This is a genomic window from Pseudarthrobacter sp. NPDC092202 (assembly GCF_044755505.1).
Classification (GTDB): Bacteria; Actinomycetota; Actinomycetes; order Actinomycetales; family Micrococcaceae; genus Arthrobacter.
Genome location: NZ_JBIVRG010000021.1, coordinates 1 through 41,489 on the forward strand (window position 1 = coordinate 1; position 41,489 = coordinate 41,489).

Here is a 41,489-nt window from a genome sequence, read left to right on the forward strand (position 1 = left end):
GATGGGCAGTGTGAGAACTTCCATCCTGGAAGACCTCGACGTCTATCCACGAACCAGCCGCCGACCCTCGACTACACCCTCAACTGCGAAGAGCCGCAATAGCTCAACGAACTTAATTTTTCGTGAGGCACATCTCAGGAAATACGCAATATTTGCCAAAGCTCAAGAAATGCTCAATTTAGACGAAGGAGATAAGTAACCTTTCAATCCATTGGGTTAGGCTTTTACGCGTCCCACGGTGCGGAATAACAAAAGCAATCCATATTGCCCGTTTCTCCGAATATTCCTTGAATGTGCTTGAGGAAAACCTGGGCGCAAAAGTGAAGAGAGCTTGGGGGAGTGAATGGTGGAGCGCGGTGTTGCCGTGGTGGTGGAGGACGACGACGACATCAGGACAACCCTGACGGAAGTGCTGCAGCAGTCGGGGTTCGCCGTCCATTCAACAGCCTCAGGCGTTGCGGGCGTGGATGCCGTCCGCGAGCATAACCCGGACATCGTCACCATGGACGTTGGCCTCCCGGACTTTGATGGCATCGAGGCGTCCCGGCGTATCCGGACCTTCAGCGATGCCTACCTCATCATCGTCAGCGGAAGGGTGGACGAAGCCGACACCCTGATGGGGTTTGAGGCCGGCGCGGATGACTACCTCACCAAGCCCTTCCGCCCGCGGGAGCTGCGGGCGCGGATCGCGGCCATGCTCCGGCGGCCGCGGACCCTGCGGGAAGCTCCCGCAGAACGGGCGCATCCACCACGAAGAGGCGAACGGCAACCGCCACGGCAAGCCCGGCAGGGTGCCCTTGCGGGGCAGCAGCCCCACGAAAGCCCGGAGGTTGGGCCGGGTTCAGCTGCAGCCGCTGGATGCTGCGATTTCGCGCACCGGGGCCTGTCCCTCCACGAGGCGTCCCGCCAGGCATCCATCAACGGCGAGCCCGTGGACCTGACCCGCACCCAGTTCGACATCCTCCTGGTGCTCATGGAGAACGGACGGACCGTCCAGACCAAGGCGGACCTGGTGCGGCGGCTTCGCAACGAGCCGTACAACACAGGATCCTTTGTCACGGCGGGCGAGGAACGCGCCGTCGAGGTCCACGTGGGCAACCTGCGCAAGCGCCTGGGTGACAGCTCCCAGAATCCCCGCTGGGTGGAGACCGTCCGGGGCGTGGGCTACCGGATGACGCCGTAGCAGCACCGCCCCTTGGCGTACCCTCAGTCAGTAGCCGGCGTCCACCACCGGCCCTGCGGAGGAGGCGGAGGATGACCTGGGAAACCGTTGCCGGAGTTGTGGCCGGCCTGCTGCTGGCATACGCCGTGCTCCTCTTGCTCCTGTGGATCTACGCCCGGCGCCACCCCGAAACCGTCACTATGAAGGACGCGCTGCGCCTGCTCCCGGACCTGCTCCGGCTGGTCCGGAGGCTTGCCGCGGACCGGACCCTCCCCGCTGGTGTGCGGGTGCGGCTGGTCCTGTTGCTCGGCTACCTGCTCCTGCCCATCGACCTGGTGCCGGACTTTATTCCGGTGATCGGCTACGCGGATGACGCCGTCATCGTAGCGCTGGTACTGCGCTCTGTCCTCAAACGGGCGGGTCCCGGGGCGCTTGGGCGGCACTGGCCGGGCACACCTGCCGGGCTGGAAGTCATCCTCCGCGCAGCGGCGCCCGCCCGCCGTCGGCCGTAAAATCTTTGGCTGTATCCGCGCCTTTCCTGCCGGGGGCTGTTAGCGTGAAGGACCGGCCAATGAAGGAGGAGCGATGACTCTCAACTCACCAGATTCACTGCCTGAAGACGATCCGCAGGAGGGTGCAGCCAGTCCCCAGGGAAAGGGCGACGGCGGTGTTCCCGGCCAGGAGGATGGCGTCGGAATCGGTACGGATGCTGAACCCAACACCTTTGAGCCCGAGGAGGATCCGGACGCCACGGACGCGCCGGAGACGGACTAGGGCCGAAACCAGGGTCCCGCTGTCTCCCTCAATCTTTAATCAAGATTTGCGGCAACCCTGCGAAATGGACTTTCGGGCCTGTTACCAGCCGGTAAGTTGCTGTCTGTTTCCACGTTATTCCCCAACACGGAAGCACCAAGGAGCCCCCGCGCTGGAGCCAGACTCGCGCGGGGGCTTCGCCGTTCCTACTCGCCGTCCTGCCTGCGGACCATCTCATTGATCCACGCCGGGGCGAACGGCGACGTGCAGCCCGGGGGCGTGGGATAGTCCTTGAGCACCTGCAGCCGCTCGCCGATCTCCAGCGCCCGCGCCCGGTACGCGGCATGTTCGATGCCGATGTGGGCAAGGCAGGTGTTCATGGCCCACTGCAGCCGGTCCGGAGCATCCTTCATCTCTGCCTCGATCACATCCAGCAGCCCCGGGAGGTCCAGGCCTTCGGGCGATTTCGCCACGCGTTCGCTAGTCAGGGCCCAGCCGGCACTGGCCACCGCTGGATCAGGATCGGCCAGCCAGGCTACCCGCAGCTCTTCGGCATGCGGGCCCTTCTTCACCACGTAGTTCACCAGCCAGTCCTGCACCTTGGGCGCCTGCGACTCCCGCAGCATCGTATCCAGTTCATCCCGCCCGAACGCCTTGGGCCGGCAGACCAGGAGCGCCAGCAGCCTGGCCGCGGTGTCCCCGGTGCCCCAGAGCTCCCGGGCAAGGTCCTGCTGGGTCTTCAGCCGCTTGGCGATGCTACGCAGCTTGCCGAGGTTCACGCCGTGGTCGTCCCCGTGCCGCTCGTTCACCTCGCGTGCCCGCGGGTCCTCGAGCGCAGCCAGTTCGGCCATCAGCCCCGCCACCTCCGTGCTGGTCGCTGCCGTTCCCGCCACTGTTGTCCCCGTCATTGCAGTTTCCGTCGCCTTCGTCTCGGCCACCGTCTGTCTCCTGTCCGTCGCCTGCGGATTTCAGCCTACGGCAGCCCCGAAACCTAGTCCTGCCCCTCCCAAAACGCAACGAGTCGAAAGACCCTACTCGTCCGGAAAGGCCGTGCCTACCGTGGCAGCATGGCAGAGGAGCGTTTTGTCCCGGGGGTAGACGGAGCAGCATCGGATGCAATGCTGAAGGTGGGCAGGTTCTTCACGAAGTGGGACCAGACCGACGACGGCAGGGCAGTCTTTCGGGAAGGCGGCCGCAAGGGGGACATCTTCTACCGCGACCGGTGGAGCCACGACAAGGTGGTCCGCTCCACCCACGGCGTGAACTGCACCGGCTCCTGCTCCTGGAAGGTGTACGTCAAGGACGGCATCATCACCTGGGAGTCGCAGCAGACGGACTATCCTTCGGTGGGGCCTGACAGTCCTGAATACGAACCAAGGGGCTGCCCGCGCGGGGCGGCCTTTTCCTGGTACACCTACTCGCCCACGCGGGTCCGCTTCCCCTACGCCCGCGGTGTCCTGGTTGAGATGTACCGTGAGGCGAAAGCCCGGCTGGGCGATCCGGTCCTCGCCTTCGCGGAGATCGCCGCGGACCCGGACAAGCGGCGCCGCTACCAGCAGGCACGCGGCAAGGGCGGACTGGTGCGCGTCTCCTGGCAGGAGGCGATCGAGATCGCGGCGGCCGCGCACGTGAACACCATCAAGACCTACGGCCCGGACCGCTGTGCGGGCTTCTCGCCCATCCCGGCGATGTCCATGGTCTCGCATGCCGTGGGCACACGCTTCATCCAGCTCATCGGCGGCGTGATGACCTCCTTCTACGACTGGTACGCGGACCTTCCCGTGGCCAGCCCGCAGGTGTTCGGCGACCAGACGGACGTCCCTGAATCCGGCGACTGGTGGGACGCCCGCTACCTCATGATGTGGGGCTCCAACGTCCCCGTCACCCGCACCCCGGACGCGCACTGGATGGCCGAGGTGCGGTACCGCGGCACCAAGGTGGTCACCGTCAGCCCGGACTATGCGGACAACACCAAGTTCGCGGACGAGTGGCTCCCCGCCCAGGCCGGCACCGATGCCGCGCTGGCCATGGCCATGGGCCACGTGATGCTCAAGGAATTCTTCGTGGACCGGCAGGTCCCCTTCTTCACTGACTACGTGAAGCAGTACACGGACCTGCCCTTCCTGGTCAGGCTGGAGAAGCGCGACGACGGCGCCCTCACGCCGTCGAAATTCCTCACCGCCCGTGACATCCCGGCGCAGTCCGGGGCTGAGGACGCTGCTTTCCGCACCGTCCTGTTCGACAAAAAAGCGGGCCGTCCCGCCGTCCCGAACGGGTCCATGGGCTTCCGCTACTCCGGCAGCGGCGAGGGCAAGTGGAATCTGGACCTGGAGGGGATGGAACCGGCGCTGTCCCTGCGGGAGGTCTCGGGGGAGAGCGCCGAGATCCTGCTTCCGTGCTTCGAGCAGGCGGACGGCAGCGTGCTCCGGCGCGGGGTGCCCGTGATGGAAGTGGAGGGCCAGCTGGTCACCACGGTGTTCGACCTCATGCTGGCCCAGTACGGTGTGGGCCGCGAAGGGCTGCCGGGGGACTGGGCAGCGGGGTACGACGACGCCACCACCCCCTACACGCCGGCCTGGCAGGAGGAGATCACGTCCGTTCCCGCCCAGGCCTGCATCCGTGTGGCCCGCGAGTTTGCCCGCAATGCCGAGCAGTCCAAGGGCCGGTCCATGATCATCATGGGCGCCGGCATCTGCCAGTGGTTCCACGGCGACACCACCTACCGGGCCATCCTGGCGCTGGTGATGCTGACCGGCTGCATGGGCCGGAACGGCGGCGGCTGGGCCCATTACGTGGGGCAGGAGAAGACGCGCCCCATCACCGGGTGGGTGTCGCTGGCCAACGCCCTGGACTGGTCCCGGCCGCCGCGCACCATGATCGGCACCGGGTACTGGTACATGCACACGGACCAGTGGCGTCAGGACGGGTACTCCGCCGATGCGCTGAAGTCCCCGCTGTCCACCGGAGCCCTGGACGGCCTGCACACCGCGGACGCCATCGCCCAGTCCGCCCGGCTCGGGTGGATGCCGTTCTACCCCCAGTTCGACCGCAACCCCCTGGACCTGGCAGACGAGGCGGAGGCCGCCGTCGCCGCCGGGACCGCGAAGGACACCCCCACCTACATCGCGGACGCACTCAAAAACCGGACGCTGAACCCCGCCATCGAGGACGTGGATGCCCCGGAAAACTGGCCGCGCACCCTGGTGCTGTGGCGCTCCAACCTGTTCGGTTCCTCCGCGAAAGGCAATGAGTACTTCCTGCGGAACCTGCTGGGCACCCACAACAACGTCCTGGGCAAGGATGCCGAAGGGCTCAAGCCCACCTCCGTGAATTGGCACGAGAAGGCGCCGGAAGGGAAGCTGGACCTCCTGGTCTCCGCCGACTTCCGGATGACCTCCACCACGCTGCTGTCCGACGTCGTGTTCCCCGCCGCCACCTGGTACGAGAAACACGACTTGTCCTCCACGGACATGCACCCGTTCGTCCATGCGTTCACGCCGGCCATCGACCCGCCGTGGGAAACCAAGACGGACTTTGACACCTTCCACCTGCTGGCCCGGGAGTTCTCCAGGCTGGCCAAGACCCACCTGGGCGTCCGGAAGGACCTGGTCAGCGTGCCGCTGCAGCATGACACCCCGGGCCAGCTCGCCCAGCCCGGCGGAATCGTCCGCGACTGGCGGGAGCCGGACATCCCCGCCGTCCCCGGGCAGAACATGCCCGTCTTCTCCGTGGTGGAGCGGGACTACACAACCATCGCGGACAAGCTCGCCGCCGTCGGACCCCTTGCGGACAGGCTGGGCTTCACCGTCAAGAACATCACCTACAAACTGGAGGAGCCGCTGAAGCGGCTCAGCCACTCGAACGGCGTGATGCTCGGCGGCGCCGCGGACGGCCGCCCGGCCATGGACACGGACGCCAAAATGGCGGAAGCCATCCTGGCGTTCTCCGGCACCACCAACGGCGTGCTGTCCGTTCAGGGCTTCAAGGACCTCGAAGTCCGTACGGGCCGGAAACTGGCGGACCTCTCCGAGGGGTCCGAGGAAAAGTTCATCACCTTCGCCCAGACCCAGGCGGCTCCGGTCCCGGTGATCACCTCGCCGGAATGGTCGGGCTCGGAAACGGGCGGCCGCCGCTACGCCCCGTTCACCATCAACATCGAGCGGCTCAAGCCCTTCCACACCCTCACCGGCCGGATGCACTTCTTCCTGGACCACGACTGGATCACGGACATCGGCGAGGCGCTGCCCATCTACCGGCCGCCGCTGGACATGCACCGGCTGTTCGGCGAACCCAAACTCGGCCGGAACGGGCAGCTGGAGGTGGTGGTCCGGTACCTGACGCCGCACTCCAAGTGGTCCATCCACTCCGAATACCAGGACAACCTGCTGATGCTTTCGCTCTCCCGCGGCGGGCCCACGGTGTGGATGAGCCCCGCGGACGCCGACTCCATCGAGGTCAGGGACAACGACTGGGTGGAGTGCCTGAACATTAACGGCGTCCTGGTGGCCCGGGCCATCGTCAGCCACCGGATGCCCGCCGGCGTGGTCTACGTCCACCACGCGCAGGAACGCACCATCGACGTGCCGAAGTCGGAGGCTACCGGGCGGCGCGGCGGCATCCACAACTCGGTGACCCGGCTACTGGTGAAACCCTCGCACCTGATCGGCGGCTACGCCCAGCTGGCGTACGCGTTCAACTACCTCGGCCCCACCGGAAACCAGCGCGACATGGTGGCCACGGTCCGCCGCCGCTCACAGGAGGTGCAGTACTGATGCGAGTCATGGCTCAGATGGGCATGGTGATGAACTTGGACAAGTGCATCGGCTGCCACACCTGTTCGGTCACCTGCAAGCAGGCCTGGACCAACCGGGCGGGCACCGAGTACGTCTGGTTCAACAACGTGGAGACCCGCCCCGGCCAGGGGTATCCCCGCCGGTACGAGGACCAGGACAAGTGGCGCGGCGGCTGGGACCTGAACAAGCGGGGCAAGCTGGTGCTGAAGGCCGGCGGGCGGGTGAAGAAGATGTTCGGGCTGTTCGCCAGCCCGGTCCAGCCCGAGCTCAAGGACTACTACGAGCCCTGGACCTACGACTACAAAACCCTGGTGGACGCACCCCTGGGCGACGATTTTCCGGTGGCCCGGCCCAAATCCCTGATCACCGGCGAGGACACCAAGGTCACCTGGTCCGCCAACTGGGACGACAACCTGGGCGGGTCCGCCGAAAACGGCCACCTGGACCCGCTGGTGGAGAAGGTCCGGCGGGAGTCCGAGGACAAGATCAAGTTCGCCTACGAGCAGACGTTTATGTTCTACCTGCCCCGGATCTGCGAGCACTGCCTGAACCCGTCCTGCATGGCATCCTGCCCCTCCGGTGCCATCTACAAGCGGGTGGAGGACGGGATTGTGCTGGTGGACCAGGACAAATGCCGCGGCTGGCGGCAGTGCGTCACGGGCTGCCCGTACAAGAAGATCTACTTCAACCACAAGACCGGCAAGGCGGAGAAGTGCACCTTCTGCTACCCCCGGGTGGAGGTGGGGATTCCCACCGTGTGCTCGGAGACCTGCGTGGGCCGGCTGCGGTACCTGGGGCTGTTTTTGTACGACGCCGATGCGGTCACCGCGGCGGCGTCCGTCACCGATCCAAAGGAACTCTACGACGCCCAGATGGACGTGCTGCTGGATCCCAACGATCCCGTAGTCCAGGCCGAGGCGAGGGCGCAGGATATCCCCGAAGACTGGATCGATGCCGCCCGGCGCTCGCCGGTGTATGCCCTGGCGAAGGTTTACAAGGTGGCGCTGCCGCTGCACCCGGAGTACCGGACCATGCCGATGGTCTGGTACGTGCCGCCACTGTCCCCGGTGGTGGACCTGCTGCGGGACCAGGGGCACGACGGCGAGGACCACGGCAACCTGTTCGGCGCAATCGACGCGCTGCGCATCCCGGTGGAATACCTGGCGGAGCTGTTCACGGCCGGGGACGCGGACCGGGTCACCGCGGTGCTGAGGAAGCTCGCTGCCATGCGCTCCTTTATGCGCGGCATCAGCCTGGGCAACGATCCGGACGAGTCCATCCCCGAATCCGTGGGCATGGACGGGCAGACCATGTACGAGATGTACCGGCTGATGGCCATCGCCAAGTACGACGAGCGGTACGTGATCCCCAAGGCACACGTGGAACAGGCGCATGACCTGGAGGAGATGGGCTGCTCGCTGGATTTCGACGGCGGCCCGGGCATGCAGGATTCCTCGCCCTTCGGTGAGGCGAGCGGCAGGCCGGTGCCGGTTGCCGTGGACACGTTCAACGCCCTGCGGGACCGGCAGACCAGCGACGAGATCTCGGCCGGGACGAGCCTGAAGGGCCGGGTGAACCTGCTGAACTGGGACGGACGCGGGGCTCCGCCGGGGCTCTTCCCGGACAAGGGGCCCGAGCCGGGGACCCTGGCCGCGGCGGAGGACCAGCCGTGAGCCGCCGGGACCAGGTGATGTACATGGCGGGTGCGTGGTGCCTGTCCTACCCTGACGAGGACCTCCTGGCCAAGGTGCCGCTCATGCTCGCCGCGCTCGCGGAGTTTCCCGGCGTCGTCGAAAACTTCCAGGAAGTGCTGGACGCGCTGGAGGCCACGCCGCTGATGGAGGCCCAAGCGCATTACGTGCGCGAGTTCGACCTCAGCCGCCGGCATGCCCTGCACCTGAGCTACTGGACGGACGGGGATACCCGGCGCCGCGGCGAGGTCCTGGGCAGCTTCAAGAAGGCCTACCGGCAAAGCGACATCCTGGTGGACACCCAGGGGGAGCTGCCGGACTACCTGCCCATGGTGCTCGAGTACACGGCATTGGTGGATTTCGCGGCCGGGCGGGAGCTGCTCATCCAGTACCGCCCCAGCCTGGAGATGCTGAAGTTCGGGCTGCTTAAGGACAAGCTGCCGCATGCCCGGATCCTGCAGGCGATCTGCGCCACGCTCCCTGGAAAGTCGCCGGCGGACGAGCAGGCCGTGATGCGGATGGCAGGCTACGGGCCGCCCAGCGAAGCCGTGGGCCTTGACCCGTACGATCCGCGCCTGCTGCCCGTGAAGGGGGCGTGACCATGCTGGCTTTCGCAAGCCCGAACTTTGAGACTGAGCCTGCTGCCGCCGTCGAACTTTCCGCCCTGGACATTGTGCTGTGGGGCGTCCTGCCCTACGTCATGGTGGTGGTCCTGGTGGGCGGGCTGGTCTGGCGGTACAAGTACGACCAGTTCGGCTGGACCACCAGGTCCTCGCAGCTGTACGAGTCCAGGCTGCTGCGGATCGCCTCTCCGCTGTTCCACTTCGGGCTGCTCGCCGTGGTTGCGGGGCACTTCTTCGGGCTGGTCATTCCGAAGTCCTGGACCGAGGCGGTAGGGATGAGCCAGGACTTCTACCACTTCAACGCCCTGTTCGTGGGCGGGATCGCGGGCATCGGCACACTGGGCGGGATCGTGCTGCTGATCTACCGGCGCCGCACCACCGGGCCGGTGTTCATGGCCACCACCAAGAACGACAAGGCCATGTACGTGGTGCTCACGGCGGCCATCGTGTTCGGTTTGTGGACCACCCTGGCCAGCGTGTTCGAGGGCGAGCACGGGCACAACTACCGCGAAACCGTGGCGCCGTGGTTCCGGTCCCTGTTCATCTTCCAGCCGGACATTGCCGCCATGGCTGCGGCACCGTTCTCCTTCCACCTGCACACGCTGGTGGGGATGGCGTTGTTTATCATCTGGCCCTTCACCCGGCTGGTCCACGCTTTCACCGCACCCTTCCACTACCTGTTCCGCCCGTACATCGTGTACCGCTCGCGGGACCGCGACGGCGGCAGGGCAGGAGGGCGCGCGGGTGCACGGTCCGGAGGCGCACGGCCCGGGGGCAGGGCCGGGAACAAGTCCGGCGCCAGTTCCGTCCACAACCCGAATGCCCCCGCCGGCAAACGCGGCTGGTCGGCCGTGGGGACCGAGGACCGGGACACCCGGAACCGGTGAGGGGAGCACACCATGACTGAAGCCGCACGCCCCGCAAATCCCGTACCGCCCACGGAAACCTCCCATTCCGGCAAGGGCCTGAACCTGGCGCTGGCCACCAGCGCATCGGTGATGGCCTTCTGGGCGTGGAACATCGTGGCGCCCCTCGGCGCCCGCTATACGCAGGAGATGGGGCTGGACTCCACTGCCACCGCCGTCCTGGTGGCCATGCCCATCTTCGTGGGATCGCTGGGCCGGATCGTCGTGGGAGCCATGACGGACCGGTTCGGCGGGCGGGTGATGTTCACGTTCGTGCTGCTCGGCAGTGTGCCTCCTGTCTTGCTGGTGGCCCTCGGCGGCACGCTCGGTTCCTACGCGGTGGTGCTGGGCGCGGGCCTCTTGCTGGGCATCGCAGGCACCGTTTTCGCCGTCGGAATTCCCTTTGTGTCCGCCTGGTACGAGCCGTCCCGCCGCGGCTTTGCCACCGGCGTGTTCGGCGCCGGGATGGGCGGCACCGCGCTGGCGGCTTTCCTGACCCCGCGCCTGGTCACCTGGATCGGCTACTTGTCCACGCACCTGCTGATTGCCGGGCTCCTGGTGGTGATGGGGGCCGTGATCTGGTTCAACCTGAAGGAGTCGCCGGACTGGCACCGGAACACCGCGCCCGTGATCCCCAAGCTCAAGGACGCGGCCGGGCTGGCCGTCACCTGGAAGCTGTGCTTCCTCTACGCGATTGTCTTCGGCGGGTTTGTCTCCTTCGCCACCTACCTGCCCACGTACCTCCGGGACATCTACCAGTTTGATCCCACGGCCGCCGGCACCCGCACCGCCGGGTTCGCCCTGGCGGCGGTCCTGTTCCGGCCAGTCGGGGGAGTGCTGGCGGACCGGATCGGGTCCAAGCCGGTGGTCCTCTCGTCCCTGGCGGGCATCGCGGTGCTGGCGTTTGTTGTAAACCTGCGGCCCGACGGCGAGATCCCGGCCGGCCTGACCTTCGTGGCGATGGCTGCCGCGCTCGGTCTCGGTACTGGCGGCGTGTTCGCATGGGTGGGGAGACTCTCGCCGCAGGGGAAGGTGGGCAGCATCAGCGGGATCGTCAGCGCGGCCGGCGGGATGGGCGGCTACTTCCCCCCGCTGGTCATGGGCGCCACGTACAACGCCGAGGACAACAGTTACTTCATCGGCCTGATGCTGCTGGTGGTCACGGCCACGGCCGCCTTCGTGTTCACGCTGGTTGCCATCCGCTCACCCAAACAGCCCGCCCCGCAAAGTGCGTTGAGGGGGACGTAAGCGTCCGACGGCGGGCGGCCGGGGTCTTGAGACGGGTTTCGTTATGGGCCGCAACGGTTTGGCTCCAATCGGTTGACTAATGGATCCCGGCAGGCGCATCGGCGCCACAATTGAGGGATCACAACGGCTTCCGAGGAGGCGGACATGCGGCGGTCAGCGCGGCCCGGCGCGGCACTACTTCTTTCACTTTCGCTGCTCACCGCATGCGGCGATCCAGCAGCGCCGCAAGGGACGCCGTCGGGCGCTTTCGCCTCAGCGACGGCAACCCCAACAACTACGGAAACAGCCGGTGCATCAGCGACGCCCAACCCGACAACCAGCGCCCCGGCGTCGGCCTCCTGGACCACGTACACAACGGCGGCAGGCGATCTCGCCTTCGACCTTCCGTCCACCTGGAGCATCCGGGACCCGGCTGGGGAACTCGCGGAGGGCGGCGGGGCGTTCGCGGAAGTGACCAGCGAGGACGGGCGGTTGCTGGCGACGCTGCGGACCAACATGGCTACCGGCTCCACCTGCATGGAAAAGTACCCGTATTCGGTGCTGGAGTCCCAGGAGATGCCGCAGCTGGCGCAGTACGGCACCGTGCCCCGATACACGTTCGAGACCCGCGGCAACGACGCCGCTGCCGGTCCGCCGGACACCCCGGCGGCGGCCTACGGCATCACCACCGCGCCGCTGCCCGAAGGTGACTCGGCCTGCTACATATTCCACTTCTTCAACTGGCCGCCCAACGCCGCCACGTTCGGGGCGTTCTACAACCCGGAGCTGAACCTGACACCGGGCGACCCCTCGTTGCCGTACCTGGAGAAGGCCAAGCTGTATGCGGGGACGCAGGAGTACGCGGACATCAAGCGGATGATCACGTCGCTGCGGCCGGCGGGGTAGGGGATATCTCCTCGTTAGGCGTTATCGATCCAGTAGCGGCGCTTGCCGTTGCGGCTGTCCTCATAGAGGCCGCCGTTCTTTTCGATGGTGCTCCGGGACGCGAAGTTGTCCTCATCGCAGGTGAGGAGGGCCCTGCGGATTCCAAGTTCCCTGGCAATGGGCAGGGCGTCGGCCAGTGCTTTTGCGGCATGGCCGCGGTGCCGGGCTGAGGGCCGGACGCTGTAGCCGATGTGTCCCCCCTCGTTGAGGAGGAACTCGGTCAGTTCATGCCTGATGGCCAAAGACCCAAGGAACGTGTCATCTTCCACGATCCACAGGTAGGTGCAGGGCACGTGCTCCGGTTTCCGCGGGGTCTCCGGCAGTGCGTCCTTGACGAGCCAGTCAACAAAGCGGCCGAACGCCCGGGGGTCTCCCAGGTCTTCCAGGGGCCAGTCCTCGGCGCCCGCGCCATCCTGGCGGGTGCCGTTGAAATCCGCTGCCCCTTCCAGCCAGGAGGAGTGGTAACTAACGTCCGGAGCGATAAGGCGGGCCATCATAAGATCGTAATCGAACGCTTGCTTCACCTCTGTGATCCCCGCCGATTACGGCCGGGCGAGGGCCTGCTCCCATGCCGATTGATGCTGCCGGACATACTGGGCAGCGCCACGCCAGTGCTCACCGTGCCCGTTGATGAACATGTCCGCCCACGGCTGGAACCCGGCCTCGTGAGAGGACTTCAGAAGATTGAACATGGCCGCCGTTCGCTGCGCCATAGCAGTCGGCAAGGCGCGGCGGAGCGGTTCGTCAGCCTGGTACCCGTCAACAAGAGCGGACAGTCTCGCTGCCGCGTCTTCCACGGGCTGCCCTTTGAACAGCATGCCGAAGGACTGGGCGGCGTACGCCAAATCCCACAGCCGCGTGCTGGGGCCGGCGCCGTCCCAGTCGATGAACACCCACCGGCCGCCCCTGACGAGGTTCCATGGAGCGAGGTCGTTGTGGCACATCAGGTCCGGTTTTTCGGCGGGCAGCAGCATGGTCCACGCACCTGGATCAGGGATCACAAAAGCTTCGCTCGCGTCATGGATCTCGCGGATCATCCGCCCGACCCGCAGCAGATCGTCCTGGGTGAGCGGCAGTTCCTCCAGCGCGAGGACGCCGTCCACATACTCGAAAACATTCCTGCCGCCGTCGTCCCTTCCCAAGGGCCGGGGAACGTCGACGCCGGACGAGCGGAGCGCGGTGAGATAGTCCTGCACCGCGGCGGAGTTCCCCAGCCAGGGTTTCCGTACGGTGTTGCCGATGCGCACAACCCTGCCGGACGCGTTTCCGCCTGTCAGTTCCTGCTCGTCCCGTCCCACTCCAGCAGGCTAACGGGTGAATCCCGACCGCCAAAGGCCAAGCGGACGACGACGGGCCGCGGAATATCTCACTCGGCCGGCGGCTTGTGGCTAGAGGACTTGGCGCGCGACCGTGCGTGGGCGTGTGCAGCAGGCGTAAGAAGGAGAAGCATGACAATTGAGGCAGGAACAACAGCGGGCACCGGGCGTACAGCTCTTGTAGTGGGGGCGACCGGCATCGCTGGGTCCGCCCTCGTCGAAACCTTGGCAGGCGAGGGGTGGAGCGTGCTTGCCCTCTCCAGGAACCCCGGTGCTGAGCGTCCCGGAGTACGGTGGCTCTCCGCAGACCTGACCTCGGCTGCATCGCTGGCCGCTGCGCTCGGGCCGGAGAACCCCTCGCATGTCTTCTTCACGGCGTGGTCGCGGCAGGACACCGAGGAGGAAAACATCGCGGTCAATGCCGGCATGGTGCGGGACCTCCTGGCGGCACTTCGCGGGAAGGACGTAGCCCACGTTGCCCTGATGACCGGACTCAAGCACTACCTCGGGCCCTTCGAGGCATACGCGGCCGGAGAAATGCCGGACACTCCTTTCCACGAGGAGGAGCCGCGCCTGCCGGTCCGGAACTTCTACTACGCCCAGGAGGACGAGCTCTGGGCCGCCGCGGCCGAGCAGGGCTTCACCTGGTCCGTGCACCGAGCACACACGGTGATCGGGCACGCCGTCGGCAACGCCATGAACATGGGCCTGACGCTCGCCGCCCAGGCCACCCTGTGCCGCGAGAGCGGGGAGCCGTTTGTCTTCCCGGGCTCCGAAACACAGTGGAACGGCCTGACGGACATGACGGATGCGGGCCTGCTCGCCGAGCACATGCTCTGGGCGTCCACCACGCCGGCGGCTGCCAACGAGGCCTTCAACATCGTCAACGGCGACGTGTTCCGCTGGCGCTGGATGTGGCCGAAGCTCGCCGCCTACTTCGGCGTGGATTGGGAGGGGTACGAGGAGAAGCCCCGCCCCCTGGAGCAGTCGATGGCAGGCCGGGAGGACCAGTGGCGGGACATCGCCGCGCGCCATAACCTCAGCGAACCGGATCTGAACCGCCTGGCGTCCTGGTGGCACACGGACGGCGACCTGGGGCGCGGCATTGAAGTGGTGACGGACATGGGGAAGAGCCGGGATGCCGGATTCACCGGATACCGGCGGACGCTGGACGCCTTTATTGCGCTCTTCGACCGCTACCGGGCGGAGAACCTGATTCCCTGAGCGTTGCTCTTGACCTGCGGCAAGCGTCCGGGCCGGCTGCACGAAGCAGCCGGCCCGGACTCATTGGTTCGTGGCCTAAATCAGCGTAGGTCGAAGCGATCGAGTTCCATGACCTTCACCCAGGCCGCCACGAAGTCGTTGACGAACTTCGCCTTGCCGTCCTGGCTGGCGTAGACCTCGGACATCGCCCGGAGCTGCGAGTTGGAGCCGAACACCAGGTCCACGGGGGTGGCGGTCCACTTCAGCTCACCGGTGGCCACGTCCGTGATCTCGTAGACGTTCTCCTCGTTCTCGGACACCTTCCACTTGGTGCCGGGGGAGAGCAGGTTGACGAAGAAGTCGTTCGTCAGGACCCCTGGCTTGTCGGTCAGGACGCCGTGCTTCGAGCCGCCAACGTTCGTGCCGAGGGCACGCATGCCGCCCATCAGCGCCGTCATCTCCGGTGCCGAGAGGTCCAGCAGGTACGCCTTGTCCAGCAGGAGGGTCTCCGGCTGGAGCTTCTCGCCCGGGCGCACATAGTTGCGGAATCCGTCCGCCCGCGGCTTCAGGTACTGGAACTGCTCGACGTCGGTCTGCTCCTGGGCGGCATCGGTGCGTCCCGGACGGAACGGCACAGTGACGGGGAACCCGGCGTCGCTCGCTGCCTTCTCCACGGCGGCGCAGCCGCCGAGGACGATCAGGTCAGCCAGCGAGACCTTCTTGCCCCCGGCCTGGCCAGCGTTGAACTGCTGCTGCACGCCCTCAATGGCGCGCAACGCCGTCGTAAGCTGCTCAGGTTCGTTGACCTCCCAGCCGTTCTGCGGCTCCAGCCGGATCCTGGCACCATTGGCGCCGCCGCGCCGGTCGGTCTTGCGGTAGGTGGAGGCGGAGGCCCACGCGGTGGCGGCGAGCTGGGAGACGGGCAGGCCGGAGTCCAGGAGCGACGCCTTGAGCGAGGCGATGTCCTGCTCATCAATCAGCTCGTGGTCCACGGCCGGGACCGGGTCCTGCCAGAGCTGCGCTTCCGGGACCCAGGGCCCCAGCATGTGCGGTCCCACCGGTCCCATGTCGCGGTGCAGCAGCTTGTACCAGGCCTTGGCGAAGGCGAGCTGGAACTCGTCCGGGTTCTTCAGGAAGCGCTGCCCGATTTCCTCATAGACAGGGTCGAACCGCAGTGACAGGTCGGTGGTCAGCATGGTGGGCCGGTGCTTTTTGGTGGGGTCGTGCGCGTCCGGGATGATCTCCGGAGCGTCCTTGGCCACCCACTGGTGGGCGCCGGCGGGGCTCTTGACCAGCTCCCACTCGTACTCGAACAGGATCTCCAGGAAGCGGTTGCTCCACTGGGTGGGCTTGTCGGTCCACGTGACCTCGAGGCCGGAGGTGATCGTGTCCCCGCCCTTGCCGCTGCCGTAGGTGCTGAGCCAGCCGAGGCCCTGGGCTTCAAGGTCGGCGCCTTCCGGCTCTGGGCCGACGTGCGCATCGGCGTCGCCTGCGCCGTGGGTCTTGCCGAAGGTGTGGCCGCCCGCGATCAGCGCGAAGGTCTCTTCATCGTTCATGGCCATCCGCTTGAACGTCTCGCGGATGAACGCTGCCGCGAGCTTGGGATCCGGGTTGCCCATGGGCCCCTCGGGGTTCACGTAGATCAGACCCATCTCCGTGGAGCCGACCTCCTCCGACATCTGGCCTTCGCCGATGTAGCGCTCGTCGCCCAGCCAAGTGTCCTCAGGGCCCCAGAAGATCTCCTCCGGCTCCCACACGTCCTCGCGGCCGAAGGCAAAACCGAAGGTTTCGAAGCCCATGGACTCCAGGGCGACGTTGCCGGCGAGGACCAGCAGGTCGGCCCAGGAGAGTTTCTGGCCGTACTTCTGCTTGACCGGCCACAGCAGGCGCCGGGCCTTGTCCAGGTTGGCGTTGTCCGGCCAACTGTTGAGCGGCGCGAACCGCTGGCTGCCGTCCCCGGCGCCGCCACGCCCGTCGTGGACGCGGTAGGTGCCGGCGGCATGCCAGCTCAAGCGGATCATCAGGCCGCCATAGTGGCCGAAGTCCGCCGGCCACCAGTCCTGGGAGGTTGTGAGGACCTCGGTGATGTCCTGCTTCAGTGCCTCGACGTCGAGCTTCTGGAACTCTTCCCGGTAGCTGAAGTCCGGGCCGAGCGGGTTGCCTTTGGGGTGGTTGGCGTGGAGCACGGAGAGGTCCAGCTGGTTGGGCCACCAGTCCGCGACGGTCCGCGGCCGGTGCCCCTTGGGCTGGGGCGAATCGATGGCCGGGTTTTCGCTCTCGCTGCCGTGCGAGGTCACGCTGCCATGGTCCACCGGGCATCCGCCCTCGACCTTGCTGTCCAGGCCTTGGGCACTTCCGGGAGTGGGGATTGGAGGGTGTTCCGGGCGATCGATCATGTGCTTCCTTCCATCGGTCCGAGGCCGTGGAGCGGACTCGGGCGGCCGGTTCAACCTTCCCATTTGAACATGGACGGAGCGCATGGGGGAGGGGCCGTCCGCGATGAGAGAACAGGCCCGATTGCCACGGCGTTCGGCCGTGCCAGCCCAGGGTGAGCGTCCTGCCTAGTGCGCCGCGCCCAGCTCGATCAGCAGCACGCCGCCAATGATGAGGCCGAGCCCCAGCATCATGACCGGGGTGATTGTCTCCTTGAAGAAGAAGCGGCTGGCCAGGGCGGTGAGGGCGACGCCGGCAGCGGCCCAGATGCCGTAGGCAACGCCAAGGTTCATGCCCTGCTCCAGCGTCAGCGTGAGGAGGGTGAAGGCAAGGAAGTATCCGACGGCGACAGGAACGTACCAGCGCCGCTTTCCGGTGGACGCGACCCGCAGGAGCAAGGTGGCGGTCACCTCGGTGAGGATGGCCGCCGCCAGCAATAGCCACATCACGAGAGGACCATTTCTTCTGCGGGTTCTTCTGCCCGCTCCTTGTGCGACCCGAGTTCCACGCACAGGACTCCGCCGATCACCATGGCGACGCCGGCCATCATCACCGGCGTCAGGGCTTCGCCGAAAAGGACAGCGGCCAGCAGCACGGTGAGTGTTACACCCAGCGCAGCCCAGATGCCGTAGGCAACGCCGAGGCCAAGGCCTTTCCGGAGGACTCCTGCGAGGAAAGCGAAGGAAGCGGAATAGCCGAGGACCACCACAATGAAGAAGGCAGGATTATCAAGGGCCGCTTTCAGCGAGAGGGATGCTGTCACCTCGCTCAGGATCGCGCCGGCGAGAAGAAACCACTTCATGTGTTGAGTCCTTGTAATTCGTTGGGGCTTGGTCCCCGTGGGTGCAACGGCGTGAGTGCTGCTGGTGTTCCCGGGCTTCCCGCCGGTGTGACCGGCGGGAAGCCAATGCAGCTGGTTATGCCCCGGGGACCAACTCCAAGCCGGCCACTGCGGAGCTGCCGAGGTCGCTCCCTGGGAGTGCCTGCTGCGCAGCCAGGGCGCCGGTCCACGTGTCAGTATCCGCTACTGCTGCCCAGTTCGAGTTCAGCAGTGCGAGCAATGTGGTGTGCACAGTCCTCGCATCGGCGGAACCGGCCTCGTTGGCGAGGTTGATGGCGCCGGTGGCGTCTGAGAGGACTTCGGTGCTGAAGCCCAGGTACTCTGCCTCCACGGCGGAGGCGAGCACGCAGTTGTTCGTCATGTAGCCCACCAGGGTGACCGTGTCGACGTCGTGCTTCCGCAGCCAGTCGGCGAGGTCCGTACCTGCGTAGACGGAGCCGTACTGCTTGACCAGCGACTTCCATTCACCGGTCTTGCGGCGTTCAATCTCGGGGTGCAGTTCGAATCCGGGCGTGCCGGGTGCAAACACGGGTGCGCCTTCGCCTGCAGAGTGCTGGATGACGGCAACCGGAATCCCGGCGGCGGTGGCCGCGTCAATTGCCCTGGCAATCGTGGGCAGCGACTCCTGGTGCGGCGGGTACTGGATTTCGAGCGGGCCACTGAAGTACTGCTGCTGCACGTCGATGAGGATGAGGGCGCGGCGGGGGGTGCTCATATTCGGGTTTCTCCCTGGTGGTTATTTTGGGGTGCCACTTGGCAACTGTTCCAGTTTTCCCGCTGTCGACGCGGGCCAACAGTGACACGAAGGCAGATATACGATCGATTCGGGCCAAGCTGTTGGGAAGGGGCATGATGAAGATTGCGGTCTATGCGTTCGACGGGGCGACGATGTTCCACCTGGCCGTTCCACAGATGGTTTTTGACGAGGTTGCCCGCCAAGGCCTCGCCGGGTGGAAGACCGTTCTCTTTTCCGACCAGGCAGGCGAGGTAACCACCGCTGAGGGCTACCGGCTGGGCGAGGTGGAAGGGCCGGAAGCCGCGGAGGCGGCGGACGTGGTGGTGGTGCCTTCATGGTTCGACGACGGGCGGCTGCCGAGTGATTCGCTGCGGCAGGTGCTCCAAAGGGCACATGGACGAAAGGTGCCCATCCTGGGCTTGTGCCTTGGTGCGATTCCCGTTGCCGACGCCGGCTTGCTCGCCGGGCGCCGGGCGGTCACGCACTGGCAGGCGTTCGATTCCCTGACGGCGCGGCATCCCGATATCGCCCTTGACCAGTCAGTGCTTTACATCGACCACGGCGACGTCTTGACCTCGGCCGGCACCGCCTCTGCCTTGGACGCCTGCCTGCACCTGGTCCGAGCCCGGCTCGGAGCGGAGGCGGCGAACCAGGTGGCACGCAGCCTGGTCATTGCTCCGCACCGTGACGGGGGACAGGCACAATACATTGAGCGACCCGTGCCCGAGCGCTCCAACGACGACCCGATTTCGCGCCTGCTGGAATGGACCTTGGCGCACCTGGGTGAGCCGCTCACCGTCGACCTGCTGGCGGCACATTCGCACCTGAGCCGACGGACTTTCGTCCGCGCCTTCCGGGCAGCAACAGGTACGACGCCGGCTGCCTGGATCCGCGCCCGGCGCCTGGACGCTGCCCGGCGGCTGCTGGAGACCACAGACCTGTCGATAGAGCAGATCTCTGCCGACTGTGGCTTCGGTAACGCCGTCACACTCCGGCAGAACTTCGCTGCCGCCTTTTCGACGACGCCCACCGAGTACCGGCGGCGGTTTGCTACGCGGGGTGGCTAAACGCCGCCACTTGTATAAGTGAGGCTAGGGTCCTTTTCGCAGTTCCACCGACAGCAAGTCCTCGGTGGCGTAGCCGGGCTCCGCATGCACTGCGAACACGAGCGTGTGCGCGTCTTTGAGCCGTGCTTCCGCCGGGATAGCGTACTCGGTCAATCCATCGTCATGATCGATGTCGGAGCACAGTATCTTCGTCAGCGGTGAGCCGTTGAGGGTGAGCCGCTGACGGCGTCCCGGATTTTGCCGGGCCCTGACCCTGAGGACGGCTGCTTCAGAGTTGGGATCCTTGAGGGTATAGGAGAACCAGCCTGTGGCGGTTCGCCAACGCAGCCCGTCCCGCCTTCCGGCGCGGGTGCCCTCGCCGGCGAAGAAATGGTCAGCTTCTGGTTGCTGCTCGCCTGCCGTGACGGCGTCGACGACGGCGTCCAGTTCCGCTGCGTCTGCGTCCATCGCGGCGAGTTCGGCAGTCCGCGCGGAGGGAACGGGGCCGGTGGGCCAGTAGACCGTGTAGCGCTCGTCGTGGATCCCCGCGAACGGCTCGAGCCGGACCCGAACGGGAGAATCATCCTGGGCGGCGGTGAGTTCCGCGGAAAGCGCTTCGCGGTTGACCATGACGACGGCGTCTGTCGGCTTTTGCGCGGAGACCACCGGGGTATGTGCCAGCGCTGCCTGGCGGCCGCTGGCAACATGGCCCATGCGTTCGTCGGGTGCTTCGAAGCTTCCTATGCCTGCGTTCCCTTCCCTGGCGGCGAGGACTACGGGTCCGTAGAGGAATGACACCCAGGGCGAACCATCCGGAAGAGCTTCGGCCCGGACTTCAGCGCGGAGCCGGATTGAAACCGTGGTGGTGCCCTCCCAGACGCGCTGGATGAGCACGGGATGGCCGTCGTCGGCGGTTCCAGCTTGTGGGGGGACGGCCCCGTCGCTGTGGGGTAAGCGGACTTCCATATCGGTGGCCCACGCGGGGCGCCGAAGCCGCAGGGTGAACTCTGTGGGTGTGTCCGCGGTGACGGTCAGTGTGGCGACGTCCGAGTGCGGGAAATCCGTCTCCAATTGAACGTGTATCCCGCGCTCGGTCCAGTCCAGGGTGGATGGAATGTAGAGGTTGACCGCCAGGGTGTCGCCGCTGTGGCTGTAGATGAGTTCTCCGTAGGCCGCGTGGTTCTCCATTCCGGAGCCCACGCAGCACCACATTGATTCGTGGACCTTTGAGTACACGCGGTAGTGGGACGGCCGCATGGGCGTGAAGTACACAAAACCTCCCCGCTCGGGGTGCTGGGAGGAGAGGATGTGGTTGAAGGTGGCGCGCTCGTAGAACTCCACCGCTGCCGGATCGCCGGTCCGTTCGAAGCGAAGCTTGGCGAGCTTCAGCATGTTGTACGTGTTGCAGGTTTCCGGGCCCTGGACGTCCAAAACCATGGGAGTGAAGTCCCGCGATGGATGGAAATGTTCGCGGACGCTGTTGCCGCCGATCGACACGGTCCGTTGCCGGGTGACAACGTCCCAGAAGTGATCGGATGCCTTGAAGTAGCGCGCGTCGCACGTAGCCTGGGCAAACCGTTCGTAACCCACAACTTTGGGAATCTGGGTGTTGGCATGAAGTCCATCCAGCCGGTCGTCACCCGCAGCCAGCGGGTCCAGGAGTGCCCGGTGGGAGAAACGGCGGGCCTCGCGCAGGTAGTCTTCCCGGCCGGTCAGCCGGGCAAGGGACATCCAGGTGTCGTTCATGCCGCCGAACTCCGTGGTGAGAACCTGCTCGAAGGAGTCATCGTCCAGGTGGCGCGATGCCGTAAGCCACCAGTCCGCCAGCCCGGTGAGTACAGTCAGGGCATTTTCGGAACGGGCATAGGTGTACGCGTCCAGGAGTCCAGCGAAGGTCTTGTGCAGGTTGTAGAGGGGGACCCACCGGCCGTTGAGGGTAAAGAGATCAGCGTCGATGTTCCCGGCCGCAAGTTCTTCGCCAAGCCGGCGGCCACCGGGAACGCCACCGAGGTAGCCGTTTCCGGCTGCAGCCTGGCATTGTTCCAGGACCTCCACAACGTACTGCACCCGCTCCAGCAGCCGGACGTCACCTGTGGCGGCGAACAGCCGGGCGCAGGCGGTCAGGTAATGCCCTCCGATGTGTCCGCCCATGCCGTCCGATTCCCACCCGCCGTAGGGTTCCGCTGCCGTCCCAAGTCCCGCTTCCCGCAGGTACGGTGCGCAGAGACGGTCGGCGTCGAGTTCGAGGACATACCGGACGTCCACGTCCTGCGCGGTCTTGAATTGGCCGGGCAGCAGCCGGATCCGGTCCAGGGGAAAGGACGACGGCGGCAGTTGCGTGATTGCCGGGGGACTGGTGAGGTGCATGGTTGCTTTCTTGGGTTGCTTCGGCGGCGCAGGAGGATATCTGCGCTCAGCCTTTGACGGCGCCGGCTACGAGGCCGCGCACGTAGTAGCGCTGGACCGCCGCGTACAGGAAGATGCAGGGGAGCATGAGCAGGACGGCCCCTGCGATGACGTAGCCGTGGTTCACCACGCCGAACGCGCCGGAGGCGAGGTTCTGGACGGCGACGGGCAGGGTGAACAGTTCCTGTTTGGTGAGGAACGTCAGCGCCCCCAGGAAGTCCCCCCATCCGCCGAGGAAGGCGAAAAGGAACACCGTGACGGCGCCGGGGACAATCATGGGCCGCAGCACCGAAAGCAGGATCCTGAGTGGACCGGCACCGTCGATCCGTGCCGCCTCAACAACTTCCCTGGGGATCTGGGCGAAGGAGTTCCGCATCAGGAAGACGCCGAAGGGCAGGTTGAAGGTGATGTGGAAGACGATGATGCCGGCCAGTGAGTCCGTGAGGCCGAGCGCGTTCATCTCTAGGAAGAGCGGCGTCAGGACGGCCTGGAACGGGACCATCATGGTCAGCAGGATGAGTGCGAATGCGATGTTGGACCCCTTGAACGGGAAGTTCACCAGGGCGTAGGCGGCCAGGGTGGTGATGATGACGCTGAACACGGCGGCGCCCAGGGCAATGGCCAGGCTGTTCCAGATGTAGGACCCTGCCCCGATGTTGGCAATGAGCCCCGTGTAGTTTTCGAAGGTCAGGTTTTCGAATGACTGCTCCGATGACGGGGCCGCGATCTGGGATCCTGGCTGCAGGGACCGGAGGAAGGACCACGCCACGGGGATGACAAAGGCGATGGACACTGCGGTGCCGATGACCGCGTAGATGGCGGTCCTCAACCGGGCAGCTGTCCGTGCCCGGGAGGCAGCGGGGGGTGTGGTGGGGCGGGGCTTGTGGTGCGTCACCTGCGGCGGCGCTTCGACGGACGTTGTCATGGCATCTCCTGTTCGGGGCCGGGCCAAAGAAGTGGGTGGGTCAGTCCTCGCGCATGACGCGGAACTGGATGAGCGTGAGGATCGCCGCGATGATGACCACCACGAAGGACAGGGCGGTTGCGTAGCCCACCTGCAGGTCGCCGAAGGCTTTGTTGTAGACGTAGAGCATCACGGTCAGGGTGCCGGTTCCGGGGCCGCCGCCGGTGATGATGAAGAACTGGGTGAAAGCCAGGATGGCCCCGATGAATCCCATGACCGTCAGGAGCCCCAGGTAGCGCTTGACCAGCGGGACCGTCACCAGGAATTCCTGCTGCCACCGTCCCGCGCCGTCGATCTGTGCTGATTCGTACAGTTCGTCCGGGATGCCCTGCATGCCGGACATGAGGATGATCATGGCGAACCCGGACCCCACGTAGGCGCCCAGCAGGACTATGAGGACCGTGGCGCTGGTTGCGTCCAGAAGCCAGGGAGTAGGCGCAGAGGTGATGCCGAGCCCCAGCAGGATCTGGTCCAGCACGCCGCTGTCCGGCCGGAACTCCAGCAGGGCAACGAAGCTGAATGACGTGATGCCGATGACGTACGGAAGGAAAACGGCGGTGCGGATGAGCCCGGCACCCCTGCGGTTGGAACGGACCAGCACGGCGAGCAGGTAGCCGACCACCACCCCCAGCACGGTGGAGACCACCGCAAAAAGGAGCGTGTAGAGAATGGATCCCCAGAAGGTGGTGTCGGTGAAGGCAGTGAGGTAGTTTTCGACGCCGGTGAACTCCACATCGCCAACGAGCGGCCAGTTGGTCAGTGAGATGACTACTGCGAACAGCAGCGGAAAGATGACAAAGGCGGCGACGAGGAGCATGGCCGGCGCGAGCATGAGCATCCCGGTATAGGAATCGCGGCGCGAGGCGGGTTTTGGGGCGCGCGTGCGCTTGTCCCGGCTGAGGGAGGGGGTTGCGGTGGTCATGCCTGGTTCACCTTCAAAACTCGGGCGGTTTCCTGATGCCCGCGGTAGAGGATGTCCTCCATCGCCTCCTGGCCGAAAACTGCTTCGCGGAACATCGCAAGCCACGGTGACTGTACGGTGTTGGTGAGCTGTGTATAGAGCGTTGTGGGAGCGGCGAACCCGTCGTTCATCCGTTCCATGCCCGGGACCATCAGCGGGAATTTCTCGCTGAAATCGGTCTCCAGGATGTCGCTGCGGACCGGGTACCAGCCCAGCGCCGCCAGCTCCGACTGCTGTTCAAGTTCACCCACGAAGCGGATGAAGTCCCACGCCGCCCCAGGGTTTGGGGCGCCCCGCGGGATGGACAGCACCGCCCCGCCGGAAAACTGGGAAAAGTTTCCGTCCGGCCCGGGAAAGGCGCTGACGCCGAGCTTGTCCAGGAACTCCGGCTTGGCGCTGCCCACCACCAGGTCGTAGGACCCGGGAAACAGTCCCACGGTTCCGGCCAGGAAGTCCTGGCCCCAGGCCGCTCCGGAATCTGCTGCCGCCCCTGGTTGCGAGAGGCCCTTCCTGTGGAATTCCCGGTAAAGCTCCAGGGTTCGGCGGAGCGGATCATTGCCCAGCACGGCAGCTTGTTGCCGGCCCAATGGCCCGTCGTAGAAAGGGCTTTGGTCTGCCCAGAAGTGCGGCTGGATGACGTAGCCCAGGATGCCGGCGGAGTTGCCGGTGAAGGTCACTCCGGAGACGCCGTCGATCCCCTGCAGGGCCGTGGCATGCTCCAGGTACTCCGCGAAGTTACCGGGCCCTCTTTCAGGGTCCAGTCCGGCCTTGGCGTAGAGCTCTTTGTTCCAGAACAGCTGCGAGACGTTGGAAAGGGCCGGGAGCCCGTAGATCTTTCCCTCGTAGGAGGCCACGTCCAGGAGCGGCTTGTTGAGGTGCGCGGCGTAGGGGAGTTCCGTCACCAGGGAGGTGAGGTCCGTGAAGGCTTCCCTGGTGGTGAAAACCGGACTTGTGACGGAATCGGGGGCCACGACGTCCGGAACGGCGCCGCTCCGGATGGAGGTGGCGAGCTTTGTTGTCATCTGCCCCTCCGGAAGTACGGTGAGCTGGATCCGCACTGCCTGCTGGGCCTGATGGTATTTGTCCACGATGAGCTGCGCCGGTTTGAACGCCGTGCTTCGGCACCAGAACCGGATGGTGCCGGAGGGGTTCTTCCCGAAGCCGGCGGCGGTGACGTTGGCTTCCGGCAGTACGGCCGAACATCCGGTCAGGCCAAGGGCGGCGGCTGCGGCTCCCAAAGTAAGGACGGAACGCCGGCTGGGGCCGCTGATGCCATCGGCGCGGCGTTTTTGGGCGCGCTGAAGGGAGGGTGGTGGGTACATCATTGTTCCCTCGTGTTCTGTAGGGGGTGAATGGAAGGGGCTAGGTGGAGTCGCGCACGATCAGCTGGCAGGGCAGGGCGTCTATCCCGGGCCTGGAATTTCCGGTGATGGCTTCGAGGACGCGTGCTCCTGCCGCGCGGCCCAGTTCTTCGAGGTTCATGTCGATGGTGGTCAGGGCGGGGCGGCTGTTCAGGGCCGCTGCTGCCCAGTTGTCAAAGCCGATGATTGAGACGTCATGGGGCACAACGATGTTTGCTTCGCGCAGGCCGTCGGCTACGCCGCGGGCGATTTCGTCGCTGCCGCAGAGCACCATGTCCACGGGTTCCACCCGCTGGCGGAGCATCTGGGCTGCCTGCCGGCCCCAGGCCTCGGACCAGTTTCCATACAGTGCACGGTCGCCCACGAGGGTGAGCCCGAAGGCCGGGGCATGTTCCTGTACGGCCTGGGCGCGGATCCGGGCAGAGTAGTCCTGGCGGGGGCCCGCCACGTAGGCGATGTTCTGGTGCCCCAGGTTGGCTGCATGTTCAAGGGCCAGCAGCATGCCCTGCACCTGGTCCACCACCACTGACATGTCTTCTGGGTCTGAAGACTGCCCCATGACATAGACGATCGGCACTGATGTCTTGGGTAGCGGGGCACGGGGGCCGGTGTGGTTGGTCATGACGACGATGCCGTCCACATTCCGCGAAGCGAGCGTTTCAACGCAGTGGCGCTCGCGGACCAGGTCACCCCGTGAGTTGCTGATAAGCACCGAGGCCTGGTCAGGGCCGAATGAATCCTCGAGGCCGTACATCACCGGAATGCTGAAGCGCCCGATGTCGTCCGAGGTGACCAGGCCTATGGTGATTACCCCGCTACTGCTGCTTTCGGCAGGCAGGGTTTCGAAACCGAGCTTATGCGCTGCAGCCAGGACCCTGTCCCGGGTATCTTCCCGGAGCTGTCCCCGGTTGTTCAGCGCCTTGGAGACCGTGCCAACTGACACGCCCGAGGCGTTGGCGACGTCGGCCAGGGTAACCCGGCGGGAAGGAAAGCTCACGGTGCTCCTGAAATGAGGGGATGTAATCGCGAACCAAGCCTATGTTGCTGCAATTTTCCTGTCAACGGAAATGTTTCTGGATATTTCCGGCAACAACTGATACGTTTCACAATGTGTAACCCACGTCACCTCACAGGGGAATGTCCGACCATCAGGCAACACATTGAGCAAGGAGGCTCCCATGATCAACCGAAGGCATTTCCTCACCACCGTGGCTGTCGGCACCGCATTTGCCGCAGCTTTGGCCGCGTGCGGCACGGGATCCAGCACCAGCGCTGGAGAGACGCGCTCCGCGGAGGACCCGGTCACCATTAACTACACCTGGTGGGGCAACGATGACCGGGCCGAGCGTACCCGCAAGGCCAAAACCCAAGACCTCATCAAGCAGAACGCCTGATCCAGCGCTGACCCCGGCGGCCGGAACGTACCGCCGGGAGTATAGCGCTGCCCTCCCTTGTCGATCAGGCCGTTACCCCACACTCACTCACCGTCAGGTCGGCCAGGACATCGAGGTCCACGTCAACGCCCAGCCCGGGGCCTTCGCCTACGTGGACTTCGGGCAGGACGTAGGCCAAGTTGCCGGGTTCCCGGGCGAACTTCACCGGGCCTGAGAGTTCAGTGGACACAATGTTGGGGTGGGACAGGGCAAGGTGGAACCCGGCGGACGAGGCGATGCTGGTTTCCAGCATGGAACCGATCTGGACTTTGAGGCCGCCGAGTTCGGCCTGCGTTGCCAGGCGGTGGCAGGGCGTGATTCCCCCGCTCTTCATCAGTTTGAGGTTCACCATGTCCACTGAACGGTCCCGGACAAACCGGACCAGGTCGGCTGCGTCCACCACAGATTCATCGGCCATGAGGCGGGCGCCGGTGGCCTGGCGCAGCAGCCTGAAACCGTCGATGTCGTCGGCGTGGAGCGGCTGTTCCACCCAGTCGATCCCGTACGGTTCCAAAGCCCGGATCATTTCCCGTGCGGTGGCGGGATCGGACCACCCCTGGTTGGCGTCCACCCGGATGGCTAGGTCCGTGCCGATCGCTGCCCGGACGGCCCGCACTCGTTCAACATCCAGGCCGTCACCGCCCCCGAGCTTCATCTTGAGGTGGCGGAAACCCTGGCTCCGCGCCTGCACTGCCTGTTCGGCCAGGGCCTCCGGGGCGAGGATGCTCATCACCCGGGCGATGGTGGGCTGTTCCGGGCGGCGCCCGCCCAGCAGGCTGTAGATGGGGCGGTTGGCCGCCTTCCCGGCCAGGTCCCAGCAGGCAATGTCGACGGCGGCCTTCGCGGCTCCGCAGCCTTTCAGCGCCTTGTTGAGGTGCTGGTGGACGGCAGTGATATCGCGGGGGTCCAGCCCCAGCACAGCGGGAATCAGCTCCGTCCGCAGTGCCTCAACCGTCCCGGTGGGCGTCTCTCCGGTGATGTGCCCGTCGGGGACGCTTTCGCCGTACCCGGTCAGGCCGTCGTCGGTCTCCAAAGTGAGGATGATGCTGGGCATGGAGGCGTAGGTGTCGTAGGAAACCACGAACGGTTCCAGCAGTGGAAGGTCGATAAGGGTGATGGTGGCGCGGGAGATCTTCAAGGCAGGCTCACAGTTCACAGAAGGCGGAGGGTTCGTAGGGAAGGGCGGTTGAGCGGACAGGCGAAGCGGGGACTACATCACGCTTTCGAGGAAGGAAATGGTCCGGGGGTTTTGCGGGTTGTCCAGCACGTCTTCGGGGGCGCCGGACTCCACCACCACGCCGCCGTCCATGAACACCACGCTGTCGCCGGCCCCGCGTGCGAAGCCGATCTCGTGGGTGACAACGATCATGGTCATTCCGTCCGCTGCAAGCGTGCGCATCACGTCCAGGACATCTCCCACCAGTTCGGGGTCAAGGGCGCTGGTTGGCTCATCGAACAGGAGCAGCTGGGGGTCCATGGCAAGGGCACGGGCGATCGCGACGCGCTGCTGCTGACCGCCCGAAAGCTGCGCCGGGTAGGCCTTGGCCAGGTGCGCCAGCCCCACCTGGTCCAGCAGTTCCATCCCGCGCTTGACTGCCTCTGCCTTGGGGACCCTTTTGACGCCCACCGGGGCGGCCCAGATGTTCTCCAGGGCCGTCATGTGGGGGAAGAGGTTGAAGCGCTGGAACACCATTCCGATGCCGCGGCGCTGCCTGGCCACCTCGCGGGGGCTCATCTCGAAGATTCTGTCCTGGCGCTGCGCGTAGCCGATCAGGTCCCCCGCAACGGAGATCCGGCCGCCGTCGATCCTTTCCAGGTGGTTGATGCACCGGAGGAAGGTGGACTTGCCCGATCCGGAGGGGCCCAGGAGGCACATGACCTCGCCGCTGTTGACGGTCAGGGAGATGCCTTTGAGGACCTCGACGCCGCCGTAGTGCTTCCGGACGTTGCTGGCCACGAGGAGCGGCTGCGCTGCCGGGCGGTGGCCAGGTTTGGGAGAGACCAGTGCCTCGGTCATGACTGGTGTCCTTTCGATGCTTTCGGGGCCGAACTCGGGGCCGTTGCCGTACCGGGGGCCGGCTGTTTGCTGAGGAGCGTCCTGATCCTGGCCAGGGGAGTGGGCGCCTGCTGCCGGGCGTTGCCCCGGCCGTAGTGGCGTTCCAGGTAGTACTGGGGGACGGACAAGGCGGAGGTGAGGAAGAGGTACCAGCAGCTGACCACGATGAGGAGTTCCACCTGGCGCAGGTTCTGGGAAGAGATCTGGGTGGCCACGGTGTAGAGCTCCAGCACCGCGATGACGGAGAGCAGGGACGTGTTCTTGAGCATCGAGATGGTCTCGTTGCCCATCGGCGGGATGATGACCCGCATGGCCTGGGGCAGGACCACCCGGAACAGGGTGAACGCCGGGGACATTCCCAGGGAGGAGGCGGCTTCCTGCTGGCCGGAGTCGACGGACAGCATTCCGCCGCGGATGATTTCCGCGGAATAGGCGGCCTGGTTCAGGGTCATGGCCAGCAGTCCGGCCGTGAACGCCGGCACCAGGGTGTTGGTGTCCACGGAGAAGACCGTGAAATCCGTAAAGGGGATGCCCAGCGAGATCTGTGAATAGAGCAGCCCCAGGTAGCCCCAGAACACCACCTGGATCAGCAGGGGAGTGCCCCGGAAAACCCAGACGTAGAACCAGGCGAAGGCGTTCATGACGGGATTTTTCGACAGCCGCATCACCGCGAGGAACACGCCCAGGACGGTGGACACCACCATGGAGACAACGGTGAGGACAATGGTCAGGCCCACGCCCCCGAGGATCCGGGGATGGAACAGGTAGGTGCCAATGGTGCCGTGGTCGATGTTCGGGTTGGTCCACAGCGATGACGCCAGCGCGGCGGCGCTTAAGGCGAGCAGCGCTGCTCCCACCCAGCGCCAGGGGTGCCGGAGGGGAACGGCAACGACGTCGTCCTGGCCGCCGCCGTCGGCAGGCGCGGTACCGGGGGCAGCAGGCTGGCGGGGTGTTGTGACGGCGGGGGTCATGGCTTGGTACCGCCCAGGTTCAGCCCTGTTTCCTTGACCGTGTAGTCGGAGAGGTTGTATTTCGCCAGGATCCGGTCGTAGGTGCCGTCGGCGATGAGCGACTGGAGGGCGGCGAGCAACGCTTTCGAAAGCTCCGCGTCCTTCTTGAGCACGCCGATGCCGGTGTAGACGGGGTTGTATCCGGCCGGGTTGGCGGGGTCCTTGACGAGGTCAAAGATCTTCCCGTCGCCGGCGGTCGTGGCGGCATAGGCTGCCACTGCGGAATCGACGACGTCGGCCGCGGCTTTTCCGGACCGGACGGCTGTCTGGACATCCGTCTCCAGCGGGAGTTCGGAAACCCTGATGGGCTTGGATCCCTTGTCCAGGCACTGCTGCTCGTACGTGCGGAGGATTTCTGCCTGGACGGTGGCCTTCTGCACGGCGACGTCTTTGTCGCAGAGGTCCAGGACGGTGGTGATGTTTCCAGGGTTTCCCTCGGGAACCAGGATGGAGAATCCCGCGTGGAAGTAGTCCACGAAGTCCAGGGTTTCCTGGCGCTCGGGCGTGTCGTTCATCCCGGACATGATGATGTCGTTCTTCCCTGACTGCAGCGAGGGGATGATGCTGTCGAACGCCTGGGTCTGGAGCTCCAGCCGCACGCCGAGCTTGGCTCCGAGGGCCTGGGCAAGATCGTAGTCCAGGCCCGTGAGCTGCTGGTTCTCGTCGAACATCTCCATGGGCGGATAGGGAATGTCGGAGGCCACGTTGATGACGCCTGCGCTCTTGTAGCGCTCGGGGAGGGCGGCGGCGGCCGCGGGATCCACGGCGCCTTCCGAGAAGGGGTTGGAGTTGCTGGCAGGTGTTGTCTCTGCCGAGCAGGCTGCCAGGCCTGTCGCCAGGGCGAGGCCGGCGGCCATGGCGGCGGTGCGGGCCGTTACTGAGCGGGGTGTGATGCGCATTGGTACTCCTCTTGGGGTGGGGTTAGGCCTGGCCGGCGGCTGCGAGCCGGTACCAGCCGCCGCGGGTGACGCCGGATGCCTGGCGTCCCGAGGCGAAAGCGGATTCGAAGATTTCCCTCAGCAGCACGCGCCACTGGGCAGCGGCGTCGGGGTTGGAGCTGCGGAGTGCCACGATGTCCTTGGGGGCGCGGCACCAGAGGGTTCCGTCCGATTCCAGGAGGACAGGCAGCGAGTCAGGGCCGTACTCGAGAACGTGAGCCAGGTGGGTTGGCGGAAGTTCGAGCTCGGCCTGGATTCCCAGTCCGCCATCCATGCTCCGCTGGGAGGTCAGCGGCCAGACGGCCACCAGCCGGTCGCTTTCGTCATTGGCGTTGATCTCGTCCTGCATCTCGCCGTAGAAGTTGCGGGCGTACTCCGATGCGTGCGCGCCCAGCTTGGTGAGGTTGAAGCGGGCATTCCGGCTGACCAGGGGGTCGAAGGTCCAGGTCATGGTGTCAATGCCCCGGGCCAGCGACCAGGCCCGCTGGTGTTGCTTGAGGGCGAAGCCGACGCCCTTGTCCCCGGTGCCGGGAAGCACGCCGGCAATCAGCGAGTAGGTGGACCGTCCCCCGGGAGAGACGATGCCCACCGCTGCCCCGCACAGCTGGCCTGCCTGGCTGTAAGCGGCGGACACGTTGCAGCCGGCATGGGAGATGCTGCGCAGGAGGTCGAAGGGGATGGGTGCCCCGTGCGGCGACATGCCCCAGATGGCAATGAGCAGTGCTTCCACGTCCCGCAGCCGGTCGCGGTCGTGTTCGTCCACCACCAGGACGCCGGCCCTGGAGGCTGCTGCGGTTGCTGATTCTGCGGCCTGAAGTGCGGCCGGGCCAGCGTCAAGAGTAAGTGACATGCGTCAACTATCTGTTGCGCCGGCAGGCCGGGGCTTCAGTGCAGCCAACGAAGGTTTCCATCCTTTGTTGTGTTCCAGCACTACGGATGGATAGCTTTGGCGTATGACCGAGGCCACGCAGCTCAACAGCAGCATCCACCTGCCCCACCTGCTGGAGATGCTCCAGGACACCGGACTGGTCCTTGGCTCAAGGGCGGCGCCGCCCAGGGTGTCCCTGATGAGTCCGTCTTTGTATGACCCCTTCGTGCCGCTTGAAGGGCTGCGCGGGGGCATTTTGCTCGGGATCGGGCTGCACCCCGCGGAGCCGGATACCGCGGGCGTGATCCGGGATGCGGCGGAAGCCGGCTTTGCTGCCGTGGTGGTCAAGAAGCTCCAGCAGGACGTCGGACACCTCGCGGAGGTGGCGGATGATGCCGGCATTGCCCTCCTGGTGGTGGACGACGACGTGCGGTGGCGGCATCTGAACGCGCTCCTGGACTCCGCCCTCAACGCCTCGGCAGATGCCGGCAGCACGGTTTCGCCGCTGGGAGTGGGGGATCTTTTCGCGCTGGCAAACGCCATCGCGGCGATGGTCGGCGGGGCCACCACCATTGAGAACCTGCAGGAACAGGTGCTGGCGTATTCCACGCTTGAGGACCAGCCGATCGATGAGGACCGCCGCAGGGGAATCCTTGGCCGGCAGGTTCCCTACCTGCCGGAGAACGCCGGCCAGTATGCCGCGGTGTTCCGGTCCTCCGGCGCAGTCCGGATCGAGGGCGTCCGCCCGGCCATGGACAGGCTGGCGATAGCGGTCCGGGCCGGGAAGGAGCCCCTGGGGTCAATCTGGGTTGTCGATGTGGATGGAGACCTGGACAGTGACGCCGAACAGGCCCTGGAACGTGCCGCGGACATCGCGGCGCTCCATATGCTCCGCGCCCGCAGCAGCCATGATCTTGCGCGCCAGCAGCGGGCGGAGTTGCTGCGCAGGCTCCTCGAAGGAGGGGACGACGCCGTCCTGGTTTCAGAACAGCTGGGGCTGCGGCACTCGGGCCCCTTCGCCGTCGTCGCATTCCAGCCGGAAGCTGGGCAGGCAGCCGAGACCACACTGGTCCGGATTGCGGACCTGGTGACCACGCAGTGTGAAGCCCACGGCCAGGGCGCCCAGTGTGTGCAGGTGGGTCCCACCATCTACGCGATATTTCCGGCGGCGGCCGGGCCTTCCCTGGGCTCGATCGAAGCCCTCGCCCGGCGGCTCAACGATCGTGCCCGCGCATCGCTGGGAGTGGAGATGCGGGCGGCGGCGGGTCCCGCCGTCGGCACCGTCTCGGAAATCAGCCGTTCACGGCATGACGCTGACCTTGTCCTGCTGATGCTCGCCTCGGACGGCTCCCCGGGCACCTACGCCAGTGCAGGGGAGGTCCGCAGCCGCCTCACCCTCCTGGAGTTGGCTGCGACGTTCCGGAAGTCGCCGCACCTTCTGTCCGCTGCCGCACGGAGGATCAAAGAGTACGACGCCGAGTACGGCACCGGATACGCGCTGACGCTGCGGACCTACCTGGACTGCTCCCGCGATTCCGCAAGGACGGCGGCAGCGTTGTCCCTGCACCAGAACACACTCCGGTACCGCCTCAAGCGCCTGCGAGACCTTTTCGGCGTGGATCTGGACCAGCCTGAGGACACGCTGGTGCTGTGGCTGGGCCTGCACGTGCTCGAGCTGAACTAGCCGGGCTAGCCAACCGGCGAGAGCGCGCCCACTAGGCCGAAAAGGTCTTTAGGGTCCTCCGGGCTGGCCACGAGGTCGATCTCCTCGAAGAAGTCGGACCCCTGCACGGCATCCCGCGCATAGCGGAGGGCGGAGAAGTCCTCAATGGCGAAGCCGACAGAGTCGAAGATGGTGACCTGATCAGGCGCTGTCCGGCCATCAGCTTTCCCGGCCAGGACCTGCCAGAACTCAGTCACGGGAAAGTCTGCCGGCATCTGCTGAATCTCGCCTTCGATCCGGGTCTGCGGGGTGAACTCAACGAACACCTCACCGAGTTCCAGGATGGCGGCGTCCAGTTCGGTCTTTCCCGGGCAGTCCCCGCCGATGGCGTTGATGTGGACCCCTGGACGGATCAGGTCGGCGCTGAGGATGGTGGCGTTGGCCTTGTCCGCGGTGCAGGTGGTGATGACGTCCGCACCCTGGACGGCGTCGGCTGCCGAGGACGCGGTGTAGACGTCAAAACCCAGCGGTGCCACGTTGCGGACGAGTTTCTCCATGGCGGCCTTGTCAGTGTCCCAGACCCTGACGGTGGTGATTCCGAGGGCTGCCTTGAACGCCAGTGCCTGGAACTCCGACTGGCTTCCCGTGCCGATCATTGCCATGACAGCGGAGCCGGGGCGCGCAAGCTTTCTGGCCACCATGCCGGCAGTAGCTGCCGTCCGCAGGGCTGTCAGCAGTGTCATCTCGGTCAGGAAGGTGGGGTAGCCGTTGTGGACGTCCGCCAGCACTCCGAAGGCGGTCACGGTCTGGAAGCCGCGGGAAGGGTTGGAGGGGTGGCCGTTGACGTATTTGAAGCCATAGGTTTCGTGGTCGCTGGTGGGCATGAGTTCGATGACGCCGAACGGAGTGTGGCTGGCCACCCGGGGAGCCTTATCGAAGGATTCCCAACGGCGGAAGTCGTCCTCCAGGTAGTCCATCAACTCCGAGATGATGGTTTCCGTTCCCGTGCGGGCGGCCCACCGCACCATGTTGCGAACATCGACAAAACGCGTCATTGCGCTCCTTTTTCCGTGTGAACAGTCTGATGTCCTCACGGTATTGGTCGCCAATATGCAACCGCAATGAGCGATACGCCTGCCTTTTGCTAAGAAGTTGCCCACTTTGTCGGGGCAGTTTTTGCACTTTGCAAGAACAGACGCCGCAGCGGGTTCTGCCGGGGCGGGTGCTACCTCAGGACGGAGCTGAGCAGCAGGCTTGTTTCGCTATTCACGATCCCGTCTACGTTGCGGATCCTGCCAAGGACGTTGTCGAAGCCGCCGAGGTCTTCGGTGGCCAGTTCGGCCACGAGGTCCCAGCCTCCGTTGGTGGTGTGGAGTGCCGTGATTTCAGGGAAACCCCGGAGTTCGCGGATTACTTTGTTGGCGGACCGGCCCTCCACCTCGATGAGGGTGACAGCGCGGATGGTGAGCGGATCCACTTCATCCCGGACCCTCGCGGTGAATCCCACGATGGTTCCGGAGGTGAGAAGCCGGTCCAGCCGGCTGTTCACAGTTGCCCTGGCAACACCGAGCTGGCGCGCGAGGCTGGCAACGGAGGCGCGGCCATCCTCCCGGAGGGCAGAAAGAAGCTGGCGGTCCAGATCGGTGAGGGTGATCATGGACATAATGTATAACCGGGTTCAGCAATATGCGCTTTTCCTGCTGAAAAAGAAGGCGATTCCGTCATTGAGCTTGCATATCACTGGCCCGTAGTGTGAAGACACCCGCGGTAGCTACTCCAGAAACGCGGCGTGCAACGACGCCCTGCCGAACTCCCTATCCCGGAAATTTCCGCTACCGCAGGACTGGATGCCACTCAAGACGATCGGGAGCACGAGCTGGATGATGCCGTCGAGCTGCCTCCCGCCCAACAGTCTCAGGTGCCCGCGAAAGTGTTCCCCGGGTCAACTCCGAACAGCGGCAGCACCACCTGGTCCACAATCCCCACCAGGAAGTCATCTTCGATGGGTCCGGAGCCGAAGATAAACCGATGCCGCAGCAGGGCGGGGCCGGCCTCGATCTTCAAGTCAGTCACGAGGGCCGGATCGCACTCGCCCCGTTTGATGGCGTTGGCAAGGATTTCCTGCATCATCCTGCTGGCGTTTCCGTGCGTGAACTGACGGACTTCGGCGGCAACTTCGGGGTTCTGCAAGGCCTCACCCAACACCCCGCGAACGGCCTGTCCAACTGTCCCTTCCAGCAGCCGGGCAGCCTGCCGCATGACGGTCAAGGTGTCCAGGCGAAGGCTGCCGGTATCCGGAACCGAGTCCGGGCCATGCATCGACGCGTAGGCTGCGTCCAATACCAGGGCGGCGCGGCCAGGCCAGCGGCGGTAGAGCGAGGCTTTGCCTGCGCGTGCGCGTTCGGCTACGCGGTCCATGGTCAGTGCAGAGTAGCCGGATTCGGCGATCTCGGCCAGGACGGCATCGAAGATCGCGCTGTTCAGGACCGCCCCGCGCCGGCGCGGCAGTTTTCGATGGTCCGGGCGCGCCCCGGCAGTCACGGCGACGGCTCCGCGGCAGCCGCCGACACCTGTCCGCGGGTGCCGTCCACAAGGACCAGTTGGCCGTCCTGCAGGTCACTGGTCCCCGACCCGGTGGCCATGACGGCCGGGATCCCGTATTCCCGGGCGACGATGGCTGCATGCGATGCGATCCCGCCGGCGTCAACCACGACGGCGGCCGCACGCTGGAACAGTGGAGTCCAGGATGGGTTGGTGTAGGGGCAGACCAGGACCTCGCCGCTGCGGAGTAGTCCGAATTCGTCCGGCCCCCGGATGATCCTTACCCTCCCGGTGGCCTGGCCGCGGCTGGCGGGCATGCCGGACACCAGGGTCCCGGGTGCCCGGCGTTTATGCGCGAACAGCGCAGGATCCAGCAGCGGAATCCCCTCCAGTTCCCGGCGCTTCGCGGCCCTGGCCAGCACCAGCCGGCGGTAGCGTTCCCTCTCGGCGGCAGGCAGCGCGCCGCCGTCGTCCATTCCCGCCAGTTCCTCAAAGCGCAGGTGCTGGACATCGGCCGCATCAGCCAGCACTCCGCCGTCGGACAGCCGCCGGCCCAGTTCCGACAGCGCGCGCCGAAGCGGCGGCAGCACCATGGTGGCGTAGAAGTGGCTGTCCTCGCGGAAGGCGGTCCCGGCCTTTGCGGCGTCGACGGCGGACAGCAGCTGCCGCCGCAGGGCCGCGATCCGCAGGGCGGGATGACGTTTCAGCTCCTCGAGTGCCTGGCCGGTCTGGTCTGCAGCCGGCCGCCGCTCACCCATCATGGACGTGATCAGCCCCAGAACCACCTCGGGGGCATGGGACCAGGTTGGTGAACTGCTCAACACCACGCTGACGGTTTCGCGGTGCCCGTATTCGGCCAGAAAGGCCTGGAAGCGTGTGCGGAACTCCTGGAAATCCGGGTCGTGTTCCATCCGGAAGAGCACGTCGCGCGGTGCCAGTTCACTGAAGGCCCGGGCAAGCTTGCCCTGGGACCGGACTTGGTCGGCCAGCACTTCCAGTGCACGGTTGGCCTGGCTGGTGCGGGTTTCGGCGCCGGCAATGAGTGACGCGCCAAGGTGCGCCTTGCCCAGCAGCCGGAGCAGCAGGCGCAGCTTTAGCTGGGGGACAAAGGCCCCCGGCAGGTACGAGATCCGCAGCTCGGTGATCCCGCCCATCGTGGCGAAGGCGTCCTCCGCGAGCCCAACAACCCCCTTCCAGGTCAAGGCCCGGGGGTCCTGCGCGTTCAGCCGCCGGACGTCCGCCAGGTACGTGGTGAACCTGCTGTCCTCGGTCCATCGGGTTGGATTGAACCGGCGGACACGCCGTGCCACGGAAACGGGTGCGCCGAGCGTGCGGACCGTAGGGTGTGGCACCGGCGGAACCAGCCTGATCACCACGCCGTCCTCTTCCGGCAGCAACTCCTTCACCGCCGGGAAGACCACGCCGACGCTTCCGGCCATGCGGTGGAGCATGGCCAGGATGCCGCGCTGCATCCAGCCCGACACGTCCAGGGGATAGGGACGGACATGGAACATCTCTGCAAAGAACGGACCCATCAACCGCTGGAACGGATTGAGGCGCAGCGGTTGCGGCGGCAGCGCCGTCATTGGCCGCGCCTGGAGCACGTAGAGGCGCCCGCCGGCGATGGCCCATTCCATGTCCTGCGGCCGGCCGAAATGCTCCTGGGCACGTACTGCCAGCCCCGCCAGTTCCGCCAGCTGCTCTGTGGCGAGGCCAGCCCGCGGGCTGCCTGTCCCGGCGATCTCCTGCGTGCCCCCTCCGGCAAGGGCCCGGATAACAACCTCGTGGGCGCCCGGGCTGAACGACCGTGTCCGGCCGGTACTGTCCAGCACATAGTGCTCCGGCGTGACCCGTCCGGACACCACAGCCTCACCCAGGCCGGGGCTGGCATCCACCACGATTTCACCCCGTTCGCCGGTCACCGGGTTCGCGCTGAACAGGACCCCCGCGATATCTGCCGGCACCATGTCCTGGACGACGACGGCAATCGACACCTCCCGGGGGTCGATCCCTTGACGCCGCCGATAGGCGATGGCGCGCTCCGTCCACAACGAAGCCCAGCAGTCCACCACGGCGCGGATCACCGCCTGCTCGCCGACAACGTTCAGGAAGGTGTCCTGTTGCCCGGCAAACGTGGCGCCTGGCAGGTCTTCGGCGGTGGCGCTGGAACGCACCGCCACCGGACCGCCGCCCAGGGCGGCATAAGCTGCCGCGATATCAGCGGTGACGTCCGCCGGAATCTGCGCCCGGGTGAACAACGCCCGGATTTCTGCTCCGGCGTCTCCGGCCTTCAGCAGCCTTTCCAGTTCGGCGCCCAGGCCGGTTTCCGCCATCAGGGCGGCGTAGGCGGCGGTTGTGACCACAAAGCCTGCCGGAACCATAAGGCCGAGGCGAACGAGTTCGCCGAGATTGGCGCCCTTTCCGCCAGCCGACGCCAGGTCAGCGGCGCCGAAGTCGGCGAGCGTACCCGTAAATTTCTCAGCCATCGAGGGCTCCCTGGGGCCGGAGGGCAGGCTGTCCCCCGTATAGAGAACTGCTGGTTCTCTATACGGTACGCGCGCTGTACGCGAGCCCGCAAGGGTTCCGCATTGGCTCAGCACCTTCGGTTTGCGGCCGGCTACGCCCTCCGAGAATCGGCCCAACTTCTCCTCCACAGGCAAGGACCGTTCCCAGCCACCGGACGTAAACTGACCTTCGCACCACACCTTGTGGACACTGTGTCAGGAGCCGCCCATGCTCTGGAAACTGCTGGTTGATTACCTGCGGCCGCACCGCAAGCTGCTGGCCGCCGTCGTGGTTTTCCAGCTGGCGCAGTCCATCGCGTCCCTGTACCTGCCCACCCTGAACGCGGACATCATCGACGAGGGCGTGGCCAAGGGGAACGTCGGGTACATTCTCAGCCTGGGCGGCGTGATGCTGGGGATCACCCTGCTGCAGATCGTGTGCGCGGTGATCGCGGTGTACTTCGCGGCCAAGGCGGCGATGGGCGTGGGCCGGGACCTGCGGGACGCCATTTTCACAAGGGTGGGGGAGTTCTCCGAGCAGGAGGTCACCAGGTTCGGCGCGCCAAGCCTGATCACCAGGTCCACCAACGACGTCCAGCAGGTCCAGCAGCTGGTGCTGATGTCCGCCACCATGCTGGTCACCGCGCCCATGCTCAGCATCGGCGGGGTGATCATGGCGGTACGGCAGGACGCCCAGCTGTCCTGGCTGATCGCCGTCGCGGTCCCGGTGCTGCTGGTCGCCGTCGGCCTGCTCACCGCCCGGATGGTGCCGCTGTTCCGCAAGATGCAGACGCGGATCGACACCGTGAACCGGGTCCTCCGCGAACAGCTCACCGGCATCCGCGTGGTCCGCGCCTTCGTCCGCGAGGACATCGAGACCGAGCGCTTCGCCCGTGCCAACGAGGACGTCACGGACACCGCCCTGCGCGCCGGCCGGCTCATGGCGCTCGCGTTCCCGGTGGTGATGCTGGTGCTGAACGTCTCGTCCGTGGCCGTGATCTGGTTCGGCTCGTTCCGCATCCAGGACGGCTCCATGCAGGTGGGCACGCTCATCGCGTTCCTGAGCTATCTGCTGCAGATCCTGATGTCCGTCATGATGGCCACGTTCATGGCCGTGATGATCCCGCGCGCCGCGGTGTCCGGGGACCGGATCGGGGAGGTGCTGCGGACGGAGTCGAGCGTGCGGCCGCCGCTTCATCCGGTAAGTACGACGGCGGGACAGGACGGCCGCCGCGGGGAGCTGGAAATGCGCGACGTCGGATTCGCCTACCCGGGTGCCGACCAGCCGGTCCTCACCGGGATCAGCTTCACCGCAAAGGCAGGGCAGACGACGGCGATCATCGGCAGCACCGGCGCCGGCAAGACCACCCTGGTGAACCTCATGCCCCGGCTCTTCGACGCCACGGAAGGCTCGGTCCGGATGAACGGCGTGGACGTCCGCGAGCTGCACCCGGACCTGCTCTGGGGGCACATCGGCCTGGTCCCGCAGCGGCCCTACCTGTTCAGCGGCACCGTGCGCAGCAACCTGCAGTACGGCAAGCCGGACGCCACCGAGGACGAGCTCTGGACCGTGCTCGAGATCGCCCAGGCCCGCGACTTCGTGGAGCGCATGGACGGCGGGCTGGATGCACCGATCAGCCAGGGCGGCACCAACGTCTCCGGCGGCCAGCGGCAGCGGCTGGCCATCGCCCGTGCCTTGGTGAAACGGCCGGAGCTGTACATCTTCGACGACTCGTTCTCCTCCCTGGACACCGGCACCGACGCCCGGCTCCGGCAGGCCCTCAAGCGCAGCACCGCCGGCGCCACGCTGGTGATCATCGCCCAGCGCGTCTCCAGCATCGTGGACGCGGACCAGATCTTAGTGCTCGACGACGGCAGGATCGTCGGGCGCGGAACGCACCGCGAGCTGCTGGAAACCTCGGAGACGTACCGCGAGATCGTCTCCTCCCAGCTGGCAGCGGAGGAGACGGTATGAGCCGGCAGCCCTCTCCCGGAACCGGCGCCAAAGCCGCACCCGCCTCCGCAACCGGAAGCGCCGACGTCGTCCGCATTCCCCGTCCCGTAGGCGGGCCGGGGCGCGGCGGGCCGTTCGCGGGGATGAACGTCCCGGCGGAGAAGGCGATGAACTTCTGGCCGTCGGCCAGGCGGCTGATGGGGACGCTGCGGCCGGAGCGGGCGTGGCTGCTGCTGGTGTTCGCGACGGCGGTGGCGGGGGTGGCGCTGTCCGTGATCGGGCCGCGGCTGCTGGGGGAGGGCACCAACCTGATCTTCGCCGGGGTGGTGTCCCGGGAGTTGCAGGCGGGGATGAGGAAGGAGCAGGTGATTGCGCAGCTGCGGGCGTCCGGGGAGGGGCAGCGCGCGGACATGCTCAGTGCCATGGACCTGGTGCCGGGGCAGGGGATCGATTTCGCGGCGCTGGGCAGCGTGCTGACGTGGGCGCTGGTGCTGTATGTGCTGTCGTCGGCGTTCATGTGGGTGCAGGCGTATGTGCTGAACGGGGTGGTGCAGCGGACGGTGTTCGGGCTGCGGGAGCGGATCGAGGCGAAGATCAACCGGCTGCCGCTGCGGTATTTCGACTCGATCCAGCGCGGCGAACTGCTCAGCCGGGTCACGAACGACGTGGACAACATTTCCCAAAGCCTGCAGCAGACCATCAGCCAGGCGGTCACGTCGGTGCTGACCGTGGTGGGGGTGTTGGTGATGATGGTGATCCTTTCGCCCACGCTGGCGCTGATCGCGCTGGTGACCATTCCGCTGACGCTGGGGCTGACGGCGCTGATCGCCAAGCGCTCGCAGAAGCTGTTTGTGGCGCAGTGGAAGCACACGGGGGAGCTGAACGGGCAGATCGAGGAGACGTACACCGGGCATGCGCTGGTGAAGGTGTTCGGCCGGCAGCAGGAGGTGGGGGAGCGGTTCCGGCAGAAGAACGCGGAGCTGTACTCGGCCAGTTTTGGTGCCCAGTTCATTTCCGGGCTGATCATGCCGGCCATGACGTTCATCGGGAACCTGGTGTATGTGGCTCTTCGCAGTTGAGGGTGTAGTCGAGGGTCGGCGGCTGGTTCGTGGATAGACGTCGAGGTCTTCCAGGATGGAAGTTCTCACACTGCCCA

At 66.0% G+C, this 41,489-nt stretch carries 34 protein-coding genes and 2 pseudogenes; 15 read left to right on the forward strand and 21 right to left on the reverse strand.

From position 1 onward, the window contains the following. The first annotated feature begins 343 nt into the window (after positions 1-343). The 3 genes from ACIQF4_RS19910 (at position 344) to ACIQF4_RS19920 (ending at position 1,936) form a co-directional block, all read left to right on the forward strand. Positions 344-1,183, forward strand: a complete 840-nt coding sequence (locus ACIQF4_RS19910) for a response regulator transcription factor (RefSeq protein ID WP_400517547.1) — start codon at positions 344-346, stop codon at positions 1,181-1,183. Between the two features lie 71 nt (positions 1,184-1,254). Beyond that, positions 1,255-1,674, forward strand: coding sequence for a YkvA family protein (locus ACIQF4_RS19915; RefSeq protein ID WP_350005680.1), 420 nt, complete (start codon positions 1,255-1,257; stop codon positions 1,672-1,674). Between the two features lie 73 nt (positions 1,675-1,747). Next, a complete protein-coding gene (locus ACIQF4_RS19920) occupies positions 1,748-1,936 on the forward strand; it encodes a hypothetical protein (protein WP_350005682.1) in 189 nt (62 codons plus the stop codon). A 185-nt stretch (positions 1,937-2,121) separates the two neighbouring features. Here the strand turns inward: ACIQF4_RS19920 and ACIQF4_RS19925 are convergent, their stop codons facing one another. Continuing rightward, entirely contained in the window at positions 2,122-2,823 is a 702-nt protein-coding gene (locus ACIQF4_RS19925) for a DNA alkylation repair protein (protein ID WP_400517546.1), read from the reverse strand. A 159-nt stretch (positions 2,824-2,982) separates the two neighbouring features. Here ACIQF4_RS19925 and ACIQF4_RS19930 point away from each other — a divergent pair, with 159 nt between their 5' ends. From ACIQF4_RS19930 to ACIQF4_RS19955, 6 genes are all read left to right on the forward strand, one after another. Further along, complete coding sequence (locus tag ACIQF4_RS19930) at positions 2,983-6,687, forward strand: nitrate reductase subunit alpha (protein ID WP_400517545.1); 3,705 nt, start codon at positions 2,983-2,985, stop codon at positions 6,685-6,687. After that, entirely contained in the window at positions 6,687-8,381 is a 1,695-nt protein-coding gene (narH, locus tag ACIQF4_RS19935; RefSeq protein ID WP_400517544.1) for a nitrate reductase subunit beta, read from the forward strand. Before ACIQF4_RS19930 ends, narH begins: the two co-directional genes overlap by 1 nt. Next, complete coding sequence (gene narJ / locus ACIQF4_RS19940) at positions 8,378-8,998, forward strand: nitrate reductase molybdenum cofactor assembly chaperone (RefSeq protein ID WP_400517543.1); 621 nt, start codon at positions 8,378-8,380, stop codon at positions 8,996-8,998. The genes narH and narJ overlap by 4 nt, the downstream gene beginning before the upstream one ends. Positions 8,999-9,000: 2 nt before the next feature. Next, positions 9,001-9,909, forward strand: coding sequence for a respiratory nitrate reductase subunit gamma (gene narI / locus ACIQF4_RS19945; protein WP_400517541.1), 909 nt, complete (start codon positions 9,001-9,003; stop codon positions 9,907-9,909). Positions 9,910-9,921: 12 nt separating this feature from the next. Further along, positions 9,922-11,175 carry an MFS transporter gene (locus ACIQF4_RS19950; protein WP_400517540.1) on the forward strand — a complete coding sequence of 418 codons (1,254 nt, stop codon included), beginning with the start codon at positions 9,922-9,924 and terminating at the stop codon, positions 11,173-11,175. Between the two features lie 144 nt (positions 11,176-11,319). After that, positions 11,320-12,060: a hypothetical protein gene (locus tag ACIQF4_RS19955; RefSeq protein ID WP_400517539.1), complete on the forward strand. Its 741-nt coding sequence runs from the start codon at positions 11,320-11,322 to the stop codon at positions 12,058-12,060. A gap of 14 nt (positions 12,061-12,074) precedes the next feature. Here the strand turns inward: ACIQF4_RS19955 and ACIQF4_RS19960 are convergent, their stop codons facing one another. Next, the gene (locus ACIQF4_RS19960; RefSeq protein ID WP_400517538.1) at positions 12,075-12,593 is read right to left on the reverse strand and encodes a GNAT family N-acetyltransferase; all 519 of its coding nucleotides are present in this window, start codon (positions 12,591-12,593) and stop codon (positions 12,075-12,077) included. A gap of 48 nt (positions 12,594-12,641) precedes the next feature. Then, positions 12,642-13,397, reverse strand: a complete 756-nt coding sequence (locus tag ACIQF4_RS19965) for a phosphotransferase (protein ID WP_400517537.1) — start codon at positions 13,395-13,397, stop codon at positions 12,642-12,644. A gap of 150 nt (positions 13,398-13,547) precedes the next feature. On the opposite strand from ACIQF4_RS19965, the gene ACIQF4_RS19970 reads away from it, so the two are divergent. Continuing rightward, positions 13,548-14,639: an SDR family oxidoreductase gene (locus ACIQF4_RS19970; RefSeq protein ID WP_400517536.1), complete on the forward strand. Its 1,092-nt coding sequence runs from the start codon at positions 13,548-13,550 to the stop codon at positions 14,637-14,639. Positions 14,640-14,719: 80 nt separating this feature from the next. Here ACIQF4_RS19970 and katG read toward each other — a convergent pair whose 3' ends face one another. From katG to ACIQF4_RS19990, 4 genes are all read right to left on the reverse strand, one after another. Then, on the reverse strand, positions 14,720-17,014 hold the full coding sequence (gene katG, locus ACIQF4_RS19975; protein WP_400517535.1) for a catalase/peroxidase HPI: 2,295 nt from the start codon (positions 17,012-17,014) through the stop codon (positions 14,720-14,722). A 165-nt stretch (positions 17,015-17,179) separates the two neighbouring features. After that, complete coding sequence (locus ACIQF4_RS19980; RefSeq protein ID WP_400517534.1) at positions 17,180-17,500, reverse strand: DMT family transporter; 321 nt, start codon at positions 17,498-17,500, stop codon at positions 17,180-17,182. Next, the gene (locus ACIQF4_RS19985) at positions 17,497-17,853 is read right to left on the reverse strand and encodes a DMT family transporter (protein WP_400517533.1); all 357 of its coding nucleotides are present in this window, start codon (positions 17,851-17,853) and stop codon (positions 17,497-17,499) included. Before ACIQF4_RS19985 ends, ACIQF4_RS19980 begins: the two co-directional genes overlap by 4 nt. Positions 17,854-17,968: 115 nt before the next feature. Then, entirely contained in the window at positions 17,969-18,607 is a 639-nt protein-coding gene (locus ACIQF4_RS19990; protein ID WP_400517531.1) for an isochorismatase family protein, read from the reverse strand. Between the two features lie 134 nt (positions 18,608-18,741). Between ACIQF4_RS19990 and ACIQF4_RS19995 the strand changes: the two genes are divergently transcribed. Next, positions 18,742-19,695 carry a GlxA family transcriptional regulator gene (locus ACIQF4_RS19995; RefSeq protein WP_400517530.1) on the forward strand — a complete coding sequence of 318 codons (954 nt, stop codon included), beginning with the start codon at positions 18,742-18,744 and terminating at the stop codon, positions 19,693-19,695. 24 nt (positions 19,696-19,719) lie between these two features. Here ACIQF4_RS19995 and ACIQF4_RS20000 read toward each other — a convergent pair whose 3' ends face one another. Genes ACIQF4_RS20000 through ACIQF4_RS20020 form a run of 5 tightly spaced genes read right to left on the reverse strand, consistent with a single transcriptional unit; the run spans position 19,720 to position 26,363 of the window. Then, on the reverse strand, positions 19,720-22,041 hold the full coding sequence (locus ACIQF4_RS20000; protein WP_400517529.1) for a beta-L-arabinofuranosidase domain-containing protein: 2,322 nt from the start codon (positions 22,039-22,041) through the stop codon (positions 19,720-19,722). Between the two features lie 46 nt (positions 22,042-22,087). Next, entirely contained in the window at positions 22,088-23,005 is a 918-nt protein-coding gene (locus ACIQF4_RS20005) for a carbohydrate ABC transporter permease (protein ID WP_400517527.1), read from the reverse strand. Between the two features lie 40 nt (positions 23,006-23,045). Next, positions 23,046-23,966: a carbohydrate ABC transporter permease gene (locus ACIQF4_RS20010; RefSeq protein ID WP_400517526.1), complete on the reverse strand. Its 921-nt coding sequence runs from the start codon at positions 23,964-23,966 to the stop codon at positions 23,046-23,048. Continuing rightward, the gene (locus ACIQF4_RS20015) at positions 23,963-25,330 is read right to left on the reverse strand and encodes an ABC transporter substrate-binding protein (protein WP_400517525.1); all 1,368 of its coding nucleotides are present in this window, start codon (positions 25,328-25,330) and stop codon (positions 23,963-23,965) included. The genes ACIQF4_RS20010 and ACIQF4_RS20015 overlap by 4 nt, the downstream gene beginning before the upstream one ends. 37 nt (positions 25,331-25,367) lie before the next feature. After that, a complete protein-coding gene (locus tag ACIQF4_RS20020) occupies positions 25,368-26,363 on the reverse strand; it encodes a LacI family DNA-binding transcriptional regulator (RefSeq protein ID WP_400517524.1) in 996 nt (331 codons plus the stop codon). A 181-nt stretch (positions 26,364-26,544) separates the two neighbouring features. On the opposite strand from ACIQF4_RS20020, the pseudogene ACIQF4_RS20025 reads away from it, so the two are divergent. After that, positions 26,545-26,727, forward strand: a pseudogene (locus ACIQF4_RS20025) (carbohydrate ABC transporter substrate-binding protein); the annotation flags it as partial. Positions 26,728-26,824: 97 nt separating this feature from the next. Here ACIQF4_RS20025 and ACIQF4_RS20030 read toward each other — a convergent pair. The 5 genes from ACIQF4_RS20030 to ACIQF4_RS20050 all read right to left on the reverse strand — a co-directional run bounded on the left by ACIQF4_RS20030 (position 26,825) and on the right by ACIQF4_RS20050 (position 31,653). Next, entirely contained in the window at positions 26,825-27,937 is a 1,113-nt protein-coding gene (locus ACIQF4_RS20030; RefSeq protein ID WP_400517523.1) for a mandelate racemase/muconate lactonizing enzyme family protein, read from the reverse strand. Between the two features lie 72 nt (positions 27,938-28,009). After that, complete coding sequence (locus ACIQF4_RS20035; RefSeq protein WP_400517522.1) at positions 28,010-28,816, reverse strand: amino acid ABC transporter ATP-binding protein; 807 nt, start codon at positions 28,814-28,816, stop codon at positions 28,010-28,012. Beyond that, on the reverse strand, positions 28,813-29,826 hold the full coding sequence (locus ACIQF4_RS20040; protein WP_400517521.1) for an amino acid ABC transporter permease: 1,014 nt from the start codon (positions 29,824-29,826) through the stop codon (positions 28,813-28,815). Before ACIQF4_RS20040 ends, ACIQF4_RS20035 begins: the two co-directional genes overlap by 4 nt. Then, positions 29,823-30,764, reverse strand: coding sequence for an ABC transporter substrate-binding protein (locus ACIQF4_RS20045; RefSeq protein WP_400517520.1), 942 nt, complete (start codon positions 30,762-30,764; stop codon positions 29,823-29,825). Before ACIQF4_RS20045 ends, ACIQF4_RS20040 begins: the two co-directional genes overlap by 4 nt. 22 nt (positions 30,765-30,786) lie before the next feature. Then, entirely contained in the window at positions 30,787-31,653 is an 867-nt protein-coding gene (locus ACIQF4_RS20050; RefSeq protein ID WP_400517519.1) for a hypothetical protein, read from the reverse strand. A 103-nt stretch (positions 31,654-31,756) separates the two neighbouring features. Here ACIQF4_RS20050 and ACIQF4_RS20055 point away from each other — a divergent pair, with 103 nt between their 5' ends. Further along, complete coding sequence (locus tag ACIQF4_RS20055) at positions 31,757-33,355, forward strand: PucR family transcriptional regulator (protein WP_400517518.1); 1,599 nt, start codon at positions 31,757-31,759, stop codon at positions 33,353-33,355. A gap of 5 nt (positions 33,356-33,360) precedes the next feature. Here the strand turns inward: ACIQF4_RS20055 and ACIQF4_RS20060 are convergent, their stop codons facing one another. The 4 genes from ACIQF4_RS20060 to ACIQF4_RS20075 all read right to left on the reverse strand — a co-directional run bounded on the left by ACIQF4_RS20060 (position 33,361) and on the right by ACIQF4_RS20075 (position 38,361). Then, complete coding sequence (locus ACIQF4_RS20060; RefSeq protein WP_400517517.1) at positions 33,361-34,389, reverse strand: ornithine cyclodeaminase; 1,029 nt, start codon at positions 34,387-34,389, stop codon at positions 33,361-33,363. 170 nt (positions 34,390-34,559) lie between these two features. Then, positions 34,560-34,991 carry an Lrp/AsnC family transcriptional regulator gene (locus tag ACIQF4_RS20065; protein ID WP_400517516.1) on the reverse strand — a complete coding sequence of 144 codons (432 nt, stop codon included), beginning with the start codon at positions 34,989-34,991 and terminating at the stop codon, positions 34,560-34,562. Between the two features lie 257 nt (positions 34,992-35,248). Then, the gene (locus ACIQF4_RS20070; protein ID WP_400517514.1) at positions 35,249-35,875 is read right to left on the reverse strand and encodes a TetR/AcrR family transcriptional regulator; all 627 of its coding nucleotides are present in this window, start codon (positions 35,873-35,875) and stop codon (positions 35,249-35,251) included. Then, positions 35,872-38,361: a PEP/pyruvate-binding domain-containing protein gene (locus ACIQF4_RS20075; protein ID WP_400517513.1), complete on the reverse strand. Its 2,490-nt coding sequence runs from the start codon at positions 38,359-38,361 to the stop codon at positions 35,872-35,874. Before ACIQF4_RS20075 ends, ACIQF4_RS20070 begins: the two co-directional genes overlap by 4 nt. A gap of 247 nt (positions 38,362-38,608) precedes the next feature. Between ACIQF4_RS20075 and ACIQF4_RS20080 the strand changes: the two genes are divergently transcribed. Both ACIQF4_RS20080 and ACIQF4_RS20085 read left to right on the forward strand, forming a co-directional pair. Continuing rightward, positions 38,609-40,354, forward strand: coding sequence for an ABC transporter ATP-binding protein (locus ACIQF4_RS20080; protein WP_400517512.1), 1,746 nt, complete (start codon positions 38,609-38,611; stop codon positions 40,352-40,354). Then, positions 40,351-41,403: pseudogene (locus ACIQF4_RS20085) on the forward strand (ABC transporter ATP-binding protein); the annotation flags it as partial. The gene ACIQF4_RS20080 and the pseudogene ACIQF4_RS20085, both read left to right, overlap by 4 nt. Positions 41,404-41,489 lie beyond the last annotated feature (86 nt).

Bases quoted from the DNA above. Each gene is read 5' to 3' on its own strand.
- ACIQF4_RS20040 (WP_400517521.1), bottom strand. From the start codon at position 29,826: ATGACCCCCGCCGTCACAACACCCCGCCAGCCTGCTGCCCCCGGTACC.
- ACIQF4_RS20010 (WP_400517526.1), bottom strand. From the start codon at position 23,966: ATGACCACCGCAACCCCCTCCCTCAGCCGGGACAAGCGCACGCGCGCC.
- ACIQF4_RS19985 (WP_400517533.1), bottom strand. From the start codon at position 17,853: ATGAAGTGGTTTCTTCTCGCCGGCGCGATCCTGAGCGAGGTGACAGCA.
- ACIQF4_RS20060 (WP_400517517.1), bottom strand. From the start codon at position 34,389: ATGACGCGTTTTGTCGATGTTCGCAACATGGTGCGGTGGGCCGCCCGC.
- ACIQF4_RS20000 (WP_400517529.1), bottom strand. From the start codon at position 22,041: ATGCACCTCACCAGTCCCCCGGCAATCACGCAACTGCCGCCGTCGTCC.
- ACIQF4_RS19990 (WP_400517531.1), bottom strand. From the start codon at position 18,607: ATGAGCACCCCCCGCCGCGCCCTCATCCTCATCGACGTGCAGCAGCAG.
- ACIQF4_RS19910 (WP_400517547.1), top strand. From the start codon at position 344: ATGGTGGAGCGCGGTGTTGCCGTGGTGGTGGAGGACGACGACGACATC.
- ACIQF4_RS19960 (WP_400517538.1), bottom strand. From the start codon at position 12,593: ATGGCCCGCCTTATCGCTCCGGACGTTAGTTACCACTCCTCCTGGCTG.
- ACIQF4_RS19955 (WP_400517539.1), top strand. From the start codon at position 11,320: ATGCGGCGGTCAGCGCGGCCCGGCGCGGCACTACTTCTTTCACTTTCG.
- ACIQF4_RS20015 (WP_400517525.1), bottom strand. From the start codon at position 25,330: ATGATGTACCCACCACCCTCCCTTCAGCGCGCCCAAAAACGCCGCGCC.
- narI (WP_400517541.1), top strand. From the start codon at position 9,001: ATGCTGGCTTTCGCAAGCCCGAACTTTGAGACTGAGCCTGCTGCCGCC.
- ACIQF4_RS19995 (WP_400517530.1), top strand. From the start codon at position 18,742: ATGATGAAGATTGCGGTCTATGCGTTCGACGGGGCGACGATGTTCCAC.
- katG (WP_400517535.1), bottom strand. From the start codon at position 17,014: ATGATCGATCGCCCGGAACACCCTCCAATCCCCACTCCCGGAAGTGCC.
- ACIQF4_RS20065 (WP_400517516.1), bottom strand. From the start codon at position 34,991: ATGATCACCCTCACCGATCTGGACCGCCAGCTTCTTTCTGCCCTCCGG.
- ACIQF4_RS19915 (WP_350005680.1), top strand. From the start codon at position 1,255: ATGACCTGGGAAACCGTTGCCGGAGTTGTGGCCGGCCTGCTGCTGGCA.
- ACIQF4_RS20055 (WP_400517518.1), top strand. From the start codon at position 31,757: ATGACCGAGGCCACGCAGCTCAACAGCAGCATCCACCTGCCCCACCTG.
- ACIQF4_RS20080 (WP_400517512.1), top strand. From the start codon at position 38,609: ATGCTCTGGAAACTGCTGGTTGATTACCTGCGGCCGCACCGCAAGCTG.
- ACIQF4_RS19970 (WP_400517536.1), top strand. From the start codon at position 13,548: ATGACAATTGAGGCAGGAACAACAGCGGGCACCGGGCGTACAGCTCTT.
- ACIQF4_RS20005 (WP_400517527.1), bottom strand. From the start codon at position 23,005: ATGACAACGTCCGTCGAAGCGCCGCCGCAGGTGACGCACCACAAGCCC.
- narH (WP_400517544.1), top strand. From the start codon at position 6,687: ATGCGAGTCATGGCTCAGATGGGCATGGTGATGAACTTGGACAAGTGC.
- ACIQF4_RS20035 (WP_400517522.1), bottom strand. From the start codon at position 28,816: ATGACCGAGGCACTGGTCTCTCCCAAACCTGGCCACCGCCCGGCAGCG.
- ACIQF4_RS19930 (WP_400517545.1), top strand. From the start codon at position 2,983: ATGGCAGAGGAGCGTTTTGTCCCGGGGGTAGACGGAGCAGCATCGGAT.
- ACIQF4_RS19950 (WP_400517540.1), top strand. From the start codon at position 9,922: ATGACTGAAGCCGCACGCCCCGCAAATCCCGTACCGCCCACGGAAACC.
- ACIQF4_RS19925 (WP_400517546.1), bottom strand. From the start codon at position 2,823: ATGACGGGGACAACAGTGGCGGGAACGGCAGCGACCAGCACGGAGGTG.
- ACIQF4_RS20050 (WP_400517519.1), bottom strand. From the start codon at position 31,653: ATGTCACTTACTCTTGACGCTGGCCCGGCCGCACTTCAGGCCGCAGAA.
- ACIQF4_RS19920 (WP_350005682.1), top strand. From the start codon at position 1,748: ATGACTCTCAACTCACCAGATTCACTGCCTGAAGACGATCCGCAGGAG.
- ACIQF4_RS20045 (WP_400517520.1), bottom strand. From the start codon at position 30,764: ATGCGCATCACACCCCGCTCAGTAACGGCCCGCACCGCCGCCATGGCC.
- ACIQF4_RS20075 (WP_400517513.1), bottom strand. From the start codon at position 38,361: ATGGCTGAGAAATTTACGGGTACGCTCGCCGACTTCGGCGCCGCTGAC.